The 57671-nt window shown below is 73.3% G+C and carries 32 protein-coding genes (2 of these 32 cut by a window edge); 10 read left to right on the top strand and 22 right to left on the bottom strand.

The window, feature by feature from the left end; translation table 11 throughout:
- A protein-coding gene (locus MQV74_RS41060; RefSeq protein WP_242714136.1) for an ArsR/SmtB family transcription factor crosses the window boundary here: on the top strand, nt 1-246 show its final stretch. The gene continues 771 nt to the left of window position 1, outside the view; 246 of the gene's 1017 nt are visible here — the last part of the coding sequence; its start codon lies beyond the left edge, outside the window; its stop codon occupies nt 244-246.
- Between the two features lie 3 nt (nt 247-249).
- On the opposite strand, the gene MQV74_RS01300 is transcribed toward MQV74_RS41060, so the two are convergent.
- The 3 genes from MQV74_RS01300 to MQV74_RS01290 form a co-directional block, all read right to left on the bottom strand.
- Nucleotides 250-1920, bottom strand: a complete 1671-nt coding sequence (locus MQV74_RS01300; protein ID WP_242714135.1) for an acetylserotonin O-methyltransferase — start codon at nt 1918-1920, stop codon at nt 250-252.
- Nucleotides 1921-2061: 141 nt separating this feature from the next.
- Complete coding sequence (locus MQV74_RS01295; RefSeq protein WP_242728472.1) at nt 2062-3255, bottom strand: 4-hydroxybenzoate 3-monooxygenase; 1194 nt, start codon at nt 3253-3255, stop codon at nt 2062-2064.
- Between the two features lie 123 nt (nt 3256-3378).
- A complete protein-coding gene (locus MQV74_RS01290; RefSeq protein ID WP_242714134.1) occupies nt 3379-4149 on the bottom strand; it encodes an alpha/beta fold hydrolase in 771 nt (256 codons plus the stop codon).
- A 148-nt stretch (nt 4150-4297) separates the two neighbouring features.
- Between MQV74_RS01290 and MQV74_RS01285 the strand changes: the two genes are divergently transcribed.
- The 7 genes from MQV74_RS01285 (at nt 4298) to MQV74_RS01255 (ending at nt 33056) form a co-directional block, all read left to right on the top strand.
- A complete protein-coding gene (locus MQV74_RS01285) occupies nt 4298-5260 on the top strand; it encodes a quinone oxidoreductase family protein (RefSeq protein ID WP_242714133.1) in 963 nt (320 codons plus the stop codon).
- A gap of 582 nt (nt 5261-5842) precedes the next feature.
- Complete coding sequence (locus MQV74_RS01280) at nt 5843-6061, top strand: MbtH family protein (RefSeq protein ID WP_242714132.1); 219 nt, start codon at nt 5843-5845, stop codon at nt 6059-6061.
- Between the two features lie 187 nt (nt 6062-6248).
- Nucleotides 6249-17342, top strand: a complete 11094-nt coding sequence (locus MQV74_RS01275) for a non-ribosomal peptide synthetase (protein ID WP_242714131.1) — start codon at nt 6249-6251, stop codon at nt 17340-17342.
- Nucleotides 17339-30799: an amino acid adenylation domain-containing protein gene (locus tag MQV74_RS01270; protein WP_242714130.1), complete on the top strand. Its 13461-nt coding sequence runs from the start codon at nt 17339-17341 to the stop codon at nt 30797-30799. The genes MQV74_RS01275 and MQV74_RS01270 overlap by 4 nt, the downstream gene beginning before the upstream one ends.
- Before the next feature lie 37 nt (nt 30800-30836).
- Nucleotides 30837-32078, top strand: coding sequence for an MFS transporter (locus tag MQV74_RS01265; protein ID WP_242714129.1), 1242 nt, complete (start codon nt 30837-30839; stop codon nt 32076-32078).
- Between the two features lie 77 nt (nt 32079-32155).
- Nucleotides 32156-32656, top strand: a complete 501-nt coding sequence (locus MQV74_RS01260; RefSeq protein ID WP_242714128.1) for a hypothetical protein — start codon at nt 32156-32158, stop codon at nt 32654-32656.
- 73 nt (nt 32657-32729) lie between these two features.
- Complete coding sequence (locus tag MQV74_RS01255) at nt 32730-33056, top strand: YkvA family protein (RefSeq protein ID WP_242714127.1); 327 nt, start codon at nt 32730-32732, stop codon at nt 33054-33056.
- Here the strand turns inward: MQV74_RS01255 and MQV74_RS01250 are convergent.
- On the bottom strand, nt 33046-34014 hold the full coding sequence (locus tag MQV74_RS01250) for a GlxA family transcriptional regulator (RefSeq protein WP_242714126.1): 969 nt from the start codon (nt 34012-34014) through the stop codon (nt 33046-33048). The two genes, MQV74_RS01255 and MQV74_RS01250, sit on opposite strands and share 11 nt — an antisense overlap.
- 102 nt (nt 34015-34116) lie before the next feature.
- Here MQV74_RS01250 and MQV74_RS01245 point away from each other — a divergent pair, with 102 nt between their 5' ends.
- Nucleotides 34117-34758: an HD domain-containing protein gene (locus tag MQV74_RS01245; protein WP_242714125.1), complete on the top strand. Its 642-nt coding sequence runs from the start codon at nt 34117-34119 to the stop codon at nt 34756-34758.
- A 56-nt stretch (nt 34759-34814) separates the two neighbouring features.
- Here MQV74_RS01245 and MQV74_RS01240 read toward each other — a convergent pair whose 3' ends face one another.
- Nucleotides 34815-35261 (bottom strand): hypothetical protein, encoded by a 447-nt coding sequence (locus tag MQV74_RS01240; protein ID WP_242714124.1) that lies wholly within the window; start codon nt 35259-35261, stop codon nt 34815-34817.
- 196 nt (nt 35262-35457) lie between these two features.
- Nucleotides 35458-36444 (bottom strand): helix-turn-helix domain-containing protein, encoded by a 987-nt coding sequence (locus tag MQV74_RS01235; RefSeq protein ID WP_242714123.1) that lies wholly within the window; start codon nt 36442-36444, stop codon nt 35458-35460.
- 342 nt (nt 36445-36786) lie between these two features.
- Here MQV74_RS01235 and MQV74_RS01230 point away from each other — a divergent pair, with 342 nt between their 5' ends.
- Nucleotides 36787-37482, top strand: coding sequence for a phosphatase PAP2 family protein (locus MQV74_RS01230; protein ID WP_242714122.1), 696 nt, complete (start codon nt 36787-36789; stop codon nt 37480-37482).
- A 7-nt stretch (nt 37483-37489) separates the two neighbouring features.
- Here the strand turns inward: MQV74_RS01230 and MQV74_RS01225 are convergent, their stop codons facing one another.
- The 16 genes in view from MQV74_RS01225 to asnB are tightly spaced (at most 20 nt apart) and all read right to left on the bottom strand, a layout consistent with a single transcriptional unit that may run on beyond the window.
- The gene (locus MQV74_RS01225) at nt 37490-38833 is read right to left on the bottom strand and encodes a glutamate-1-semialdehyde 2,1-aminomutase (protein ID WP_242714121.1); all 1344 of its coding nucleotides are present in this window, start codon (nt 38831-38833) and stop codon (nt 37490-37492) included.
- 7 nt (nt 38834-38840) lie between these two features.
- Nucleotides 38841-39392: a dTDP-4-dehydrorhamnose 3,5-epimerase gene (gene rfbC, locus MQV74_RS01220; protein ID WP_242714120.1), complete on the bottom strand. Its 552-nt coding sequence runs from the start codon at nt 39390-39392 to the stop codon at nt 38841-38843.
- Nucleotides 39389-40597 (bottom strand): polysaccharide pyruvyl transferase family protein, encoded by a 1209-nt coding sequence (locus MQV74_RS01215; protein ID WP_242714119.1) that lies wholly within the window; start codon nt 40595-40597, stop codon nt 39389-39391. Before MQV74_RS01215 ends, rfbC begins: the two co-directional genes overlap by 4 nt.
- Nucleotides 40594-41541 carry a glycosyltransferase family 2 protein gene (locus MQV74_RS01210; protein WP_242714118.1) on the bottom strand — a complete coding sequence of 316 codons (948 nt, stop codon included), beginning with the start codon at nt 41539-41541 and terminating at the stop codon, nt 40594-40596. The genes MQV74_RS01215 and MQV74_RS01210 overlap by 4 nt, the downstream gene beginning before the upstream one ends.
- Nucleotides 41538-42833: a hypothetical protein gene (locus tag MQV74_RS01205; protein ID WP_242714117.1), complete on the bottom strand. Its 1296-nt coding sequence runs from the start codon at nt 42831-42833 to the stop codon at nt 41538-41540. The genes MQV74_RS01210 and MQV74_RS01205 overlap by 4 nt, the downstream gene beginning before the upstream one ends.
- A gap of 5 nt (nt 42834-42838) precedes the next feature.
- Entirely contained in the window at nt 42839-44092 is a 1254-nt protein-coding gene (locus tag MQV74_RS01200) for a DUF4910 domain-containing protein (RefSeq protein ID WP_242728471.1), read from the bottom strand.
- Nucleotides 44093-44112: 20 nt separating this feature from the next.
- The gene (locus MQV74_RS01195; protein ID WP_242714116.1) at nt 44113-45138 is read right to left on the bottom strand and encodes an NAD-dependent epimerase/dehydratase family protein; all 1026 of its coding nucleotides are present in this window, start codon (nt 45136-45138) and stop codon (nt 44113-44115) included.
- A gap of 3 nt (nt 45139-45141) precedes the next feature.
- Nucleotides 45142-45789, bottom strand: coding sequence for a PIG-L deacetylase family protein (locus MQV74_RS01190; protein ID WP_242714115.1), 648 nt, complete (start codon nt 45787-45789; stop codon nt 45142-45144).
- On the bottom strand, nt 45786-46616 hold the full coding sequence (locus tag MQV74_RS01185) for a glucose-1-phosphate cytidylyltransferase (protein ID WP_242714114.1): 831 nt from the start codon (nt 46614-46616) through the stop codon (nt 45786-45788). Before MQV74_RS01185 ends, MQV74_RS01190 begins: the two co-directional genes overlap by 4 nt.
- Nucleotides 46613-47875: a class I SAM-dependent methyltransferase gene (locus MQV74_RS01180; protein WP_242714113.1), complete on the bottom strand. Its 1263-nt coding sequence runs from the start codon at nt 47873-47875 to the stop codon at nt 46613-46615. The genes MQV74_RS01185 and MQV74_RS01180 overlap by 4 nt, the downstream gene beginning before the upstream one ends.
- On the bottom strand, nt 47872-49149 hold the full coding sequence (locus MQV74_RS01175; protein ID WP_242714112.1) for a glycosyltransferase: 1278 nt from the start codon (nt 49147-49149) through the stop codon (nt 47872-47874). The genes MQV74_RS01180 and MQV74_RS01175 overlap by 4 nt, the downstream gene beginning before the upstream one ends.
- Nucleotides 49150-49157: 8 nt before the next feature.
- Nucleotides 49158-50462: an O-antigen ligase domain-containing protein gene (locus MQV74_RS01170; protein WP_242714111.1), complete on the bottom strand. Its 1305-nt coding sequence runs from the start codon at nt 50460-50462 to the stop codon at nt 49158-49160.
- A 1-nt stretch (nt 50463) separates the two neighbouring features.
- Nucleotides 50464-51993: a right-handed parallel beta-helix repeat-containing protein gene (locus MQV74_RS01165; protein WP_242714110.1), complete on the bottom strand. Its 1530-nt coding sequence runs from the start codon at nt 51991-51993 to the stop codon at nt 50464-50466.
- Nucleotides 51994-52000: 7 nt separating this feature from the next.
- Nucleotides 52001-53956 carry a heparinase II/III family protein gene (locus tag MQV74_RS01160; protein ID WP_242714109.1) on the bottom strand — a complete coding sequence of 652 codons (1956 nt, stop codon included), beginning with the start codon at nt 53954-53956 and terminating at the stop codon, nt 52001-52003.
- Complete coding sequence (locus MQV74_RS01155) at nt 53953-56127, bottom strand: bi-domain-containing oxidoreductase (RefSeq protein ID WP_242714108.1); 2175 nt, start codon at nt 56125-56127, stop codon at nt 53953-53955. Before MQV74_RS01155 ends, MQV74_RS01160 begins: the two co-directional genes overlap by 4 nt.
- Before the next feature lie 19 nt (nt 56128-56146).
- A protein-coding gene (gene asnB, locus MQV74_RS01150; RefSeq protein ID WP_242714107.1) for an asparagine synthase (glutamine-hydrolyzing) crosses the window boundary here: on the bottom strand, nt 56147-57671 show its 3' portion. 410 nt of this gene lie beyond the right edge of the window; the window shows 1525 of its 1935 coding nt (coding positions 411-1935); its start codon lies off the right edge, out of view — the gene reads right to left on this strand; the stop codon is at nt 56147-56149.

The raw sequence follows: 57671 nt of genomic DNA, 5'->3' as shown, positions 1-57671 counted from the left end.
GAGGGCGGCCTGAGCGCCCTCCTCGGCGCCACCCGGGCCCGGACCCTCCAGGAGGTGCGGAGCCCGGTCGGCACCGTCGAGCTGGCCCGGCGCATCGGCACCTCCGCCGCGACGGCCAGCCACCACGCCTCGGTGCTGCGGGCCGCCGGGCTGCTCACCACCCGCCGGGAGGGTCAGGGCGTCCGGCACGCCCTGACCCCGCTCGGCCGCGCCCTGCTGGACGCGGGGCCGCCGCCGACCGGCTAGACCTCACTTGCGGGCGTGCAGCACATGACCGTCCAGCGGCAGCGGCCGGTGCCCGGCCAGGGTGAGGCCCGCGTCGGCCAGCAGGCGCCCGTAGTGGTCGGCGGTGCGCTCGCGGCCCCCGACGTTGCACCGCATGTGGAGGTCCCAGGCGGTGGCGAGGGAAGGCGAGTTGTCGGTGGGCAGCAGGCGCTCGACGATGAGCAGGTCGGCGTCGGCGGGCATGGCGCGGGCGCAGTGGCGCAGGATGTCGCGGCACCGCTCGTCGTCCCAGTCGTGCAGCACGCGACAGAGGAGATAGACGTCCGCGCCCGCCGGTACGTCCGCGAAGTCCCCCGCCACGTACGTGCACCGGGTGGCTCCCAGGCGACGGCGGGCGGCCGCGACGACGTGCGGGCGTTCGAGCAGCACGGCGTCGAGCCCTGGATGGGCGGCGAGGATGCGGCTCAGCAGTTCCCCGTTGCCGCCCGCGATGTCGACCACGGTGGCTCCCCGCGGCTTGCGGGCCGCCGCGGTGAGGACCGGATGGGTGGGAAGCGGCTCGAACATGCGCCAGTTCGCGGCCATGGACTGGTCGAAGAGCTCGGCGAGGTGGGGGTCGGCGGCGAAGTGGTCGAAGTGGTGGGCGCCGAAGAGGTACTCGAAGGCGACCTGCCCGGTGCGCACGGTGTGCGCGAGGGCGGCGAAGGACTGGTAGAACGGCCCGCCGTACAACAGGGCCAGGGGCCGCATCGAGCCGGGGCCCTCCGTGCGCAGGAGCGCGCCGAGGGCGGTGAGCCGGAAGCTGCCGGGAGCTTCCTCGGCGACGACGCCGAGCGTGGCGAGATAACGCAGGAGCACCGTCAGGCTGTCCGGGTCCGCGGCCACCTTGCTCGCCAGGGCCCCGGCGTCGACGGCGCGGTCGGTCTCCATCGCGTCCGGCACCCGCAGCTGGGCGGCGGTGGTCAGGGCCTGCGTGGTCCAGGCCCCGGTCAGCAGCCGCAGCAGCGCCTCGGGCGGCTGCTGACGCTGGAACTCGTCCAGGTGCGCGGCGAGTTGGCAGCGGTGGTCCCCGGGGGCGTACAGCTCGATGCGGCGGTAGCCGGCCCGGGACGCGGTGGGCGCGGCGAAGTAGAAGACCGTGCCGTTCTCGTGCGGGTTGTATCCGCCGCCGTCCGGGAGCGCCCCGTGGAAGGCGAAGGACGCGCGCAGTCCGCGCAGCACCAGCGGATCCGGGGCCTGCACCTCGAAGGCGACATGCGCCTCGTCGTGCCGGGCGAGTTCGAGCGCCGCGACCTCCTCCAGGTCCGAGCCCGGCGGCACGGTCAGGGCGAACACCTCCACCGTGCGGCGCTGCCCGTCGCGGCCGAGCACCACCGGGCGCAGGATGCGCACGTCGAGGTCGTCGGCGGTACGACGGTGCCGCAGCGCCAGGCGTTCACGTACGACCACGCTCGGCTGGGGCGGTGCCGGGGCGACCAGGCCGCACTCGGCCAGCGTGGCCTCCAGGGCCGGCGCGTGGACGGGGAAGACGAGCAGCGCGGCGTGCGCGAAGCGGCACCGCTCCACGAGCGCACGCAGTTCCGGGCCGTCGAGCCCGGGGAGCAGGAGCGGCAGGAGGGACTGGCTGTCCTGCTGGGTGACAAAGTCGACCGTCGCGCGCAGGCGCGAGGTGTCGTCCGACAACGCCGTGATCAACGGGGCGTCCTCATTCCGGGGAGAGCCGAGGTGGGGGAGATCCGAGGGGGAGTGACCGGCCTGAGGGGAGAGCGGTCCCAGGCGAAGGCGGCCTCAGATAGGGGTGGTCTCAGATGGGGATGGTTGAAGGGGGAGGGTTTCTCACACGCCGACGTAGCGCTCGGCGAACCAGTCCTGCTGGCTGCGCGAGGTGCGCAGTGCGGCCATGCGGGAGCGACGCGTGCGGTTGAGGAAACGGGACGCGTCGTCCCTGCCGGAGGCGCTGTGCAGCAGCTCGATCATCCAGTGCGAGAACTCCTGCGCGCTCCAGATGCGGGCGAGGCAGCGGGCCGAGTAACTCTCGACGCCGACGGGGTCTTTACGGGTGAGGTCGTCGATGAGGGCGTGGGCGAGGAGCTCGGCCTCCAGGACCGCGAGGTTCGCCCCCTTGGCGGCGGACGGGCTGATCAGGCTCGCGGCGTCACCTGCCAGGAACAGCGCGCCGTACCGGAGGGGTTCGAGGACGTCCGACTCCAGGCCGATGACGCTGCGCTGCACGATCCGGCCGCGGCGCAGCGGGCCGTACTCCTTGGCCCCCATGCGCAGGTCCAGTTCGTCCCATATCCGCTCGTCCGACCAGGAGTCGGCCGGGGTGCCGCGCTCGCACTGGAGGTAGTAACGCGTGAGGGCGGAGGTGCGCGCCATGTGTCCGGCGAAACCCCGTTCGTGGACGGCGTAGCCGACGGCGTCGAGGCTGGGGGGTGCCTCGGCGAGCAGACCGAGCCAGGTCACGTCGTGATCGCGGCGGAATCGGCGGACCGAGTGGTCCGGGATCGAGCGCCGCGCCGCCCCGTGCCGGCCGTCGCATCCGGCGACGTACCGTGCCCGCCACCGGCCGGGCCGTCCGTCCGCCGTCCGTACGCTCACCGACGGCTCGGCGCCGTCCGCGCCCCGTACGGCCACCGCTTCCGTGCCGAAGCTGATCCGGCCGCCGGCCGCCAAGTAGTGCGCCAGCAGGTCCTCCACCAGATCCTGTTGGGGGTAGACGGTGTGCACTTCCCCGCGGCCGAGCGCGCTGTAGTCCAACTGGAACCGGCCGTCCTCGGTGCGGAACTCGCACGTGCTGTGGGTGTGCCCGCGTCGGCGCAGCCCGTCGGCCAGGCCGTGCCGCTCCAGGATGCGTACGGTGTTGGCCGCGAGGAATCCCGCCCGGGCCCGCGCGTGGAGGTGGTCGAGCTCGGCCCGCTCCAGCACGACGCAGTCGACGCCGCGCGCGAGCAGCAGATTGGCGAGGACGAGCCCCGCTGGTCCGGCCCCGAGCACCACCACGTCAGCCGATCCGTCGACGGTGGGCATGTGCTGATCTTCTGTCACGGGGCAGATCTTATGCATGGAAATCTCTGCCTCTGACCGAAGTATCACCCGGTCGTGGCACTGGCCTGGTTGCACATGATCGATGCGGCGCGCGAGGAAGCGCCTTTATACCGGTAGGAGTTGGGAGAGGAACGTACGTACGGTGGTGGCGAACGCGGCGGGGGCGTCGCAGTGCACGACGTGCCCGGCCGGAAGCTCGACCAGCTCGGCCCCACCGGCCCGGCGGGCGGCCATGTCCCGGGCGTGGTCCCGCGTCAGCACGGGGCTGTCCGCTCCCCGGATCAGCAGGGTCGGGCAGGCCACGGCATCCCAGTCGCTCCAGTAGGAGCCGGTGAGGGCCTGATGGGACAGCACCGTGTCCTCGATGTCGAACGAGTATCCCCATCCGGCGTCGGAGGAGCGGAAGGCGCACGCGAGGTAGGGCGCCATCGGGCCGAGAGCCGTGGCCAGGGCCTCGCGTGACGGTTGGTCGAGAGGCAGCCGTGTGGCCATCGACCAGTCGGCGTCCACCACCGCGCCGACGTCCGCGACGATCAGGGCGGTGACCTGGTCCGCGTGCCGGGCGGCGTACTGATAGGCGTTCACGCCGCCCATGGAGTGGCCGAGGACCGGCACCGGGCCGAGCCCCAGATGGCGGTGGAACGCCGCGACGTCAGTGACGTAGTCGGTCCTTCGATAGCTCTCGGCGCGGTCGGACTCACCATGACCGCGCTGGTCGAGGGCGATGACGCGCCACTCCGGCGCCAGCGCCTCCGCCAGCGGGGCGAACGTCGACGCCTCGGTGTAGTGCCCGTGAAGGGCCAGCAGCGGGCGGCCCGAACCGCCGGAGTCCAGGAACGACAACTGCTGCTCGCCAGCTGTGAAGAACTCACGCATGCCGCGGATGCTAGCGCCGACGCCTGTGACCGGCGACCGAATAACGCCCGTGCCCCGCCTCGGGTTTGGACTTGCTGGTCCAATTTCGGCGACCTACGGTTCTGCCGTCCCCGACAACCCGTCCCCTGGACGCAGAGAGGTGTCACCCATGCACGCGATCCGAATCGAGAAGCACGGCGGCCCCGAGGTCATGCGCTGGACCGAGCTGCCCGACCCGACGCCCGGCCCCGGCGAGGCGCTGGTGCGGGTCGGTGCCGCGGGGGTGAACTATATGGACGTCGGCGCCCGTGCCGAGGGCGGCCCCGGCTGGACGGCGCCCGCGGTCCTCGGCGTCGAGGGGACGGGCCGGGTCACCGCCCTCGGTGAAGGGGTCCGCGACCTGGCCGTCGGCGACCGGGTGGCCTGGTTCTACCGCCCGGGCAGCTACGCCGAGCTGCTCGCCGTACCGGCGGAGTCGCTCGTCAAGGTGCCCGACGGCATAGGCGACGAGACCGCCGCCGCCGTGATGATGCAAGGCCTCACCGCCAGCCACCTGAGCACCGAGACCTATCCGGTCGGCCCGGGTGACACCGCCGTGGTGCACGCCGCGGCGGGCGGGGTCGGCCGGTTGCTCACCCAGATGATCGGTGCGCGCGGCGGCCGGGTGATCGGACTGGTCTCCCGCGAGGAGAAGGCCCCCATCGCGAAGGAGGCCGGTGCGGACCACGTCCTCGTCCACTCCGGCGGCGGCTTCGAGGAGCAGGTCAGGGAGCTGACCGGCGGACAGGGCGCCCACGTCGTCTACGACGGCGGCGGCGCGGGGACGTTCCGCTCCTCCCAGCTGGCCCTGCGGCCGCACGGCGTGCACGCCTATTACGGCCCGTTCATGGGCGTCCCCACCCTGCGCCCCACCGACCTGCCCAGCAGCATCCTGCTCACCTACCCCGTGGTGCACCACCACGTCCCCACCCGTGAGGCCCTGCTGCGGCGGACCGGGGAGGTGTTCGACCTCGTCCTCGCGGGGCGGCTCGTCCCGCGCGTCACCGGCCGCTACCCGCTCGCGGACGCGGCCCGGGCCCACGCCGACCTGGAGTCGCGCCGCACGACGGGCAAGCTGCTGCTCCTGCCCTGACGATCCGTCACTCCCGGTGGGCTCAGGCCCTTCCGCCCCGCACCTGGCACCCCGGGGGCTCCGCTCCGCCCCGTCCCGTTGACCCCTATGCGGCCCCTATGGCCCCTTGTGTCCATGTCCGGGCGTCTGCCGAAGTCGCTCACGTCCTGCCTCGGCCTGACGCCTGTGGCACGCGGCCTCCCGCTACAACAGCCCCCCGTGAGCGGTCAATTGCCATTCCTCAGATTTAACCCTCCCTGTACAAGCTTTTCCGTACCGCTAACTCGGCTATGTGTACCCGGTGTTTCGTGACGCCGGTCACGGTTGAACTTGTTTCTCGTCCCACGTAGTGTGATCAACGCCGCCGAGAACGGGGGAAGTACAGGCTGGTTGAGTGCCCTTCAACGGGCGTTCGAGTAACAGGACTTGGGGGATGTGCGGATCCGTCACCATCGTGTGCCACGGTCCGCTTACGGGGGAGTATGCCGCTCTGGCATGAAGTGAATGACCGCTGCCTGCTGTCTGTTCAGGCGCGGCTTGCTGTGTGTTTGGGCAGGTGTGTCCCCGCCCGCGTCCCTCTCCGTGTATGCCGAGAGGTGCAGTGTGAGCAATCCATTCGAAGACGATGACGCCCAGTACCGGGTCCTGGTGAACGACGAGGGCCAGTACTCGCTCTGGCCTGCGGTGATCGAGATCCCTGCGGGCTGGGAGGTGCGGCTCGGGCCGGACGCCCGGCAGGTCTGCCTCGCGTACATCGAGGAGAACTGGGGCGATATGCGCCCGCTGAGCCTGGTCCGCGAAACGGAATCCGCGGGTTCCTGAGCGCGGCGCGGCGGTGGCGGGTCGTGCCCGTCCCTGCGCCACCGCCGCCGATGATTAATCAATTCTTCCACGGTTGGTCGAGTTTTCATGTGCTCGCCCTATAGGGCGCACGCGTAGCCGTGTTCGCACAGCAAATGGGCCCGCATAGGGACGAGCGGGCTTCAAGGGAATTACGGGGGAGCTAGTCATGCTTGGCCTTGACCGTTCGCCGCTTTCGCGCGCGCAGCGCGGCGTGTGGCTCGCGCAGCAGCTGGATTCGGTGAGCAGCGCGTACAACGTCGCCCAATACACCGATATCCGCGGGCCGTTGACGCCCGAGCTGCTCCTTGGGGCCGCGCGGCAGGCGATCGCGGAGACCGAGGCGCTCGGCGTGCGGTTCGAGGAGAGCGGCGCCACCGCCGTGCAGATCCGGCGCGAGCGCCCCGACGACTGGGAGCTGCCCTACGTCGACCTCAGCGGCGAACTGCTGCCGCGCGAGGCCGCCGAGCGGTGGATGCGGGAGTCCGTGGAGCGCCCGGTCGACCTGGTGGCGGGGCCGCTGTTCACGGTCGCCGTGCTCCGGCTCTCCCCGGAGTGGCACCTGCTCTACCTCCAGGGGAACCACCTCGTCACCGACGGCTACTCCGGCGCCCTCATCAGCGGCCGCGTGGCCGACATCTACACGGCGTTCGCCCGTGCCGAGGAGCCGAAGGACCGCACCTTCGGGACGCTGCCCGAGCTCCTCGCGCAGGACGCGGACTACCGCGCCTCGGCGGCGTACGACGACGACCGTGCCTACTGGGCGGAGCGGCTGCGCGACCTGCCGACGCCCCTCGCGCTCTCGGGCCGTCCCGTTGCCCCCGCGGGCAGCGCGACGCGCCGCGTCGGACGCATCGGCACCGCGGCCGCGGACACCGTGCGGCAGGCCGCGCGCACGGCCCGCAGCGCCCTGCCCGCCCTGGTCATCGCCGCCACCGCCGGATATCTGCACCGGATGACGGGAGAGCGGGACGTGGTGCTCGGCCTGCCCGTGACCGCGCGCACCAACGCGGCCCTGCGCGCCACGCCCGGCATGGTCTCCAACGTCGTGCCGCTGCGCCTTGAGGTCGACCCCGGCGCCGCCTGGACCGACCTGGTGCGGCAGGCGTCCGCCGAGGCCAAGCGCGCACTGCGCCACCAGCGCTACCTCTCCGAGGAGATGCGCGCCGACCTCGGCACCACCGACGCCCTGTTCACCACGCAGGTCAACATCCTGCCGTTCGGCGGCGGACTGCGCTTCGGCGACGCCGTCGGCGCCCAGACCTATCTCGCCGGGCCCGCCGAGGACCTCTCGGTCGTCGTGCAGGACCACGGCGGCGACGGCATCCTCCTCGAAGTCGAGGCCAACGCCGCCTCGTACACGCCCGACGAGGCCACCGGACACCAGCAGCGCCTGCTGTCCTTCCTGAGCGCGGCCGCCGCCGACCCCGGCGCCACGGTCGGCCGCACCGAACTGCTCACGGCCGCCGAGCGCCGCCACGTCCTCACCGGCGGCATCAGCACCCCGCACCGCGAGGACCCCACGGCCACCACCCTCACCGAGCGCTTCGGCGCACAGGTCCTGCGCACCCCGGACGCGACCGCCGTGACCTGCGGCGACGAGCACCTGACCTACCGCGAGCTCGACGAGCGCGCCAACCAGCTGGCACACCGCCTCCGCGCACTCGGCGTACACACCGAGACGCCCGTCGTCGTGCTCCAGGAGCGCACCGCCGACCTCGTCGTCTCCCTGCTCGCCGTCGTCAAGGCGGGCGGCTGCTACGTGCCCGTCGACCTCCGCCACCCCGACCAGCGGCTGCGCGCCATGGCACGGGACACCGGCGCCACCCTGGTGCTCTGCGACCGCACGACCATGGAGCGGGCCCACGCGCTCGGCGTGCCCGCCGTCGCCGTCGACGACCCCGCCGTCCGGGCCGGACAGCCCGTCGACGAGCCCGACGTCGTCTGCCGCCCCGCACAGCTGGCGTACGTGATGTACACCTCCGGCTCGACCGGCGCCGCGAAGGGCGTCGCCATCACCCACGAGGACATCCTCGGGCTCGCCCTCGACAGCGTCTGGCGCGGCGGCGCACAGCAGCGGGTGCTCCTCCACTCGCCGGCCGCCTTCGACGCCGCGACGTACGAGGTGTGGGTGCCGCTCCTCGGCGGCGGCGAAGTCGTCGTCGCACCCCCCGGTGAACTGGACATCCCCACCCTGGGCGCCACCCTCGCCCGGCACCGCGTCACCTCGCTGTGGCTGACGGCCGGGCTGTTCCGGCTCATCGCCGAGGAGGACCCCGGCTGCCTCAAGGGACTCACCGAGCTGTGGGCGGGCGGCGACGTCGTGCCCGCGGCCACCGTGCGCCGGATCCGCGAGGCCTGCCCGGACATCACCGTCGTCGACGGCTACGGCCCGGCCGAGGCCACCACCTTCATCACCTACCACCGGCTGCCCCCGCAGGCCGACGTGCCCGACCCCATGCCCATCGGCCGCCCCTTCCAGGGCATGCGCGCCTACGTCCTCGACGAGGGCCTGCGGCCCGTGCCGCCGGGCAGCGTCGGCGAGCTGTACGCCGGCGGCATCGGGCTCGCGCGCGGCTACGTCCGGCAGGGGGGCAGAACCGCCGAACGCTTCGTCGCCGACCCCTTCGCCGCGGGGGCACGCATGTACCGCACCGGTGACCTGGTGCGCTGGAACACCGACGGCGACCTGGAGTTCGTCGGCCGCGCCGACGACCAGGTGAAGATCCGGGGCTTCCGCATCGAACCGGGCGAGATCGAGTCCGCTCTCGCCGCGCACCCGCGCGTCGCCCACGCCGCCGTGGACATCCGCACCGGCCCGCGCGGAGACAAGCGCATCGTCGCCTACGTCGTCGCCGAGGAGGCCGCGGCACGCGAGGCGGGCAACGCCCCGCTCACCGACGGAGCCGGGCCCCTCGCCACGGAGAGGACCGGGGCGTCCGCCGCCCTCGACCTCGACGACCTGCGCGCGTACGCCGCCCGCGACTTGCCCTCGTACATGGTGCCCGCCGCCTTCGTCGCCCTGGACACGCTGCCGCTCACCCACAACGGCAAGGTCGACCGCAGGGCGCTGCCCGAGCCCGTCTTCACCGCCGCCGAGAGCGGGCGGGCCCCGGCGACCCCGGCCGAGACGGCGCTGTGCGCCCTGTACGCACAGGTGCTCGGCGTCGAGTCCGTCGGCGTCGACGAGGACTTCTTCGCGGCCGGCGGCGACAGCATCATGGCGATCCAGCTCGCCAGCCGGGCGCGCGCAGCGGGCCTGGTGCTCACGCCGCGCGACGTCTTCACGCACCGCACCGTCACCGCCCTCGCCCGCGTCTGCCGCACCGAGGAGACGGCCGCGGCCGAGCGCGACCCGGACGCGGGCACCGGCCCCGTGCCCGCCACGCCCATCGTCGAGTGGCTGCGCGAACGCGGCGGCCCCATCGACGCCTTCCACCAGTCGGCGGTCCTCGGCGTCCCGGCGGACCTCGACGAACAGGCGCTGGTCCGCGCCGTGCAGCACCTGCTCGACCGGCACGACGCGCTGCGCCTGCGGCTCACCGACGAGGACGGCGCCTGGCAGCTGGCCGTGGCCCCGCGCGACACGGTGTCCGCCAAGGAGTGCGTCACCCGCGTCGACGCCGCGCAGCTGGACGGCGACGCCCTGCGCGCGTTCGCCGACGACCAGCGCGAGCAGGCCGCGCGCCGCCTCGCGCCCCGCGACGGCGCACTGGTCGAAGCGGTGTGGTGCGACCGCGGCCCCGACGCGCCGGGCCGCCTCGTGCTCGTCCTGCACCACCTGTGCGTCGACGGCGTCTCCTGGCGCATCCTGGTGCCCGAACTCATCGCCGCCTACGAGGCCGAGGCGCGGGGCGCCGCCCCGGACCCCGCCCCGCTGACCACCCCGCTCAAGGAGTGGGCCGAGCAGGCCGTACGCCTCGCCCACGCGCCGGAGCACACCGCCGAACTCGCCCTGTGGCAGGACATCCTCGGCGACGACGAGCAGCCGCTCGGCCGTCGCCCCCTGGACCGGGCCCGCGACACCGCGGCCACCGAGGCCCGGCTGACCCGCACCCTGCCCGCCGACCTGACGGGCCCGCTGCTCACCTCCGTGCCCGCCGCCTTCCACGCGGGCACCACCGACGTCCTCCTCGCGGGCCTCGCGCTCGCCGTCACCGACTGGCGGGGCGCCACCGGCCGCGCCACGGGCCCGGTCCGCGTCGACGTCGAAGGCCACGGCCGCGAAACGGAGGCCCTCGGGGGCGACTTGACCGGCACCGTCGGCTGGTTCACCTCCTTGTACCCGGTCCGCCTCGACGCACCGGGCGACCTTGAGGGCACGTGGACCGGGGGAGCGGCCGCGGGCGACCTCATCAAGTCCGTCAAGGAGCACCTGCGCGCCCTGCCCCACCACGGCCTGGGCTACGGCCTGCTGCGCTACCTCAACGCCGACACCGCCGCCGTGCTCGCCGCGCGCCAGCACGCGCAGATCGGCTTCAACTACCTCGGCCGTACGTCCGGTCTCGGCACCGGCGACGCCGGCGACCTCGCCTGGACCCTCGACGCCGACGGGCTCCGCGGCGGCGGCGACCCGCGGATGCCGCTCGCCCACGCCCTGGAGATCGAGGTCATCGCCCAGGAGAGCGGCGACGGCGAGGAGCTGAGCGTGGTCTGGCGCTGGCCCGGCGACCTCTTCGACGCACACGAGGTCGCGGCGCTCGCGGACACCTGGCAGCGGGCCCTGGAGACCCTCGTACGGCATGCGCGGACCCCGGGCGCGGGCGGGCACACACCGTCCGACCTGGGCCTCGTCGCCCTGACACAGCCCGACATCGACGCTCTGGAGGCGGAGTTCACGCCCGCCTACGGCGGCGTCGAGGACGTCCTGCCCGTCACGCCCTTCCAGGAAGGGCTCCTGTTCCACGCGCTGTACGACACCTCTGGTGCCGACGTGTACACCGCGCAGTTCGCCTTCGAGCTCACCGGCCCCCTCGACGCGACCGCCGCCGCCGCGCTGCGCGCCGCCGCGCACGAGCTGGTGCGCCGCCACCCGGTGCTGCGCAGCGCGTTCCGCCAGCGCGGCGACGACGGCACCTGGACCCAGGTCGTGGCCCGTGAGGTGCCCCTGGACTGGCGGGAGACGGACCTCAGCGACCTGGACCCGGCGGCCCTGCGCGGCCGGCTCGACGAGATCCTCGCCGCGGACCGGGCCGAGCGCTTCGACGTCTCGACGCCCCGCCTCGTCCGCTTCGGCCTGCTGCGGCTCGCCGCCGACCGGCACGTGCTCGTCCTCATGAACCACCACGTCGTCCTCGACGGCTGGTCCACCGCGCTCCTGATGGGCGAGCTGTTCACGCTGTACACCCAGGGCGCCCGCGCGCTGCCCGCGGTGCGGCCCTTCCGCGACCACCTCGGCTGGCTCTCCCGCCAGGACCACGACGAGACGCTGCGCGCCTGGACGGACGCGCTCGCCGGAGTCGACGAACCCACCCTCCTCGCCGCCCCCGCGGGCGCCGGCCTGCCGCGGCGGCCCGAGCGGGTGTCCCTCGACTTCACCGCCGACCTCACCCAGCGCCTCCTCGCCGCCGCGCGCGGCCGGGGCCTGACCCTGAACACCCTGGTGCAGGGCGCCTGGGGCATCCTCCTCGGCGCGCTCACCGGGCGCGACGACGTGCTCTTCGGCGCCACCGTCTCCGGCCGCCCTGCCGACCTGCCGGGCGCCGAGGACGTCGTCGGGCTGCTCATCAACACCGTGCCGGTCCGGGTGCGCCCCACGCCGGGAGCGACCGCCGCCCAGCTGCTCGGCGCGGTGCAGGCCGAGCAGTCGGCGCTCACCCCGCACCACCACGTCGCCCTCACCGACCTGCACACCGCGACCGGCCTCGGCGCCCTCTTCGACACCTGCCTGGTCTTCGAGAACTACCCGGTGGACATGGCGGCGCTGCGGCTGCCCGGCGGCGGACTGGCCGTCACCGACGTCACCGTCCACGACGGCGCGCACTACCCGCTGCGCCTGGTCGTGCTGCCCGGCCAGCACGGCGGCGGGCGGCTGCGCATCGCCCTCGACCACCGCCCCGACGTCGTCGGCCGCGCGGAGGCCGAACACATCGGCCTGCGCCTGCACCGGCTCCTCGAAGCCCTGGCCGACGACCTGGACACCCCGCTCGCCCGCCTCGACCTGCTCGCCCCCGAAGAGCGCGCCCAGGTCCTCACCGGGTGGAACGCGACCGCGCACCCGGTGCCCGACACCACCCTGCCCGCCCTCGTCGAGGAGCAGGCCGCCCGCACCCCCGACGCGCCCGCCCTCCACCACGGCGACACGACCTGGACGTACGCCGAACTCAACGCGCGCGCCAACCGGCTGGCCCACCACCTGCGCGAGCGCGGGGCCCGCCCGGAGACGAAGGTCGGCGTAGCCCTGGAGCGCTCGCCCGACCTCGTCCTCGCGCTGCTCGCCATCGTCAAGACCGGCGCGGCCTACGTGCCGCTCGACCCGGACCACCCCGCGTCGCGCACCGCGCAGATCCTGACCGACGCCGCGCCCGACCTCGTCCTGACGAGCACCGTGCTCGCCCCCGGCCTGCCCTGCCACGTCCCGGCCCTCGCCCTGGACAGCGACGACGTCATGGCGCGCGTACGGTCCTGCCCCGACACCGATCCGGACACGGAGCGCCCGGTCGGCCGCACTCCCGCGTACGTCATCTACACCTCGGGCTCCACCGGCCGCCCCAAGGGCGTGGTCGTGGAGCACGCGGCGATCGTCAACCGCCTCCTGTGGATGCAGCACCAGTACGGCCTGGACGCCACCGACCGCGTGCTCCAGAAGACCCCGTCGGGCTTCGACGTCTCGGTGTGGGAGTTCTTCTGGCCGCTGATCAGCGGCGCCTCGATCGTCGTCGCGCCGCCCGGAGCGCACCGCGAACCCGCGCTCCTGGCCCGTCTCGTCCAGGACACCGGCGTCACCACCGTGCACTTCGTGCCGTCGATGCTGCGGGCCTTCGCCGACGAGCCCGCCGCCCGGGGCCGCACGCGCCTGCGCCGCGTCTTCAGCAGCGGCGAGGCCCTGCCCGCCGACCTCGTCGAGGACTTCCGGAAGATCTCCGACGCCCCCCTGCACAACCTGTACGGGCCGACCGAGGCCGCCGTCGACGTCACCCACTGGACCTGCCCCCAGCAGGACGTACCGCGCACGGTGCCGATCGGCCGCCCCGTCTGGAACACCCAGATCCGCATCCTGGACGCGGCCCTGCGCCCGGTGCCCCCGGGCGTCACCGGCGAGCTCTACCTCGCGGGCACCCAGCTCGCCCGCGGCTACCTGGACCGGCGCGCCCTGACCGCCGAACGCTTCGTGGCCGACCCCTACGGCCCGCCCGGCACCCGCATGTACCGCACCGGCGACCTCGGATCGTGGGACGCCGAAGGCCGCGTGCGCTACGCCGGGCGCTCCGACCACCAGGTCAAGATCCGCGGCCAGCGCGTCGAACTCGGCGAGATCGAGGCCGCCCTGAGCGCACACCCCGCGGTCGGCCAGGCGGCCGTGGCCGTCGTCGAGGGCAGGCTCGTGGCGTACGTCCTGCCCGCCGAAGCGTCCACGCCCACGCCCACGTCCACGCCCATGTCCCCGTCCCCGTCCTCGTCCCCGTCCCCGGACGGCGAAGCGCTGCGCGCCCACCTCACCGCCGAGCTGCCCGCCCACATGGTGCCCTCGGCGTTCCTCACCCTCGACCACTGGCCGCTGACGCCCAGCGGCAAGCTCGACCGCAAGGCGCTGCCGCGCCCCGGCTTCGAGTCCGCCGCGAGCAGCCGCGCGCCCCGCACCGAGCGCGAGGCCGCGCTGTGCGCGCTCTTCGCCGACGTGCTCGGCGTGGAGCGGGTCGGCATCGACGACAGCTTCCTCGACCTCGGCGGGCACTCCCTGCTCGCCACCCGGCTCACCAGCCGCATCCGCGCCGAACTCGGCACCGAGGTGCAGATCAAGGACCTGTTCGAGCAGCCCACCGTGGCCGGGCTCGCGGCTCGCATCGCCGCCACCGCGGGTGACGCGAGGCCGCCGCTCACCGCCACGGACCGGCCCGCTGCCGTACCCCTGTCGTACGCCCAGCGCCGCCTGTGGTTCCTCAACCGCCTGGAAGAGGGCTCCGCCGCCTACCACATGCCGCTGGCCGTGCGCGTGCGCGGCCCTCTCGACCGCGCGGCCCTCACGGCGGCCCTCGCCGACGTCGTGGCACGGCACGAGAGCCTGCGCACCGTCTTCCCGGAGACCGACGGCGAACCGCACCAGCTCGTGCGCCCCGCCGCGCCCGTCGAGCCGGAGGTCCGCGACTGCCCGCGCGCCCGCCTGGACGACGAGCTGGCCGCCGCCATCACCCGCAAGTTCGACCTCACGGACGAACTCCCGCTGCGCGCCCATCTGTTCGGAGTCGACACCGACGAGCACGTCCTGCTGCTCGTCGTGCACCACATCGCCGCCGACGGCTGGTCCATGCGCCCGCTCGCCCGGGACATCTCCCTCGCGTACGCGGCCCGCGCCCAGGGGGCGCCACCGGCGTGGCACCCGCTGCCCGTGCAGTACGCCGACTACGCCCTGTGGCAGCGCGCCCTTCTCGGTGACGTGGCGGACCCGCACAGCCCGGCCGCGCGGCAGACCGCGTTCTGGCGCACGGAGCTGGCCGGGGCACCGGACGAGCTCCAGCTCCCCTACGACCGGCCGCGCCCGCGCACCGCGAGCCACCGGGGCGCGACCGTGCCCGTGCGGCTCGGCCCCGACACCCACGCCGCCCTGGCACGCCTCGCCCGCGACGGCGGCGCCAGCCCCTTCATGGCCGTCCAGGCCGGGCTCGCCGCACTCCTGTCGCGGTGGGGCGCGGGCACCGACATCGTGCTCGGCACCTCCGTGGCCGGGCGCACCGACGTCGCGCTCGACGACCTCGTCGGCTTCTTCGTGAACACCCTCGTGCTGCGCACCGACGTGTCGGGCGACCCGACCTTCCGTGAGCTCCTCGCCCGCGTGAAGGAGGCGGACCTCGCGGCGTTCGCGCACCAGGACGTGCCCTTCGAGCACCTGGTGGAGCAGCTCAACCCGGCCCGGTCCATGGCCCGCCACCCGCTGTTCCAGACGATGCTGACGTTCCAGAACACCACGGCGGCCGAGGTCGGCCTCGCGGGGCTCGACGCGACGGTCGAGCGGACCGGCGCCGCCTCCGCCAAGTTCGACCTCGCCTTCAGCCTCACCGAGCGATACGCCGACGACGGCACCGCCCTCGGCATCGAGGGCGAAGTGGAGTACGCCACGGACCTGTTCGACGCCGCCACCGTCGAAGGCCTGGCCGCGTCGTTCGCACGCCTCCTGGAGGCGGCCGCGGCCGCACCGGACAGCCCCGTCGGCGCCGCCCCGGTGCTCGCCCCCGAGCAGCACACCCTGATCGTCGACGGCTGGAACGCCACGGCGCGCCCCACCCCGCCCACCACGCTGCACGCCCTCGTGGAGGCGCAGGCGGCCCGCACCCCGGACGCCGAGGCAGTCCTCGCGGCGGACACCACCCTGACCTACCGGGAGCTCGACGAGCGGGCCAACCGCCTCGCCCGCCACCTCGTCGAACGGGGCGCGGGACCCGAGGACTTCGTCGCCCTCGCGCTGCCCCGCACCGCCGAGACCCTGGTCGCCGTCCTCGCCGTGCTGAAGGCGGGCGCCGCCTACGTCCCGGTGGACCCGGCCTACCCCGCCGACCGGATCGCCCACATCCTGGGCGACGCCCGACCGGCGCTCCTGGTCACCACCGCGGCCACCACGCCCGCCACGGCCGAGGTGCCGCGCCTGGTCCTCGACGACCCCCTGACGGCCACCGCCGTCGCCGCGCACCCCGCCACCCCGCTCACCGACGCCGAACGCCGCGCCCCGCTGCGCCCCGGCCACCCCGCCTACGCCATCTACACCTCCGGCTCCACCGGCAGGCCCAAGGGCGTCGTGGTGCCGCACGCCAACGCCGTGAACCTCGCCCTGTGGGCGGCCGAGGAGTTCGGCCCCGAGCGGCTCGCCCGCGTCCTGTGCGCCACGTCCCTCAACTTCGACGTCTCCGTCTTCGAGCTGTTCGGGCCGCTGGCCTGCGGCGGCCGCGTAGAGATCGTCCGGGACCTGCTCGTCATCGGTGAACGGCCGCGCTGGGACGGCACGCTGCTCAGCGGTGTGCCCTCGGCCTTCGCGGGCGTCCTCGGCGGGGCCGCGGGCAAGGTCACCGCCGACACCGTCGTCCTGGCGGGCGAGGCCCTCTCCGCGCAGGCCGTGGCCGACCTCCGCGCCGCCGTCCCCGGCAGCCGGATCGCCAACATCTACGGGCCGACCGAGGCCACCGTCTACGCCACCGCCTGGCACGCCGACAGCGAGGGCGCCCAGGCCCCGCTGATCGGTCGTCCGGTGCGCAACACCCAGGTGTACGTCCTCGACGCGCACCTGCGGCCGGTGCCGCCGGGCGTCGCGGGCGAGCTGTACCTCGCGGGCGCCGGACTCGCCCGCGGCTATCTGCGGCGCCCCGCGCTCACCGCGGAACGCTTCGTGGCCAGCCCGTTCACCCCCGGCGCCCGCCTGTACCGCACCGGCGACCTGGTGCGCTGGACCGCTGACGGCCAGCTCGCCTACCTCGGCCGCTCCGACCAGCAGGTGAAGATCCGCGGCTTCCGCATCGAGCTCGGCGAGGTCGAGTCCGTCCTGGCCGCGCACCCCGCCGTGGCCCACTGCGTCGCCACCGCCGCCGAGGGCCCCGCCGGGGACCTGCGCCTGGTCGCCTACGTCGTTCCCGAGGGCGCCCCGGACGCCGGGCTCCCCGGCGCGCTGCGCGAGCACGCCGCCCGCGCCCTGCCCGGCTACATGGTGCCCGCGCACCTGATCACCCTGGACGCGCTGCCGCTCACCCCGAGCGGCAAGCTCGACCGGTCAGCGCTGCCCGCGCCCGACGTCCGCGCGGACGAGCACACCGCCTACCGGGCCCCGCGCGACCACCGCGAGGAGACCCTCGCGGGCATCGTCGCCGAGGTCCTCGGCCTGGAGCGGGTCGGCGTCGACGACGACTTCTTCGTCCTCGGCGGCCACTCCCTGCTCGCCACCCGCGTGATCAGCCGCGTCCGCGCCGCCCTCGGCGTGGACCTGCCGCTCGGCGCCCTGTTCGAGAACCCCACGGTGGCCCGCCTCGCGCAGGCCGCCGCCACCGCAGCAAGCACCACCACGGAGCAGGGCCGCCCCAGCCGCCCGGCCCTGCGCCGCATGCGCCGTCCCGAGGAGGACGAATGATCCCGCTGTCGTACGCCCAGCGCCGCCTGTGGTTCCTCAACCGCCTCCAGGACGGCACGGCGCTCTACAACATGCCGCTGGCGCTGCGCCTCACCGGCCGCCTCGACCGCGAGGCGCTGCGTGCCGCGCTCACCGACGTCGTCGAACGCCACGAGAGCCTGCGCACCGTCTTCCCCGAGCGCGACGGCGAACCGCGCCAGCGCATCCTGCGCATGGACAAGGTGCGCCTGGACATCGTCGAACGCTCCTGCTCCGAGGACGAGCTGAGGGAGGCCCTCACCGCCGCGGCGGGCCACCGCTTCGACCTGGCCACCGACCTGCCGCTGCGCGTGGAGCTGTTCTCGGTCACGCCCGACAGCCACGTCCTGATGATGGTGCTGCACCATGTGGCCGGTGACGGCTGGTCGATGGCGCCGCTGGCCCGGGACGTGTCGGTGGCGTACGCGGCCCGCGCCGAGGGCCGGGCGCCCGGGTGGGAACCGCTGCCGGTGCAGTACGCCGACTACGCGCTGTGGCAGCAGGAGCTGCTCGGCGACGACAGCGACCCGGACAGCCTGATGGCCCGCCAGATCGCCTACTGGCGCGGCGCCCTCGCCGAGATGCCGGACGAGGCGGGCCTGCCGGGCGACCGGACGCGCCCCGCCGTGAGCAGCGAGCGCTCCGGCAGCGTGCCTTTCGCCGTGGACGCCGCCGTGCACGCGCGCCTCGCGGGACTCGCCCAGGAGAGCGGGGCGAGCGTCTTCATGGTCGTGCAGGCGGCCCTGGCCGCACTCCTCGCCCGGCTCGGCGCGGGCGAGGACGTGCCAATCGGCTCACCCATGGCGGGCCGCACCGAGGAGGCCCTGGAGGACGCGGTCGGCTTCTTCGTGAACACGCTGGTGCTGCGCACCGACGTCTCCGGCGACCCGAGCTTCCGCGAACTCCTCGGCCGCGTCCGCGCCGCGGACCTGGCCGCCTTCGCGCACCAGGACGTGCCGTTCGAGCGCCTGGTCGAGGCCCTGAACCCGGCACGGTCGCGCGGCCGCCACCCGCTCTTCCAGGTCATGCTGGCCTTCCAGAACACCGCCCTGCCCGTCGTGGACCTGCCGGGCCTGCGCGTCGCCCCCGAGGAACTCCCGCGCGGCGGCGCCAAGTTCGACCTGCACGTCGAGGTGGGGGAGAGCTTCACCGCGGGCGCGCCCGGCGGCATCACGGGCTGCGTCGACTACTCCGCAGACCTGTACGACCGCGAGACAGCTCAGGCGTTCACGGACCGGCTCGCCGCCTTCCTGGCCGCGGTGAGCGCCGCGCCGGACCTGCCGCTCGCCCGGCACGACATCGCCACACCGGCGGACCGCCGCGTCCTCGCCGACGTGAACGACACCGCGCGCGAGGTCCCCGCCACCACCCTGCCGGCCGTCATCGAGGAGCAGGCCGCCCGCACCCCCGACGCCCCCGCCCTCGTCTTCGGCGACGAGACCCTCACCTACCGGGAGCTCTCCGCGCGGTCCCACCGGCTGGCCCGCCACCTCGTCGCCCTGGGCGCCGGACCCGAGACGACCGTCGCGCTCGCCGTGCCCCGCTCCGTCGAGCTGATGGTGGCCCTCCTCGCCGTCCTCAAGTCCGGCGCGGCCTACGTGCCCGTCGACCCCGACTACCCGGCCGACCGCATCGCCTACATGCTGGCCGACGCGGCCCCCGTCGCCGTCCTCACCACCGTCGACCTGGCGGCCCAGCTTCCGCGGACGCCCGCCCCCCTGGCCCTCGACGACACCGCCCTGCGCGCCCGTCTGGAGCGGTACGCCGACCACGACCTGACCGACGCCGAGCGCACCGCCCCCCTGCGGCCCCGCAACGCCGCGTACATGATCTACACCTCGGGCTCCACGGGCCGCCCCAAGGGCGTCGCCGTCCCGCACGACGCCATCGTCAACCGGCTCCTGTGGATGCGCGCCGCGTACGACGTGGGCGCCGCCGACCGCGTCCTGCAGAAGACGCCGTCGAGCTTCGACGTGTCCGTGTGGGAGTTCTTCCTGCCGCTGCTCTCCGGCGCGGCCCTCGTCATGGCCGAGCCCGGCGCCCACCGCGACCCCGCCCGGCTCGCCGCGACCATCCGGCGCCACGGCGTCACCATGACCCACTTCGTGCCGTCCATGCTGCACGCCTTCGTCGACGAACCGGCCGCCGCCGACTGCGCGAGCCTGCGCCACGTGGTGTGCAGCGGCGAGGCCCTGCCCGCCGACCTCGCCACCCGCTTCCACGACGTCCTCGGCCACGCCGGAACCCGGCTGCACAACCTGTACGGCCCGACCGAGGCCGCCGTCGACGTCACCTACCACCGCGCGTCCCCCGGGGAGACCGGCGGCACCGTCCCCATCGGCCGCCCCGTGTGGAACACCCAGGTGTACGTCCTCGACCGCACCCTGCGCCCCGTGCCGCCCGGCGTCACCGGGGAGCTGTACCTGGCGGGCGACCAGCTCGCCCGCGGCTACGCGGGACGCCCCGGCCTGACCGCCGAGCGCTTCGTGGCCGCCCCGTTCGCGCACGGCGCGCGCATGTACCGCACCGGCGACCTCGTCCGCTGGAACCGCCACGGCCACCTCGTGTTCGTCGGCCGCGCCGACCACCAGGTGAAACTGCGCGGGCTGCGCGTCGAACTCGACGAGATAGCGGCCGTGCTCGCCACCGCCCCCGGCGTGTCCTGGGCCACCGTCGTCGTCCACGAGCGCGCCACGGGTGACGAGCTCCTCGTCGCCTACGTCCACGGGGACACCCCCGGCGACGAGGCGGCGCTGCGCGCCCACGCGGCCGCCGCGCTCCCCGACTACATGGTCCCGTCGGCCGTCATCACCGTCGACGCCGTGCCCCTGACCCCCAGCGGCAAGCTGGACCGCAAGGCCCTGCCCGCCCCCGAGTTCACCGCGGCGAGCACGGGCCGGGCCCCCGCGAACGCCACCGAGGAAGCCCTCTGCGGCATCTTCGCCGAGGTCCTCGGCCTGGAGCGGGTGGGCGCCGACGACGACTTCTTCGCGCTCGGTGGCCACTCCCTGCTCGCCACCCGTGTGATCAGCCGCATCCGCGCCGCCCTCGACGTCGAACTGCCGCTGCGCGCCGTCTTCGACACCCCGACGGTCGCGGGCCTCGCCGCCCGCGCGCGCCAGGGCACCACCGGCACCCGGCCCGCCGTACGCGCCGTGACCCCGCGCCCCGAGCGCCTCCCGCTCTCCGTCGGCCAGCGCCGCCTGTGGTTCCTCGACCGCCTGGAGCCCGGCGGCGACGCCTACAACATGCCCTTCGCGCTGCGCCTGACGGGCCGCCTCGACCACGACGCCCTGCGCGCCGCGCTCGCCGACGTCGTCGAACGCCACGAGAGCCTGCGCACCGTCTTCGCCGAGAGCGACGGCGAACCCCACCAGGTGGTCCTGGACCCGGCCCGCGCGACCGTGCCCTTCGACGTACGCGAGTGCGCCGAGGCCGACCTGGCTGCGGACCTCGCCGAGGCCGCCCGCCACCGCTTCGACCTCGCCACCGACCTGCCCGTGTACGCGCGCCTGTGCGCGACCGGACCGGACAGCCACGTCCTGCTCCTCGTCCTGCACCACGTGGCGGGTGACGGCTGGTCGCTGGCGCCGCTGGCCCGGGACGTGTCGGTGGCGTACGCGGCCCGCGCCGAGGGCCGCGCTCCGGCGTGGCAGCCGCTGCCCGTGCAGTACGCCGACTACGCCCTGTGGCAGCAGGAGCTGCTCGGCGACGAGAGCGACCCCGACAGCCTCCTCGCCCGCCAAGTCGCCTACTGGCGCGACGCGTTGGCGGACCTCCCGGAGGAGCTCCCGCTGCCCTTCGACCGCCCCCGCCCCGCCCGCCCCAGCCACCGCGCCGACACCGTGCCCTTCACGGTGGACGCCGAGGCCCACGCACAGCTCGTGGACCTCGCGCGCGCGAGCGGGACGAGCGTCTTCATGGTGGCGCGGACGGCCCTCGCGGGGCTGCTCTCGCGTCTGGGGGCGGGGGACGACGTGCCGATCGGTTCACCGGTGGCGGGCCGTACGGACGAAGCACTTGAGGACGCGGTCGGCTTCTTCGTGAACACATTGGTGCTGCGCACCGATGTGTCCGGTGATCCGACCTTCCGTGAGTTGCTCGCGCGTGTGCGGGAGGCGGATCTGGCGGCGTTCGCGCAGCAGGACGTGCCGTTCGAGCGCCTGGTGGAGGTCCTGAACCCGGCACGCTCGTTGGGTCGTCATCCGCTGTTCCAGGTGATGCTGGCCTTCCAGAACACCGAACTGCCCGTCGTGGACCTCCCCGGCCTGCGCGTCGAGGAAGGGCCGGGCGCACCGGTCGCCGCGAAGTTCGACCTCATGGTCAACCTGCGGGAACGCCACGACGAGGTCGGCGCCGCCGCGGGCCTCGAAGGCACCCTCGACTTCGCCACCGATCTCTTCGACCGAGCGACGGCCCAGGGCATCGCCGACCGGCTCACCACGTTCCTGACGTCCGCGGTGAAGGACGCGGACCGCCGACTCGGCACCTTCGAACTCCTCACGGACAGCGAGCGCGAGGCCGCGCTCGCAGCCGGACAGGGCAGCGAGGTGGCGGTCCCGGAGGCGACGACCCTGCTGTCCCTCCTGCGGGAGCAGACCGCCGCGCACCCTGACGCGGTGGCCGTGACGGATGGTGAATCCACGCTCTCGTACGGGGAGTTGAAGGGTGCCGCCGGTCACCTGGCCGCACGTCTGCTGGCGGCGGGTGCTGGTCCCGGTTCGGTCGTGGGTGTGGTGGTGCCGCGCTCGGTGGACTGGGTGGTGGCGCAGGTGGGTGTGGCGTTGTCGGGTGCGGCGTGGTTGCCGCTGGACGCGGGCCTGCCGTCGGAGCGCATCGCCGGGGTCCTTGAGGAGGCGCGGCCGGTCGCGGTCGTCGTGGTCGAGGACACGGCAGGCCTCGTGCCGCCCGAGCTCACCCACGTCGTCGTGGACCACGAGCAGGCGGCGAATGCCGAGGACCCCGTGGTGTCGGGCGGGGACGGCGCGTATGTGATTTATACGTCGGGTTCGACGGGTCGTCCGAAGGGTGTGGTGGTGTCGCAGGGTGCTGCGGTGAACCACATGCTGTGGATGCGGGCGGAGTTCGGTATCGGGGTTGGGGATCGTGTGCTGGCTCGTACGTCGCCGGGTTTTGATGCGGCGGTGTGGGAGTCGTGGTTGCCGTTGGTGTCGGGGGCTGCGGTGGTGGTGGTTTCTGATGAGGTGGCCAAGGAGCCGGAACGGCTCGTCGGGTTCATGCGGGAGCATGAGGTGACGGTGGCGCAGTTCGTGCCTACTTTGCTGGCGGCGGTGCTGGAGGTGCCGCGGGCGAAGGAAGTGACGTCTCTGCGGCGGGTGTTCGCCGGTGGTGAGCCGCTGCGGTCCTCGCTGGCCGCGTCGGCGGTGGGCGTGTGGGGTGTGCGGCCGGTCAATCTGTACGGTCCGACGGAGACGACTATCCAGGTCACCTTCGGTGCGGGTGCGGGTGCGGGTGCGGGTGCGGGGACGGAGGGTGGCACGGTCCCGATCGGCCGTCCGGTGTGGAACACCCGTCTGTATGTTCTGGACGCGCATCTGCGCCTGGTCCCCCAGGGCGTTGTGGGTGAGCTCTACGTCTCCGGCGAGGCCTTGGCGCGCGGTTATCTGAAGCGCCCGGGCTTGACGGCTGAGCGTTTCGTGGCCGACCCGTTCGTCACGGGTGAGCGCATGTACCGTACTGGCGACTTGGTGCGGTGGGACGCGCACGGTCAGCTGGTCTTCGTCGGCCGGGCCGACGACCAGGTCAAGCTGCGTGGCTTCCGCATCGAACCCGGCGAGATCGAAGCCGCCATCGAGGCCCTGGACGGTGTGTCCCGTGCCGTCGTGGCGCCGCACTCGACGCCTGCGGGGGAGCAGCACCTCGTCGCCTACGTCGTCGGCGGGGTGGATGTCACGGCCGGACTGCGCGCGGCCCTGGCCCGGACGCTGCCGGAGTACATGCTGCCGTCCCTCGTCGTGGCCCTCGACGCCTTCCCCCTGCTGCCCAACGGCAAGGTGAACCGGAAGGCCTTGCCCGCACCCGAGTTCGCCCCGCTCCAGGAGGGCCGCGCGCCCGCGACACCGCGTGAGGAGCAGCTGCTCGCCCTGTTCGCGGACGTGCTGGGCCTGGACGAGCAGCGTGTCGGCGTGGACGACAACTTCTTCGCCCTGGGCGGGCACTCGCTGCTCGCGACCCGGCTCGCCAGCCGCGTCCGTACCGCCGTCGGTGTCGAGATGCCACTGCGGACGCTCTTCGAGGCGCCGACCGTGGCCGCCCTCGCGGCAGCCCTGGACCAGGCCACCCTGGACCAGGCCGCTGTGGAGGACCGCCCCGCTCTGCTCCCGGGCGCCCGGCCCGAGCGCCTTCCGCTCTCGTACGCCCAGCGCCGCCTGTGGTTCCTGAACCGCCTGGAGCCGGACAGCGGCGCGTACAACATGCCGCTGGCGCTGCGGCTGACGGGCCGCCTCGACCGCGAGGCGCTGCGTGCTGCGCTCGCCGACGTCATGGACCGGCACGAGAGCCTGCGAACCGTCTTCCCCGAGCGGGACGGCGAACCGGAGCAGGTGGTGCGCGCCACCACGGCCGCGACGGTGCCGCTCGCCCTGACGGGCATCGCCGAGGACGCACTCGCGGGCGCGCTGTGCACCGCCGTCCAGGAAGGCTTCGACCTCGCGGCGGAGCTGCCGCTGCGGGCCGTGCTGTTCTCGGTCGCGGCGGACAGCCACGTCCTGCTCCTCGTCCTGCACCACGTGGCGGGTGACGGCTGGTCGCTGGCGCCGCTGGCCCGGGACGTGTCGGTGGCGTACGCGGCCCGTGCCGAGGGCCGCGCTCCGGCGTGGCAGCCGCTGCCCGTGCAGTACGCCGACTACGCCCTGTGGCAGCGCGAACTGCTCGGCGGCGAGAGCGACGCCGACAGCGTCCTCGCGCGCCAGATCGCGTACTGGGAGACCGCGCTGGCGGGCCTCCCGGAGGAAGTGACCCTGCCCGGCGACCGCGTACGCCCGAACGCGGGCAGCGACCGGGGCGGCAGCGTGCCCTTCGCCGTCGACGCCGACGTGCACGCGCGCCTCGCGCGGCTCGCCCAGGACAGCGGCACCAGCGTCTTCATGGTCCTCCAGGCGGCGCTCGCCGCCCTCCTCGCCCGTCTGGGGGCAGGGGACGACGTGCCGATCGGCTCGCCGGTGGCGGGCCGTACGGACGAGGCGTTGGAGGACGCGGTCGGTTTCTTCGTGAACACGTTGGTGCTGCGCACCGACGTGTCCGGCGATCCGACGTTCCGTGAGTTGCTCGCGCGTGTGCGGGAGGTGGACCTGGCGGCGTTCGCGCAGCAGGACGTGCCGTTCGAGCGCCTGGTGGAGGTCCTGAACCCGGTGCGTTCGCTGGGCCGCCATCCGCTGTTCCAGGTGATGCTGGCCTTCCAGAACACCGACCTGCCCGCGATGGACCTCCCCGGCCTGCGCGTCGCCGCCGAGCAACTCCCGCGCGGGGGAGTCAAGTTCGACCTCTCCGTGGACGTGGGGGAGACCTTCACCGACGGCGCGCCCGACGGCATCACGGGCTCGGTCGACTACTCCGCCGACCTCTACGACCACGGCACGGCCCAGGCGTTCGCGGACCGGCTCGCCGCCTTCCTGACAGCCGTGTGCACCGCACCCGACCGGCGCGTCGCCCACCACGACCTCACCACCCCCGCTGAGCGCGACCTGCTCCTGAACCAGTGGAACGACACCCGACGGGACATCCCGGACGGGCTCATCCACGAACTCCTCCAGGACCAGGTGCGCCGCTCCCCGGAGTCCGTGGCCGTGGCCTACGAAGGCACGGAGCTGTCGTACGCGGCGCTGAACGCCGAAGTGAACCGCCTCGCCCGGCTCCTCGTGGCGCGCGGCGCGGGCCCGGAGCGGTTCGTGGCCATGGCGATGCCGCGCAGCGAGCGGATGCTCGTGACGCTGCTCGCCGTCCTGAAGTCCGGTGCCGCCTATCTGCCGGTCGACCCCGAGTACCCGGCCGACCGCATCGCGTACATGCTCGACGACGCCGACCCGGCCCTCGTCGTCACCGTGTCCGAGGTGGCCGGGCGGCTGCCGCTCGACGGGCGCACCGCGGTCGTCCTCGACGCGCCCGCCCTGCGCGCGGAGCTCGCCGGGTACGCCACCACCGACCTGGACGACGCCGACCGGGCCGCGCCACTGCGCGCGCACCACCCCGCGTACCTGATCTACACCTCGGGCTCCACGGGGCGGCCCAAGGGCGTCGTCGTGCCGCACGCGGGCCTGCCCAGCCTCGGCTGGTCCAAGGTCGAGTGGTACGCGACCAAGCCGGAGAGCCGCGTCCTGCAGTTCTCCTCGCTGAGCTTCGACAGCCACGTCTCCGAGGTGTGGTCCGCGCTGCTCAGCGGCGCCCGCGTGGTCATCGCCCCGCTGGAGCGCATGATGCCGGGCGACCCGCTCGTGGCACTGGTCGCCGAGCAGGGCATCACCCACATCGACCTGCCGCCCGCGGGGCTCGCCGTCATGCCCGAAGGGTCGCTGCCGGAGGGCGGCACCCTCATCGTCGGCGGCGAGGCCAGCTCGCCCGCCCTGGTCCGGCGCTGGTACCGCGACCGCCGCATGATCAACTCGTACGGTCCGACCGAGGCGACGGTCTGTGCGTCGATGAGCGACCCGATCGCCGACCCCACGATCCCGCCCATCGGCCGCCCCATCTGGAACAAGCGCGTCTACGTCCTCGACCAGGGCCTGCGCCTGGTCCCGCCGGGCGTCGTCGGCGAACTGTACGTCTCCGGCACCGGCCTTGCGCGCGGCTACCTGAAGCGCCCGGGCCTGACGGCGGAGCGCTTCGTGGCCGACCCGTTCGCCACGGGCGAGCGCATGTACCGCACCGGTGACCTGGTGCGGTGGGGCGCCGACGGCCAGCTCGTCTTCCTCGGCCGCGCCGACGACCAGGTCAAGCTGCGCGGCTTCCGCATCGAACTCGGCGAGGTCGAGGCCGCGATCGAGGCGGAGCCCGGCATCGGGAAGGCCGTCGTACGCCTCCACCAGGACGAGGCGGGGGACAAGCGCCTCGTCGCCTACGCCGTCGGCACTCCCGACCGCGTCGCCGCGCTGCGCGAGCGCCTCGGCGCGAGCCTGCCCGACTACATGGTGCCGTCGACGTTCATGGCCCTCGACGCGCTGCCCCTGATGCCCAACGGCAAGGTCAACCGCAAGGCCCTGCCCGAGCCGGAGTTCGCGCCCACCGAGGCCGGGCGCGCCCCGCGCTCGCCCCGCGAGGAGATCCTGTGCGGCCTGTTCGCCGAGGTCCTCGGCGTGCCGGGGGTCGGGATCGACGACAGCTTCTTCGCGCTCGGCGGCCACTCGCTGCTCGCCACCCGCCTGGCGAGCCGGATCCGTACCGTCCTCGGTACGGAGATGCCGCTGCGGACGCTCTTCGAGGCGCCCACCGTCGCCGCGCTCGCCACGGCCCTGGACGAGCGGCACGAGCCCGGGCGCCCCGCCCTGCTCCCCGCCACGCGCCCCGAGCGCCTCCCGCTCTCCTTCGCCCAGCAGCGCCTGTGGTTCCTGGAGGCCTTCACCGGCCCCACACCCACCTACAACGTGCCGATGGCGCTGCGTCTGACCGGTGCCCTCGACCTCGACGCGCTCCGCGGGGCGCTCGCCGACGTCGTGGCCCGGCACGAGAGCCTGCGGACCGTCTTCCCGGAGTCCGGGGGCGAGCCGCACCAGGTCGTCCGGGCGGCGGACGCGACGACGCCCGACGTGCGCCTCACGGACGTACGCGACGACGAGGAGGCCCTGCACGCCGCCCTGGCACGGGAGGCCGCGGCCACCTTCGACATCACCGAGCGGGCGCCGGTGCGCGCCACCGTCTTCCGGCTCGCGGCCGACGAGCACGTCCTGCTGCTCGTCCTGCACCACATCGTCACCGACGGCTGGTCCACGGCCCCGCTCGTCCGCGACCTCACCACCGCCTACGCGGCCCGCCGCGCGGCCGTGACCCCCGAGTGGCCCGAACTGCCCGTGCAGTACGCCGACTACACCCTGTGGCAGCGCGCACTGCTCGGCGACGAGAACGACGCCGACAGCCTGGCCGCACGCCAACTCGCCTACTGGACCGAGGCGTTGGACGGCCTACCGGAAGAGCTCGCCCTGCCCGCCGACCGGCCACGGCCCGCCCGGTCCACGGGCCGCGGCGGCAGCGTGCCGCTGCGCGTCGAGGCCGAGGTGCGCGAGCGCGTGACCGACCTGGCCCGGCAGACGCACACCAGCGTCTTCATGGTGCTCCAGGCCGCACTGGCCGGATGGCTGACCGCCCTCGGCTGCGGCGACGACATCCCGGTCGGCACGCCCGTCGCCGGGCGTACCGACGAAGCCACCCACGACCTGGTGGGCTTCTTCGTGAACACCCTGGTCCTGCGCACCGACGTATCGGGCGACCCCACGTTTTACACCCTGCTGGAGCGCGTCCGTGACCGCGACCTGAGCGCGTACGCCCACCAGGACCTGCCCTTCGAGCGCCTCGTGGAGGCCCTCAACCCGGTCCGGTCCATGGCCCGTCACCCGCTCTTCCAGGTCATGCTCACCCTCCAGAACACGGAGCTGCCGCACACCGAACTCGACGGCCTCACCGCCCGCCCCGAACCCGTCGCCGCCACGGCCGCCAAGTTCGACCTCTCCCTCACGCTGGGGCAGGACCTGGACGGCGAGCTGGAGTATTCCGCCGACCTGTTCGACGCCGCCACGGCGCGGTTCCTCGCCGACTCCTTCGGGCGCTTCCTGGCCGGTGCGGTGACGGAGCCCGAGGCTCGCGTGAGCGACGTGGAACTGCTCGCGGACGACGAGCGCGACCGCCTGGCCGCCTGGGGCGCCGGGGCCGCGACCGAGGTTCCGGAAGGGGCGACGCTGCTGTCGCTGCTGCGGGAGCAGACCGCCGCGCACCCTGACGCGGTGGCTGTTGCGGATGGTGAAACCACTCTGTCGTACGCGGAGTTGTGGGACCGGGCCAACGCCTTGGCCGCGCGGCTCGTGGCGAGTGGCGCCGATGTCGGCCCGGTCGTGGGTGTGGTGGTGCCGCGCTCGGTGGACTGGGTGGTGGCGCAGGTGGGTGTGGCGTTGTCGGGTGCGGCGTGGTTGCCGCTGGACGCGGGCCTGCCGTCGGAGCGCATCGCCGGGGTCCTTGAGGAGGCGCGGCCGGTCGCGGTCGTCGTGGCGGACGGCACGGCGGACCTCGTGCCTGCCGGCCTCCCGCGAGTCGCCGTCGCCGAGGGCCGTACGGCGGCCGCCGAACTGCCTGCGGTGTCGGGCGGGGACGGCGCCTATGTGATCTATACGTCGGGTTCGACGGGTCGTCCGAAGGGTGTGGTGGTGTCGCAGGGTGCTGCGGTGAACCACATGCTGTGGATGCGGGCGGAGTTCGGTATCGGGGCTGGGGATCGTGTGCTGGCTCGTACGTCGCCGGGTTTTGATGCGGCGGTGTGGGAGTCGTGGTTGCCGTTGGTGTCGGGGGCTGCGGTGGTGGTGGCTTCTGATGAGGTGGCCAAGGAGCCGGAACGCCTGGTGGCATTCATGCGGGAGCATGAGGTGACGGTGGCGCAGTTTGTGCCCACTTTGCTGGCGGCGGTGCTGGAGGTGCCGCAGGCGAAGGAAGTGACGTCTCTGCGTCGGGTGTTCGCCGGTGGTGAGCCGCTGCGGTCCTCGCTGGCCGCGTCGGCGGTGGGCGTGTGGGGTGTGCAGCCGGTCAATCTGTACGGTCCGACGGAGACGACCATCCAGGTCACCTTCGGCACGGGTACGGGCACGGGTACGGGGATGGAGGGCGGCACGGTCCCGATCGGCCGTCCTGTGTGGAACACCCGCCTGTATGTTCTGGACGCGCATCTGCGCCTGGTCCCGCAGGGTGTCGTAGGCGAGCTGTACGTCTCTGGTGAGGCCTTGGCGCGCGGTTATCTGAAGCGCCCGGGCTTGACGGCTGAGCGTTTCGTGGCCGACCCGTACACGCCTGGCGGACGCATGTACCGTACTGGCGACTTGGTGCGTTGGGACGCGCACGGTCAGCTGGTCTTCGTCGGCCGGGCCGACGACCAGGTCAAGCTGCGCGGCTTCCGCATCGAACCCGGCGAGATCGAAGCCGTACTCCTGCGGCACGAGAACGTGCGGCAAGCGGCCGTCGTCATCCGTGAGGACCGGCCGGGGGACCGGCGCCTGGTGGCGTACGTCGTACCGGAGGCGGGGGACACGACGGATCCGGCCCTGCTGCGCGCGTACGCCGTGGGCCTGCTGCCCGACTACATGGTGCCCTCGGCCTTCGTGCACCTCGACGCGCTGCCGACGACGCCCAACGGGAAGCTGGACAAGCGGGCCCTGCCCGCCCCGGCGCTGCCCGCCGGGGGTGCGGGGCGTCCCCCGGGCACCCCGCAGGAACTGGTGCTCTGCTCGCTGTTCGCCGACGCCCTCGGCGTGCCGGAAGTCGGTCCCGACGACGACTTCTTCGCGCTCGGCGGGCACTCGCTGCTCGCCGTACGCCTGATGGGCGCGGTGCGGAGGACGTTCGGCACCGAGATGGGACTGCGGGCGCTGTTCGAGACCCCGACCGCCGCCGGGATCGGCGCGCGGCTCGGCGAAGGAGCCGCCGACAACGGCCTCGACGTGCTCCTGCCCCTGCGCACCACCGGCAGCGCGGCGCCCCTCTTCTGCGTGCACCCCGTCCTCGGACTGAGCTGGAACTACGCGGCTCTGCTCGGGCACGTGGACGCGGAGCGCCCGGTGTACGGCCTGCAGGCGCGCGGCATCACGGAGCCGGGCGCCAGGCCCGCCTCCATCGAGGAGATGGCCGAGGACTACGCCGCCCGCGTGCGGGCCGTGCAGCCCACGGGCCCGTACCACCTGCTCGGCTGGTCCCTCGGCGGTACCGTCGCGCACGCCATGGCCCGGCTCCTGGAGAAGGACGGCGAGCAGGTCGCGTTCCTCGCGCTGCTCGACTCCTATCCGGCCGACGACGCGGTCAAGGACCCGGCCGTCCTCGACGCGGAGGCCGAGGAGGAAGTGCTCGCCGCCCTGCTGCCGGGAGCGGGGAGCGCGGTGCGCGACCTGGTCGAGCGCGGCGCGGACCGCCGTGACGTGCTCGCGCTGCTGGGCGAGGAGCAGGCCCGGCGGCTCCAGCTGGACGAGGCCACCGTGGCAGCCGTGCTCGACACCGCCGTGCACAGCAGCCGTCTGATCCGCGACCACACGCCAGGCAGCGTCGACTGCGACGTCCTGTTCGTGACCGCGACGCGCGACCGCCCGGCCGGCGCGGTCACCGCGCGGGAGGCCTGGCAGCCGTATGTGGCGGGCGCGATCACCGACCACCCCGTCGACTGCCGCCACGCCGACCTGTTCGGAGCCGAGGGGGCCGCCGCGATCGGCGCGGTCCTCGCCGAGGCCCTCGACGGCGACGCGTGAGCACGAGCCCCCACCACGAAGAAGGGAAGCACAACGCATGGGAAGGCTGCTGGCCGACCGAACTGTCCGGTGGTTCATCCTGGGACAGCTCTGCGCGATCCTCGGCGACACGATGCTCTGGCTCGTGGCGGGCATCTGGGTCAAGGAGCTGACCGGCAGCAACTCCGCCGCCGCGTTCACCTTCTTCCTGGTGATCGTGGGGACGCTCTGCGCACCGGTCGGCGGCATGACCGCCGACCGGCACCGCAGACGCCCGCTCCTCATGGGCCTGTACCTCGGTACGGCCGCCGTGGTGGCGTCGCTGCTCCTGGTCCAGGACAGCGGGCAGGTCTGGCTCATCTACGTGGTGATGCTGCTCTACGGCCTCTCGTACAGCTTCGTGGACCCGGCGCAGGCCGCTTTCCTGCGGGTGCTCGTGCCCGAGGACCAGCTCGCCGACGCCAACGCGCTGGCGCAGACGGTCAAGCAGGGCCTGCGTCTGATCTCCCCGCTCGCCGGCGCGGGCCTGTACGCGGCACTCGGCGCGCACGCCGTGGTGGGAGTCAACATCGCGCTGATGCTGGCCGCCGTCGCCTTCCTGACGGCGGTCCGCCACCGCGAGAGCGAGCCGGAGCGCAGCGGTGAGAGCTGGCTGCGGGAGATCACCGAGGGCGTGCGGCACCTGGCGCGGACGGTCGTCCTGCGCCAGCTCACCATCGCGTCCGCGCTGACGATGGTCGCCATGGGCCTGGCCGAGACGGTCGGACTCGCCGTGGTCGACGACGGCCTCGGACGGGCCCCGTCCTTCCTGGGCGTGCTGCTCGCCGGGCAGGGCGCCGGAGCCATCGCGGCCGGGCTCACGGCGGCCCGCATCGGGCGGCGCGTCGGCGAGGGCAGGCTGGTCGCCCTCGGCATGGTGGCCTTCTCCGCCGGGGCGCTGCTGCAGACCGTTCCGGCGGTCGCCGCGGTCGGCGCCGGGATGGTCCTGTGCGGCGCGAGCATGCCGTGGATCGTGGTCGGTCTGACCACGGTCGGCCTGCGCCACACCGCGCCCGAACTCGTCGGCCGGGTCTACTCCGGATTCAGCCTCATGATGACCCTGCCGCAGATGCTGGCCATGGCCTGCGGCGCCGCTCTCATCGCTGTGGTGGACTTCAAGGTGATGCTCGTGGTGATGGCGGCGGTCGTCCTCACGGCGGCCGGATACCTCTTCACGCGTCCGGAGCAGCGGTGGACGGCCCCGGCCACACCCGCCGCCGACACCGCGCGCGAGCCGGTCCGCGAGGCCGACCCCGTGTGACGGGGGAGCAGGGACGACACGTGTCTGTCCGACGGCGACCGGCCGTCGGGCAGCGACAGGAGGAGGAGCCACCGCAGGTGGGCCAGCGAAGCGACGAGGCGCGGCGGCGCGCCGGGGACAGCTCCCCGGCGCGCCGCCGCGCGCTGTATCCCTCCAGTCCGCCGCGCCCGCCCCGAGGGCTGCGTGCCCTGCCTCCCGCACCCCGCGCCGTGGCCGTCGTCATCGGCGCCGTCATGCTGTACGGCGCGTGCGTGCACGTCGTCGGGCTCGTCCTGTGGGGCTTCCGCTCCCGCGACTGGGCGCCGATGTGGCTCAACGCCTTCTGGAACTCGCTGATCGTCCTCGACTCCCTCTCCGGCGTCCTGCTCCTCAAGGCCCGTCGAGACGGCCTGTACCTCACCTGTCTGACGATGCTCGCCGACCTGGCGTCCAACCTGTACGCGGTGTACGGGGTGCGGCACAGCACCCTCGGCGCGGGCACGGCCGACGTCGTCCTGCTGCTCGCCTTCGGCCTGTTCGTCCTCGCCACGGCTCCGTGGCTGCGCCGCCATCTGCCCGCCCCCTCGCGTGGGTCGTGAGCCGTCGGGGTACCCGTCGTGCGACACGCGGCCCGCGCCACAGGCGGCCGGGCCGGACAGGCGGAGGCGACCCATGAGTGCTCACCACTGGCCCATGGCCCTGCTCGTGCTCGTTGCGGTCGTGCTCGTGGCGGCGGCAGCTGTCGCACTCGTGCTGTTCGTGCGGCTCCTGCGCACCCGGCGCCGGTTGCGCGAAGCGGGCGTTCCGATGGAGCACAAGGCGGCCTTCTGGGGCGCTGTGCTCTACGTGATCTCCCCGGTGGACCTGCTCCCGGACCCCGTCTACCTGGACGACATCGGCGTCCTGCTGCTGGCCCTGCGTTCCCTGAACACGGTGGCGCGGCGCCGCGAGGGTCCCGCGGCCCCTGACGACCGCGGCCGCGCGGACGTCAGTCGGTAACGCCAGGGCGGTGCGCGCTCGTGAAGCGTCTGCGGTACTCGGTCGGTGTGGTGCCCAGGTGACGGGCGAAGGCGCGGCGGAGCGTCTCGTCACTGCCGAGGCCGCTGTGGCGTGCCGCCGAGGTGATGCTGTGCCCGTCGAGGAGCAGCTGCTGGGCGCGGTCGAGACGGACGCGTTCGACCCAGCGGGCGGGCGTGGTGCGCAGTTCGCTCTGGAACAGCCGGGCCAGGTGCCGCGTGCTGACGGCGGCGGACGCGGCCATGGCGGGCAGGCTGTGCTCGGCGGCCGGGTCGGCCAGCACGGAGGCGGTCAGCGAGCGCAGCGTCTCGCTGCGCGCGGGCGGGGTCGCCAGCGCGGTGGAGAACTGCGACTGCCCGCCCGGGCGCTGCATGAACACCACCAGCTCACGGGCGATCTCCCGGGCCGCGTCCGCCCCGTGGTCGTCCTCCACGAGGGCGAGGGCCAGGTCGATGCCCGCGCTGATCCCCGCGGAGGTGACGTACGGGCCGTCCGTCACGTGCAGGGCGTCCGGTTCGACGCGCACGCGGGGGTGGCGGCGGGCGAGGGTGGTCGCGTGGCGCCAGTGGGTGGTGGCCCGGCGCCCGTCGAGCAGGCCGAGGGCGGCCAGGACGAAGGCGCCGCTGCACACGGAGGCGATCCGTGCCGTCCGGGCGGCGAGCGTGCCTACGGCGGCGAGGAGTTCGTCCTCGGGGCCCGGTTCGGCGAGGCGGTCGGCTCCGGCGACCACGACGGTGTCGAGGGGCCCGGAGTCGGCCGCCGGGGTGGTGGCGGCCAGCGTCGGCCCGGAGGCCGCCGTGACGTCGCCGCCGTGCGGGGAGATCAGCACCGGCTCGTAGGCGTGCCCGAGCCGGGACGCCTGGTGCAGGACCTCCAGAGGACCGCTGACGTCGAGCAGGGTCACACCGTCGAACACGACGAAGCCCACGCGGAGGGTCATGTCTGAATCTGTGGTTCACGTGGCACGGAGGACATGGCGCCAGAGTAGGGCATCCAGCGAATCTGGAGGAGATCACCGACCCGGACATCAGGAGAGGCAGTCATGACGAGGCAAGAGATCGCGGGTGTGCGGATCCCGGACAGCGCCCTGGCACGCGAGGCGACGGAGCTGGTCCGCGAGGCCGCCTCGCCGCTGCTGTTCGACCACTCCCGGCGCGTGTTCCTGTTCGGGGCGCTGCGCGGCCGGGAGCAGGGTCTGGCCTTCGACCCGGAACTCCTCTACGTGGGGGCGATGTTCCACGACCTCGGGCTGACCGAGCGCTTCCGCCGCACCGACCAGCGCTTCGAGATCGACGGCGCCGACGAGGCCCGCCGGTTCCTGACCGCCCACGGCATCGCCGCCGAGGCGGCCGACCGCGTCTGGACGGCGATCGCCCTGCACACCACACCGGAGATCCCGCTGCACATGGCCCCCGAAGTCGCCCTGGTCACCCGCGGTGTGGAACTGGACGTCCTGGGCATCGGCCACCACACGCTCACCGACGAGCAGCGCACGGCCGTGGTGGCGGCCCACCCCCGCCCGGACTTCAAGAACCGGATCCTGGCCGCGTTCACCGAAGGCATCAAGGACCGCCCGGAGACCACCTTCGGCAACGTCAAGGCCGACGTACTCGCCCACTACGTCCCCGGCTTCCGGCGCGGCGACTTCGTCGAGGTCATCAAGCAGTCCGACTGGCCCGAGTAAGCGGCCTCCGGGGCGGCGGGCCGCCCGCGGCCAGGAGCCGGCGCGAACCCCCGGGTTCAGGCCCGGCGCAGCGAGTCGATCATGCCGCCCCAGGCGGCGCCGTCCCACTCGATGTAGATGTGGGTGCCGTCCTTGGCGAGTTCCAGGGTGCCGCGCGAGCGCTCCGGGTCCTTCGACGTGCAGTCCAGGGCGATGGCCGACTTCTTCTTGCCGGGCTTGAGGGTGCCGGGGCAGGCGAGTTTGCCCGTGGTGGTGACCTTGTTGCCGCTGATCGTCATCGTGGCGATCGGGCTCTTGTTGATGGGCTTCCACGTCCCGTCGATGCCGGTGGCCTCGGGTGCCGCTCCCTTGCCGTCCTTCTCCTTGTCCTTCAACGGCTGTGTCCTCCCGCTGCTCTGCTGTCCCGCATCCTTGGTGTCATCGGACTTCGAGTCGCTCTTGCCGCAGCCTGACAGCAGCACGACGGACAGGCCCAGTGCCATCGCAGCCGTGATCTTGCGCATCCACATCCCCCTTGGTGGCGGCGTCCTCACGCCGTCGTCTTCCCTACGAGCCGGTGCTGCCGGTCCAGCCAAATGTGCTGGCCACCGTCACGGCAGTACCAACGATCACCCTACTCACACCCGTCGCCAGCGCCTGAAGCACCTCGCTGCTCTCACCGCCGGGCCGGGGCCGGGACCGGCCTGACGCGCCGGTCGTTCACTCCTCGCCCGCACCGCCCGCCGTCGTGCGGAACTCCCGGGGAGTGATCCCGTACTCCCTCCTGAAGACGCGGCTGAAGGCCGCCGCGCTGGTGAAGCCCCACCGTGCCGCGACGGTGTGGATGGGCACGGCCGCGTAGCGGTCGGCCACGAGGTCGGCGCGGCACCGGGCCAGGCGACGGTGCCGGATGGTGGCCGCCACCGTCTCCTCGCGGTGGCGGAACAGCCAGTGCAGGGTGCGTACGGACAGGTGGTGGTGCGCGGCGATCGCCGCCGGGGTCAGGCGCGGGTCGCAGAGGTTGGCGTCGATGAAGGCGTCGATGCGGGCGAGCCGCATCCGGTCGCCGGACTCGGGCGGCACCCGGTCGCGGGCGTCGGCCCAGTCCCCGAGGAACGCGGTGGCGAGTTCCCAGGTCGCGATGCCCACCCGGGCCGCGGCGGACTCCTCCAGCTGAGCCGCGTCCTCCGCGACGCTGAGGAGGTGGCGGGCGAGGATCCCCGCCATGCCGGTGCGTCCGGGCACGGCGTTCGCGAGGAGCCGGTCCACCTTGGCCGTGGGAAGGGGCAGCCCGGTCCGAGGCAGGTGCAGGATGATGGCCTTGGAGATGCCGTCGTGCGAACCCGCGAGGCCCCTCCCGTCGAACGGCAGCGAGGTGCTCCACAGCACCAGGTCACCGGCCGCCATCCTGGCCTCGTTGCGGTCCTGGGTGATCCACATCTCCGTACCCCGGATCAGCGTGAGCTGGTAGTCCTCGGGGTCGGAGTACCGGATGAGCGCGGGGGTGCGCTCCGACCTGATGGCGGGGAACGACATGACGGTGAGTCGCACGGCACCGAGTTGTGCCATGCCCGCGGTCGCCGGGAAGTCCTCGGCGTGGTCGGTGGTGATCCGGGTGGGCGCGACGTCCTGGCTGATCAGATCGCGCCACCACTCGAAGCGGTGCTCCGGCTCTACGACGGCACTGTGCAGCACGGTGACACTCATCGAATCGACCCCCGTGGGCTACTGGTGACGACTGGTCTCCTACCAGCCTCACCAGCACAGGGCCGACCGGCAAGCGACCGCCCGGCCGATCGGTGGCCGCCAAGGTCCGGGGAAACGGCGGTCTGCCGCGGTCGGATTGTTAGGGTGGCCAAGACGATGGCCGGACCGGCGAGTTGGGGCCGTGCGGCCTGACGCTCCAGCGGAGTCGTCCAGGTCCGCGGCGGGTGCGGTCATGGTCGTTGGAAGGTGAGTCGGACACGACGGGGGGCTCGCGTTGAATCGCCTGGCCGGAGCGGAACGGGAACGGCTCGACCGCGGCCGCGTACCGGACGTGGTGAGCGGGTGAACGGCCGGCCGACACCCCCGGTGCTGCCCCCACCGCTGCGCGCCGGGCTCGCGCTGATCGCGGCCCTCGCCGCACTGGTGGCCGTCGTGATCGGGGCCATGTACGCCGACCACAGCCAGTCCGGCGCGTTCGACACGTGGATCATCGATCCGACGGCGGACAGCGTGGGGCCGCCGTGGCGGCGCGTCGCCCTGGCCACGGACTTCCTGGGGGAGCCCGCCGGAGCCGCCCTCCTCGTCGTGGCCGCCGTGACGGGCTGCCTGCTGCTGCGGCAGCCCCGTGCGGCGGTGCTCGTCGTCGCCGGGGCCTTCCTGGCCGTCGCGACGACGACGCTGGGCAAACACCTGGCGGGACGCACCATCCACGGCGGCAGCCTGTCCTACCCGAGCGGACACACCGCCTTCCTGACCACGCTCGCCCTCGTCCTGGCGCTGGTCGCGGCCGGCAGGCTGGGCCTCGGCAGGGCCTCCGGCACGCTCCTGGTGCTCGCCGCGGCGCTGGTCGCCGGTGCCGCCATGGGCTGGGCACAGGTCTCCCTCAGCGCGCACTACCCGACCGACGTCCTCGGCGGCTGGTGCACCGCCCTGGTGGTGGTCCCGGCGACCGCGTGGCTGATCGACCGGACCGCCGACCGGCTGGCCGACCGGACGGCCGACCGACCGGCCGACGCCGGTCGGCAGGAACAGATCTGACGCTACGTCACGCCAGGCGGCGGAACACCGGCTTCACCGGTCGACCGCCGAGCCAGGGCGTGGGATCGCCCGCGTCCAGGGCCTTCCGGTACACCGCGCACGCGTCGGCCACCACGTCGACGGTGTGGTCGACGTCGGCTTCGCTGAGCGCGCTGCTCACCACGAACGACGGGGCGAGGACCCCGCCCGCGAGGAGTCGGCGCAGGAACAGGGTGCGGTACTCCTGCGACGGCTTCCCCCTCTCGTCGAGGGTGGCGAACACCAGGTTGCTGGCCCGGCCCCGGACGACGAGGTGGTCGCCCACGCCCATCCCGGCCGCGGCGTCGCGCACACCGGCGGCCAGCCGCTCTCCGAGGGCGTGCAGCCGCGCGGTGATGCCCTCCTCGGCGTAGGTGGCCTGCACGGCCATCGCGGCGGCCAGGGAGTGCGTTTCCGCGCCGTGCGTGGTGGACAGCAGGAACACCCGCTCGCCGGAGTGGCGGAGGCCGCCCCGCTCCATCAGCGCGCGGCGCCCGGCGAGGGCGGACACGGCGCAGCCGTTGCCCAGCGCCTTGCCGAACGTGGAGAGGTCGGGGACGACGCCGTACAGACCCTGGGCGCCCGCCTCGGACCAGCGGAAACCGGTGATCATCTCGTCGAAGACCAGGACGCAGCCGTGCCGGTCGGCCAGCTCGCGCAGGCCTTCCAGATAGCCCGTCGGAGGCTCGGTGTGGCCCGCGGGTTCGAGGATCAGACAGGCGATCTCGTCCTCGTACCGGCTGAGCAGCTCCTCCGTCGCGGCCAGGTCACCGTAAGGGAAGGAGACCGTGAGTTCGGTGGTCGCCTCCGGAATGCCCGCGGACATCGGCGTGGTGCCGATGAACCAGTCGTCGACGGAGAAGAACGGATGGTCGGCGCAGCGGGCGACGCGGGGGCGCCCGGTGACGGCGCGGGCGAGGCGGACCGCGGCGGTGGTGGCGTCGGAGCCGTTCTTCGCGAACTTCACCATCTCGGCGGTCGGCACGGTGGCCAGGAAGCGTTCCGCGGCCTCGACTTCCACGATGGACGGCCGCGCGAAGTTGCTGCCGCGGTCGAGTTCGCGCCGCACCGCCTCGGTCACGCGCGGGTGGGCGTGGCCGAGGCTGACGGAGCGCAGCCCCGAGCCGTACTCGACGTAGCGGTTGCCGTCGACGTCCCACACGTGGGCGCCGCGGCCGTGGCTGATGACCGGGGCCAGGTCCTCGGGGTACTGGTCGTCGCCCTTGGCGTAGGTGTGCGCGCCACCGGGGATCAGCGCGTGCAGCCGCTCGTTCGCGCTGCGCGACCGGGGCAGCGCGAACTCCACAGCGCCTTCGGTGTGTTGGATGTCCACGCCGACCTCACTTCTCACTGTTCTTCAGGGCCTCGGCGAGGCTCGGTGCCTCCCGGTCCCGCTGGGACATCAGGGTGACCGGCAGCGGCCACGGAATGTCGAGCTCCGGGTCGTCGAAGGCGATCGTCACGTCCTCGGCGGGATCGTGCGGGCGGTCGATCCGGTACGAGGTGTCGGTGGTCTCGGTGAGCGCCTGGAAGCCGTGCGCGCACCCCGCCGGGATGTACAGGGTCGCCTGCGTCTCGCCGGACAGCTCGAAGGTGGCCACGTTGAGATAGGTCGGCGAGCCGGCCCGCAGGTCCACGACGACGTCGAAGATCCTCCCGTACGAGCACCGCACCAGCTTGGCCTCGCCCCTCCCGGAGCGCAGGTGCATGCCGCGCAGTACGCCACGGACCGAACGGGACACGCTGTCCTGGATGAACGCGTTCGGGTCGAGGCCCACCGAGCGGACCACGTCGGCGTCGAAGGTGCGGCAGAAGAAGCCGCGTTCGTCGGCGTACGGCGTCGGCTCGAACAGGAACGCGCCGTCGATCTCCGGGACTTCGGTTGCTTTCATGGGGTCTCCCGTAGAGCGTGGGCGTGGTCGGTCGCAGGGAACAGGGCCGAGCTCAACTCCGCGAACTGGGACTGGAGTTGCCGGGCGGCGAGCCGGTTCCGCTCGATGAGGGTCCCGCGCAGTTCCGCCGACTGCTTCTCCAGCGCCCGGAACTGTTCGAGGAGCCGGTCGGCGTCGACCTCGCGGGCCGGGTGGCAGTACGCGCCCAGGCCCATTCGGTCCATGAGGGCGTCGCTCTTCGCCGCGTAGCTGAGCGCGAGGGTCGGGGTGCCCGCCTTCAGCGCGCAGATCAGGTTGTGGTAGCGGGTCGCCACCACGGCGTCGGCGGCCGCCGCCTCCTTCATCAGATCGGCGAGCGAGGTCGCCTCGGCCGCGGTGACCAGCGGCGAGTCGACCGCGGCGCGGATCGCGGTGACCACCGTCGCGTCGACCCCGTCTCCGGTGAGCAGCCGGACCGGCCTGCCGTCCTCGACGAGGGCGCGGACGAACCGGGTCACCCCGTCGAGGTAGCGCCGGTGGATCTCCTCGGCGCGGGCGCGGTCGTCGTTGCCCCCGTGGAAGGCCATGACGCCGACGCAGACCGTGCCCGAGGGCGTGCCCGCGGGCGGCGTCGGCAGGGCGAACGCGAGGTCCGGGTAGACCCCGTCGCGCGCGGTGTCCACGCCCATCTCCCGCAGCGCGTCACGGGACATCGCGTCCCGGTACGACCGGTACGCCGCAAGCCGCGCCGACCAGCGCACCAGCGCCCGGGTGGGCCGGTCGGCGATCGGGGCGGCCCCGACGCCGACCAGCGCGACCCGGGTCCGCAGCAGCCGGCCACTCGCGCAGAGCAGGAAGAGCGCGTACGGGAAGCCCCAGGGCCGCAGCGGCAGCGTGGCCTCCAGGACGCCCATGCCCGGCACGATCACCACGTCGTGCTTGCGCACCCAGGCGGCGGTGCGGACGGCGTCGACGAGTTTGCCCAGGCCCTTGCCCGCGATCGCGCCCGCGCGCGACGCGGTCCGGTACTCCCCGCGGTACCAGTGCAGCCGCGTCGCGGGGATCCGGTACCGGGCCGTGACGGCCTCGGGCCCGCCGCACAGCGCGTCCACGACCGCCTCCGGGTGCTCGGCGCGCAGATGGCCGAGCACGGCCTCCAGCGACCCGTCGTTGCCGAGGTTGCCGGAGCCGAGCAGGCCGAACACCCCCACCCGCACCGCGGTCACGGGCGCTTCCCCGCACGCCCGGCGACGAGCGCGTCGAGGGAGACGTCGAGCTTCGCCGGGTCGACCGGGGCGCGGTCCTCGACCCGCTCCCCGGCGCCCGGCCGGGCCCGGCTGGCCGCCCACGCGGCCAGGTGGCCGTAGCACGCGCGCCGGTCGGCCGCGGACAGCGGCGTCCGCCGGATCGCCGCGACGAAGCCCCACACGTACTCGGCGAGCAGCCGCGGCGTCGGGTGCAGCAGACCCGCCCGGCGCGGGTCCAGGTTGACGCACCGGGAGCGCTTGGAGGGGTTCGCCCGCTCGGCTCGGGTGGGGTGGTCGCGGCGGAAGTACAGCAGCTCCGGCACCTGGTGGAAGGGCCCGCGCAGGCCGATCTCGGCGACGAACGTGCGGTCCGCGTGGTGGTAGCTGTCGTGCGGCCTGACCCGGCGCAGCACGTCGGCCCGCATCACCCCGTAGAAGTCGTCGCCGCCGGGCTCGAAGAGCATGCTGCGGAACCGCTCCGGCGCGCGCGGCGAGTCGGTGGCGAGCGTGTACGCGTACGGGACCTTCACCCGCCCTTCCTCGTCGATGACGGCCTGGTCGGCGTGCGCGAGGATCACCTCGGGGCGCTCGTCCAGGGCCTCCACGCAGCGCCGCAGCAGATCACGGGCGTACAGGTCGTCGTGCGAGGCCCACTTGAACAGCTCGCCGTGGCACTGGGTGAACACGTAGTTGTGGTTCGGCGCCGCGCCGACGTTCCGGGGCAGCCGCAGATAGCGGATGCGCGGGTCCTGCGCGGCGTACTTGCGGCAGATCTCCTGGGTCCCGTCGGTCGAGGCGTTGTCGGAGATGACCAGCTCGAAGTCCTCGTAGGTCTGGCCGAGCAGGGCATCGAGCGCCTCGGCGAGGTACTCCTCGCCGTTGTACACGGGCAGGCCGATGCTCAACCGGGGATGGGCGGTCATGACGTCCTCACTTCGGGGATGGGGGAGTGGTGGCGCTCGCGCAGGGCGGACCGCAGCTGTAGCCACCACACGGCTGAGCTGACGATGGTCGCGGCGGCGACGCCCCAGGCCGAGCCGACCGCGCCGCCCAGGGCGGCACCGCCGAGTCCGCCGCCGACGTAGCAGGTGGAGGCGAAGAGTTGGGCGCGCAGGCTGCGCCGGGCGGCGGCGAGGGCGCGCAGTCCGGCGGCCGCGCCGATGCCGAGGCTGCTGCCCGCGACGCCGAGCGCGGCCGGCACGATGAGGTCCGAGGCGGAACCCCAGACGTCGCCGAGCACGAGCTCGCCGCCCCGGTCCGGCACCAGGAGCAGTGCCACGCCCCACAGCAGCGCGGCACCGGCCAGGGCGCCGGACAGCATGAGGCAGAACGTGCCGAGGCGGTGCGGGGCCTGCCGCAGCACTCGTGCCGCCTCCGGGACCGTGACCAGGGAAAGGCCCATGAGCACGGCCAGGAACGGGCCGAGCAGGAGTTCGGCACCCCGGACCACACCCACCGCGCTGACGCCGACGATCGCGCCGAGCCCGTACGCCCGCAGCTGGGACGCGCCGCTGACGCCGACGTTCTCGACGAGGTAGCGGTACCCGAGGTCGCGCTGCTCGCGCAGCCATGCGCGCGCCCCGCCCGGCCGGGGCCGGATGCCGGACTGGAGGCAGCCGTACGCGGCGGCCACCGCGGCGGCGGCGCCCCAGGCGAGCACGAAGGCCCCCACGCTGCCCACGCGGGCCGCGACCAGGAGCGCGGGGACGAGCGCGACGCCGCCCAGGAGGTCGTTGGCGAACGCCTTCCGACCGGTGCCCGCGGCGAAGAACGAGTACCGCCAGGCGTCCTGCAGGAGCAGCCCCGGCAGCACCACGCCGAGGGCGGCGAACGCGGGCCCCACGCGGCCGCCGACGCTCAGCCCGACCACCAGGCACACCGTGCCGACGGCGCCGCCGACGCCGAGCGCGGTACCCGACGACCGGGCCGCCGCCGCGCGCCAGGACTCGGTCGACACGCCGCTGAAACGGACCACCAGCGGGTCGGTGGCAAGACCGCGGGAGACGCTGAGCACCACGCCGTAGGTCACCCAGGCCAGGCTGAACACGCCGAACGCCGACAGGCCCAGCGAGCGGGCCACGTAGATCCCCACCGCGAAGTTGGTCATGCTGCAGACCGCCTGGTCGGCCAGGCCCCAGGACAGTCGGCCGGCCATGGCCCGCCTCGCGGTCGGGCGGGCCGCCGCTGTCGTCTGCTTCTGCCTCCCGGTGGCCATCGGCGTCACGCCTTGATCAGTTCGGCGGCGCCCAGGGCGTCGGCCGCGGCCGCGACGGCGTCGAACGGCAGCCCGGACCGCTCCGCGACGTCGAGCAGACTGTGCTCGCCGTCGGAGAGGCTGAGCACCCACAGCATGGCCATCTGGGCCTGTTTGGTGTCGCTGCGGCCGCCGAGCGCGTCGTACAACCCGCGTCGGCCGAGCTGCGGTTCGCCGTACGGGCTGAGGTTGACGTACCGACGGTTGCGGTCGAGGACCGTGAACGCCTCGCGGCAGACGGCGAGGGTGTCCTCCATCGCCTCCGGGGAGACGAAGTCCGGGTTGTCCGCCGAGGTGTGGTACTCGGGGTACCCGGCGTACGGGGTCCGGCTGAGCGAGCCCACGCCGAGGTCGAACCCGGGCGAGCAGTACTGCCGCTCGTCGTAGCCGTAGGGCGTGAACTCGGTGACGCGGTGCGGGCGTTCGGAGGCGGCGAGCACGTGCCGCAGCACCCGGTCGATCTCCGCGTCGCCGCGCCTGCTCTGCTTGTACGTCAGGTCCCCCCGGTCACCGGCGCAGGCCAGGACGAGGCCGTGCTTGACCTGGTCGATCCGCTCCTGATTGCGGGCCAGCCAGGTGATCGCCCCGATGGTGCCGGGCGCGAAGACGAACCGGTAGGTGTAGTGCGGCGTCGACTCCGCGAGAGCCCGGGCCAGGAACGTCGCCACCGCGACACCGGCCAGGTTGTCGTTGGCCAGCGACGGGTGGCAGACGTGACAGGAGACGATCACCTCGTCGGCGACCTGCCCCGGAACCACGTGCTCGGCGTAGGTGAGATGACCGTCGGCCAGGGTGGAGTCGACGCGCACCTCGTAGTCGCCGTCCGGCAGCGCGTCCAGGGTCTCCTGTGCCAGACAGAACCCCCACTCCGGCTTGTAGTAGCTGGTGCGGTACGGCACCCAGGACGGGTGCTCCGGCAGGGTGTGCAGGTGCTCGCGCAGTTCGGCCAGGGGCAGGGTCGTCGACACCGGCACGCTGTAGCCGAGCACGTGCAGGCTGGACGCGGCGAAGTCGACGACCCGGTTGCCCGAGCCGTCGGCGACGTACGCATCCCGGATGTTCCACTCCTGCGGCACCGTCCAGTCGAGCACCTGCGTCCCGGTCGGCACCTCGTGCACCTGGAGCGGGACGTACTCCCCGACGATGTCCAGGGTGGCGCGCACGCCGTCGCCGGTGATGCTCCGGCACAGCGGGTACATCCGCTCCACCAGGGCGTGCATCCGTTCGCCGAGCGTGGTGGTCACCGGCGCCGCCGCAGGGTGTCGTCGACGGCACCGGCGTCGGACGCCGCGCGCAGCACGGCGAGCCGGGTGAAGCGCTGCTCGAAGTCCTCGCGGGTCAGCCCGTGCTTCCGGTAGGCCTCGGCGAGTTCGAGCGCGCCACGGCGCACCGTCCACTCGCAGTCGAAGCCGGGGATCGCGGCGCGGAACCGGGAGAAGTCCACGCGGTACGAGCGCGGGTCGGCGCCGTTCTCCCCGGTGATGTTCACCTTCGCCCCCGCCACCGCGTCGGCGACCTGCTCGGCGATCTCGGCGACCGTGACGTTGTTGACCTCGCTGCCGATGTTGAACGCCCGGTCGTGCACCGCTTCGCGCGGCGCGGTCAGCGCGGCCGTGAACGCCCGGGCGATGTCGGCGGCGTGCACCAGCGGCCGCCAGGGGGTGCCGTCGGAGAGCACCAGGACCTCACCGGAAAGCAGTGCGTGACCCACCAGGTTGTTCAGCACGATGTCGGCGCGCAGCCGGGGCGAGTAGCCGAACGCGGTGGCGTTGCGCATGTACACCGGGGTGAAGTCGCCGTCGGCGAGCGCGTGCAGGTCGTCCTCCACCCGCACCTTGGACTCCGCGTACGGCGTCACCGGGCGCAGCGGGGCGTCCTCGGTCACCAGGTCGCCGCCGCCCGCGGCGCCGTACACCGAGCAGGTCGACGCGTACAGGAAGCGCCGCACCCCGGCGTCGCGGGCCAGCTCGGCCAGGCGCACGGAGGCGTGGTGGTTGATGTCGTAGGTCAGCTCCGGCGCGAGCGAGCCCAGCGGGTCGTTGGAGAGCGCGGCCAGGTGGATCACGGCGTCCACCCCGGCCACGTGCTCGGCCGTGACGTCACGCAGGTCCACCCGGTGTCCCTGCGGGTCCGCGGGCGCCGGACCGAGGACGCAGTCCGCGAACAGGCCGGAGTCGAGGCCGACGACCTCGTGCCCGGCGGCCGTGAGGACCGGGGCCATGACGGTGCCCAGGTAGCCCTGGTGCCCGGTCAGAAGTACGCGCATGGTTCAGTTCCCCAGGTTCAGAGTGAGTTTGGTGACGGCGAACGCCTCGGCGTAGCGCGCGTGGCATTCGATGCCGCGGATCCGGGCGAGGCCGAGGAAGGCCTCGCGGTCGTACCAGGGCCGGTGCCGCTGCGAGGGGTAGTGCTCCTGCAGCAGCCGCACCTTCTGCTCGGCGACCTCCGTCGACAGGGGCTGGTACGCCGCCGGACGGCCGAGGTCGCCGTCCCACTTGACGATCTCGTAGCCGAGGACCAGGTGGTCGCGGAACGCGGTGGGCATCAGCTGTGCCAGGCCGCGGTGGTCCTGGTGCGCGTCGTCGGTGCGCGGGGCCAGGATCAGGTCCGGGTCGGTCTGCCCGCGCAGCTCCTCGACCGCGGCCTTGGCCTCGTCCCAGTGCACGGGCATCCGGCCGTCCGGCAGCTTGAGCACGGTCAGGCGCAGGTCGGCGCCCGGGCAGAAGGCGGCCAGCGCGGCCCGCTCCTCCTGCTCGCGCTCGCTGCCGCCGCCGGAGAGCACCAGGGCGTCGACGCGCAGGCCCGGCCGCGCGAGGCACAGGGTCAGCAGGGTGCCGCCCGCGCCGATGGCGATGTCGTCGCAGTGCGCGCCCACCGCCGCGATCCGGTCCAGGCGCTCGGCACCGAGCCGGATCACGCGGTCCTCGCTTCGGCGCCGGCCCTGCTGTCGGGCGCGCCGGTGGCTGCGCCGTCCCGCTCCCACACGGCCCACGGCCGGTCGCCCCGGGCGTAGGCGGCGTCCAGCGCGGCCCGCTCCTTCACCGTGTCGGTCGGCTTCCAGAAGCCGCGGTGCTGGTGCGCCACGAGCCGCCCCTGCTTGGCCAGTTGGGCACAGCCGTCGGCGACCAGGTCCCCGTTCTCGGGGATGTGGTCGAAGACCTCCTGGCGGAGCACGAAGTAGCCGCCGTTCTCCCACAGCGGCATGTCGCTCACCGCCGTGATGCCCCCGACCATGCCGTTCTCGCCCAGTTCCACGCAGTGGAACGAGGACTGCGGCGGCACCACCATCATCGACGCACCGGCGTCGCGCCGCGCGAAGGAGTCGATCATCTGCGGCAGCGGAGCGTCGGTGAGCACGTCCGCGTAGTTGGCGAGGAACATCTCGTCGCCGTCCAGGTGGTGGCGCACCCGGCGCAGGCGCTCCCCGATCGGCGACTCGACGCCGGTCTGCGCGAACGTGATCGTCCAGTCGGATATGTCGGTGGAGAGCAGCTCGGTCTTCCCGCCCCGCAGCACGAAGTCGTTGGACGCCGTCTCCTCGTAGGTGAGGAAGAAGTCCTTGATGTGCTGCGCCCCGTACCCCAGGCACAGGATGAACTCCGTGTGCCCGAAGTGCGCGTAGTAGCGCATGACGTGCCAGATCAGCGGTCTCGGGCCGACCATCGCCATCGGCTTGGGCACGTCGTCGGAGGCACCGCTGCGCATCCGCATCCCGTAACCGCCGCAGAACAGTACGACCTTCATGCTGTGCCCTCTTCCAACGACGTGGCCTCGACGATGCTCAGTTCCGGGATGGGGAAGACCAGGCGGCCGCCCCAGTCGTGCACGTAGGACAGCTGCTCGACCAGCTCGGCCCGCAGGTTCCACGGCAGGACGAGGACGTAGTCCGGCTTGTCGGCGGCGATCCGCTCGGGCGACAGGATCGGGATGCGGGTGCCGGGGGTGAACCTGCCGTGCTTGTAGGGATTGCGGTCGACCGTGTACGCGAGCAGGTCGGGCCGGATGCCGCAGTGGTTCAGGAGCGTGTTGCCCTTGCCCGGGGCGCCGTAGCCGACCACCGTCTCGCCGCGCTCGGCCGCCTCGATGAGGAACCTGAGCAGGTCCCGGCGCACCTTGGCCACGCGCGCGCCGAACTCGGTGTACCCGGACAGCTCCTGGAGCCCGGCGGCCTTCTCCCGGGCCAGCACGTCGGACACCTGGCGGGACGGCTCGCCGGCCGCCTCGGTCGGCCGGGCCCACAGCCGGATGGAGCCGCCGTGCGTGGGCAGCAGCTCCACGTCCACGAGCGCGAGTCCGCCGCTGGCGAGGGCCCTGATCGCGGAGGCCACCGTGTAGTACTGGAAGTGCTCGTGGTAGATCGTGTCGTACTGGTTCTCCTCGATCAGCGTCAGCAGGTGCTGCACCTCGATGGAGACCCAGCCGTCGTCGGCGACCAGGGCTCGCAGCCCCTGGGTGAACCCGACCACGTCGGGGATGTGCGCGTACACGTTGTTGGCCACGACCAGGTCCGCCGGGCCGTGCTCGGCGCGGACGGCCGCGCCGGTCTCCGGGGACAGGAACTCCGTGAGCGTGGGCACGCCCGCGTCCCGCGCGGTGGCGCCCACGTTCACCGACGGCTCGATGCCGAGGCAGCGGATCCCCCGGTCCACCACGTGCTTCAGCAGGTACCCGTCGTTGCTCGCCACCTCGACCACGAAGGCGTCGGAGCCTTGGGTGTCGAGCCCCACCCGCCGCACGGCGTCGGCGACGAACGCGCGCGCGTGCTCCACCCAGGACGTCGAGAAGGAGGAGAAGTACGCGTACTCCTTGAACGTCTCCTCGGGCGTGATCAGTGCGGGGATCTGCGCGAGCCAGCAGTCCGTGCAGACCCGCAGGTGCAGCGGGTACGCGGGCTCCGGCCTGTCCAGTTGGTCCGCGGCGAGGAAGCTCTCGCACGGCGGGGTCGCCCCCAGATCGACGACGCTCGCCAGCGCCGCCGAGCCACAGAGTCGGCATCGTGTCATCTACTGCCCCCATCCCTGCTCGCGCGGATGCCCCGCCGCGAGCCAGTGCTCGTGTTTCCTGACGGCGGGGCGCTGTCCCCGCCGCCCGACCGCCCCGCGATCGCGGCGCGGTACCCCTCCACCAGGCGCTCCAGGCCGACGGCAGGACTGAAGTCCTTCTCGAAACGGCGCCGGGCCGCCTGGCCCATCTCTTGGTTGCGGCCCGCGTCGGCCGCGACGCGGCGGATGCAGTCCGCGAGCGAGGCGACCTCGCCCGGGCGGTGAAGCAGCCCGGTCACCCCGTCCTCGACGAGTTCGACGAAGGCACCGTGAGCGGCGGCGACGGCCGGGACCCCCGCCGCCATCGCCTCCGCGACCACCAGGCCGAACGTCTCCAGGGACATCGAGGGCGCCACCACGGCGACCGACCGGGCGACCGCCTTTTGGCACTCCTCCGGGTCGTACAGGCCGACGTACCGCACGTCGTCGCGGCCCGCGGCCCAGGCGGTCACCTCCGGCTCCAGCGGCCCCGCGCCCGCGAGCACGAGCGGCACGCCGACACCGCCGCGCGCCGCGACCTCGTCCCACGCGGACATGAGCAGCCGCACGCCCTTGGCCTCCGCGAGCCGGCCGAGGAAGAGCACGTGCTCCCCGTCGCTCGTGCGGCAGCTGCCCGGGTCGGGTACGAAGTTGTGCTTCACCGAGAGCCGCTCGGCCGGCATGCCGGTGCGCACCAGGACGTCGCGCTGCGCCGCGGAGATGCAGAAGAACCGCTCCACACCGGACCACCAACGCCGCCGGTTGACCGCCAGGCTGACCGCGAGCGGCACCGTCGCGAGCCGCGAGTCGCGGTAGCAGCCGTGCCGGACGGCGGGCAGCGGCACCCTCGCCCCGGCGCACTCGGTGCACACCCGGCCGTCCCGCTGGAGCGTGCCGGGCGGGCAGACCTGGGTGTAGTTGTGCAGCGTGGCGACGGTCGGCACACCGGCGTCGGCGCAGGCGGCGAGGACCGCGGGCGAAAGGAGCGGAAAGACGTTGTGGACGTGCACCACGTCGGGGCGCGAGGCGCGGAGCCGGGCGCCGAGCTCCGAGCGGACCTTCGGGTTCCAGGGCACGAGCAGCGGCACCGCGGCCTTGGCGAGGAGGGACCGGTCGGCGATGGTGTCGCTGCGCCGCTCGAACACGTCGACCCGGTGACCGGCCGCGCGCAGCAGCCCCACCTCCTCGTCGACGACCCTGTTCTCGCCGCTCGGCTGCGCCGATGAGTAACGGTTGTGTACTACAAGGACGTGCATGCTCACCCTTACCTCCGGGCCCATCGAGGGATACGTCGTCGAGGGACTTCGGCCGTCGGACCGGGAACTTCGGCCGTCGCGAGGGGCGACGCCGCGGCGCCCGGCACCAACAGCGAGGCGGCCAGGGCCAGATGCAGCAGATACGGCGAGGCGTCACCGAGTCCGGCCTCGGTGTACGAGGACATCGCGCAGTAGCTGATCAGGAAGATCGCGCAAGCCCTCGGCAGCGACGGAGGCCGCAGCAGCGCGACCCCGCCGAGGATGCTGATGAACGCCGCCACCAGGGTGATGCCGATCAGGCCCTGCTCGTGATAGACGGCCAGCCAGCTGTTGTCGATCGGAAGACCCCCGAAGGACTTGTCGCCCAGGCCCGTGCCGAACACCTTCTCCCCGGTCGTCCGGGGCGCGGCGAGCAGGGCGTCCCAGACCTTGGCCCGCCCGGTGAGGTTGGAGAGGCCCTCCTTGCTCTGCCCGCGCATGAACCACGCCTGCAGTGCTGAGCTCAACGCCACCGTGGCCACCGTCGCGCACACCACCGTCCAGGCGAAGAACCGGCGGGCGGCGGCGCTGGTCAGCACGAGCGAGCCGATCGCGAGCACCAGCCCGACGATCAGGCCGAGCGTGGCCGTGCGGGTATGGGTCAGCGCGAGCAGGACGAGCGACGGCACGATGATCATCGCCGCACTGGCCCCGGTGGTCAGACGGCCGAGGGTGAGCAGCACGGTGAGCCCGATGATCACCGCGGCGTACTGCCCGATCTGCGGCGGGGTGAGCGGCCACAACGCGCCGACGAGACGCCCGCCGTAGTACTCCGGCCTCGCCGTGCCCGGGGCGACGACCAGCCCCGCGGCCACCAGGACGAGCACCGCGAAGTACATCCGGATGTGATAGCGGACGAACGTCATGCCGCCGTCCCACCAGCGGCTGAGCAGCCACAGCGTGCCGACGAACAGAGCGAACCGAACACAGCGGAACAGCGCGCCGAACCCGCCCTCCAGATCCGCGCTGGAGATCACGCTCGGCACGAGGAGCAGGGTGAGCAGGAACACGAAGGCGCTCGGCCGGATGCGCAGCCGGAGGTTGAGCGCGAGCGCCAGCGCGAAGGCGGAGACCAGCGCGCCCATGGTGGCCATCTGGATCAGGGAGCGGGGCAGCGGCAGGATGGTCTTCGCCCCTGCGGAGCCGAGCGTGTTGAGACCGAGCAGCGCCCAGACGATCCCGACCGCCTTCGGCGTCGCCTCAGGGCGTCGTTCCACCCCGGGCCCTGCGTCCGGCCCGCTCGGCAGCCCGCCGCGCATCAGGTCCCCGCCCATCTCAACCACCGGCCTGGGCGTCGAAGGTGCTGCCGGTGTCCTGCTGGTACGGCGCGCTCTGCCACTGCCCCGGCTCCAGCTTCCGGCCCGGGTCGCCCGCCACGAAGCTCCACGGCCCGCGGTAGACGTTGCCGTGCCAGCGGTTGCGCTGCTTGTGGGTGATGGCCTCGGCGACCCGCTTGCCCTTGTACGGCGACCACTTCGGATACGTGCCGTAGTTGGCGAGGACCGCCATGCGGCCGCACTCCTCCGTGCACTTGACGACGGAGGTGTCCAGGACGAAGCGGTTGTCGTGGATGTCCACCCGCTGGGTCTTCCACCGGCAGTCGGCGTACAGCGGCGCGGTGGCGATCCCCGGCCGCGCGCAGCGGTCGGTGTCCTTCACCAGCAAGGTGCAGTAGCCGGTCGAGGTGTTGGCCGGGCTGTTGCAGAACCGGTCGGCGTTCTCCCACAGGGTGATCCCGGACCAGTTGTTCTCCAGGACGTTCCGATAGATCTCGATCTTGTTCGTACGGGCCCTGATCCGCGGCTCGCCACCGGCCTCCGACACGTAGATCGTCGCGTACGGGAAGTCGTCGTCGCGCTGGGCGTACTTGCGGCCCTCGACCCAGTTGTTCCGCCGGATCGTGTTGTTCCGGATGACCGCGTTATAGCTGGTCTCGTACATCAGCGCGGCACCGTCGTTGGCTTCGAGGACGTTGTTCTCGATGCGGAAGTCATTGTTGTTGTTGTCCGCCCACAACCCGGCGCCGCGGTTGTCGTGCACCCAATTCCCGCGGATGTCGGCGCCGTTGACGGCCCAGAATTTGATGCCTCCCGTGCAGCCGCAGCCCGGCTTCCGCCGCTCCCAGTCGTCGGTGTTGTTGCCCACCACCTCGTTGCCCTCGACCACCAGGCCCTTGATGGAGTCACCGGTCTTGTACGCGTTCATCCCGTACTGCCCGTTGCCGCGCAGACAGCTGGCGCGGACCCGCTGGCGGGCACCGGCCATCAGCCCGGCACCGGAGTTGTACTGGATCTTCGCGTGCTCGATGACCCACCCGTCGGCCATGTCGTGGTTGACCACGCCCTCGTTGTTCGGCGCGACGAAGTGCTCCACGGTCAGATGGCGGATGGTGACGTCGCGGGCCTTGCCGCTGAACGCGTACTGGTTGACCTTCCGGCCGTCGAGCACCGCGCCCGGCGCGCCCAGGTAGCGGTTGCCCTTCTTGGTCATGACCTGGGCGTAGCGGTCACGTTCGAGCCGGTGCCTGCCCGGGCGCAGCCAGAACGTGGTGTGCGGCGGGTTGCTCCTGGTCTTCTCCGCCAGGTCACCGACCACCGCCGGGTCGACCGTCACCGCGCCCGCGGGCGCCTTCGCCGGCCCGGCCGCGGGCTTGGCGCACACCCGGGCCACGGTCGTGGACGGCTTCGCGGCGGATGCCTTCGCGCGCGAGCCCGTCGTGCTGTCGCCGTCGCAGCCGGCCGTCGCGAGCAGGGCCAGCGCCAGCGGTGCCGCCGCCAGCGCCCAGAGCCGCTTCGTGAACACCACGCGCCCCCTAGCCGCGGAACCTGAGCACGGTGGTGAACCCCTCCGCGCCGTCGGTGAATCCGGTGCCGACCAGCGTGGTGGCGGGCTCCTTGCGCCCGAAGCCGGGGGAGTACCAGCCGAGCGGCGGCTCGCTCTCGCCGCGGTGCGCCCGCCAGGACAGCTCCCCGGGCAGGTCGAGCACCGCGGAGCGCTCCTCGCCGTCCCGTGTCCAGGTCAGCAGCGCCCAGTTCCCCACCAGGTCGGCGGCGATCGTCGGACCGAGGTGGAACGCCAGGCGCACGGCCCGGCGCGGTCCGCGCACCTCGTCGACCACCCTCAGCTCCTGGCTCGCGGCCGTCAGCTCCACCCGGCGGCGGTGCACGGAGCCCTCGTACCCGTCGTGCTCGGCGCCCCAGCGCGCCACGGCCTCGTCGGACGTGTCCGCGGCCAGGACGCGCGTGCGGGCGTGCCGGGTCCACAGGAACGGGCCGCCGGAGACGGACTGGTCACCGCCGTCCAGCTCCAGGGTGTTGTGGCCGATGGTCGAGCGGAAGTACTGCCGCCACGCGGGCTGCCCGTGGTAGCAGAACGTCCCCGGGTCGGCGAGCACGTCGACCCCGTCGTGCCGGACCTCCACGGACAGGGCGTCCGCGTGGGCGTGCGCGGCGATGGACAGGAAGCCGTGCGGACCGCCGTCGCAGCGGCACCAGATCTCCTCCGGACCGCGCAGGATGGTCATGCCCGCGTCGGCGAACTGGGCGGGGCGGCTCGCCGGGCGCCCGGTTGCCTTGCGCGCGTCCGGCCGGATGAGGGCGGCGAGCAGCGGGGTGCGCACATCGGTGCCGGTCACCTCCGGCCACCAGGGCAGCCGCCCGAACACGGCGTCCCCGGTGGCCAGGAGCGAGCCCCAGCGGTGGGTGCCCGAGCCGTCCACGACCAGACCGTGTCCGTCGTCCGCGTCTCCCTGGCGCGGCGGCCGCAGCCGGTTGTCCACGACGGCCGCGAGCGCGTCGGTCATCCGCAGCAGCACCAGGCGGATCGACGCGGGCACCGGCACGTCGGCGGCGTCCGCCTCGGCCACCGCGGCCAGGCCCAGCTCCAGGACGAGCCCGTGGTACTCGGTGGCCAGCTCGCGGTTGAGGCCGGAGGGGAAGGTGTTGGCGCGCAGCTGCTGCTCCAGCGACCGCAGCGCGTCGGCCCGCCACTGCGCCGATGAGGGGAACCACCCGAACGCGCAGGCCGCGGCGAACTGACCGGCGGCCTCGGCGACGACGTGGTTGTTCGCCGAAGAGCCCCGGCTGGGGAAGGCGGCGAGCCAGCGCTGGTGGTGCCAGATCTGGTTGAGCGCCGCCGGGTTGTCCTCGAAGAGCCCCGCCGCGCCCGCCCAGCCGTCGAGCAGCCGCCGCACCCACACCCAGGAGAGCAGCCGGATGCCCAGCTCGATGCCGCTCACCCAGTGCACCCCGCGCAGCGGCGGGTTGGCCGCCCACCACGACCGCAGGTGCGCGGCCACCCGCTCGGCGTACCGCTCGTCCCCGGTGACCGCGTAGGCGGCGGCGAGCACGGTGAGGTACTGATGCCGGGACAGCTCCCAGATCTGCTTGATGTCCCCGGCCGCTTCCTCGTCGCGGTACGGCACGTCGAAGGCGTAGCCCCACGGGGCCCGGCGCCCGGTCTTCGGGTCGTACCACCAGTCCGGGTCGACCAGGTCGTCGCGGTCCACCCCGAAGTACGTGGCGTGTCCGTCGAGCAGCCGGTCCGCCTCGGCGACCAGACGCTTCGCGGCGTCCGGCGCCACCGAAGCCAGCGTCCCCGCGGGCAGCGCCGCGGTGAACCGGGCGCCGGTCACGCGCGGGCAGTGCGGCCGCGCCGACCGCCACCGCCGCCTGCGCACCGCGTCGCCCGCCCGGCCGCCGACCTCCCGCGGCCCCATCCGGGAGAGGCGGCGCAGGTACCAGCCCGCACTCCCCGAGCTCACCGTCATCGCGTCCTCGCCAACGTCACCGGGGCGCCACCGGCCAGGCCCGCCCGCACGGCGAGGGTGGCCGCCGTGGTGGCGACGAGGGACTCCAGCGGCACCGGCATCGGCCCGCCGGTCCGCACGGCCTTGACGAACGCGGCCAGCTCGGCGTTCTGGCCCTTGTCCCGGGCCTTGGGCAGCCGCGAGGAGACCCACTTCTTGCGCCCGTAGACCGCGGCACGGACGAAGTCGTCGAGTTGCAGCACCTTGCCGTCCGCCACCAGGTCCAGCGTCTCCTTGGGGAAGGCGGACGAACCGGTGGTGACGTAGCTGATGGTGGCGGTGGACCCGTCCGGGTAGCGCAGCACCACCTGGAGGTCCTCGTTGCCCGACGCGGCGACGGAGTACACCGAGACCGGGTCGGCCCCCAGCAGCCAGCTGGCCGTGTCGATGAAGTGCCCGCCCTCACCGGCGAACCGCGAGCCCTCGGTGCCCTGCTGGAGGTACCAGCTGCCGTGCTGGAGCCGGCCCGCGTTGACCAGGTAGCGCAGGCTCGCCGGACCGGTCCGGGCGCCGAACCGCTCCTTGGCCTCCTGGAGCAGGGGCGCGAAGCGGCGGTTGAAGCCCACCTGCAGCCGGTCGTTGCCGGACTCCTCCACCGCCGCGAGCACCCCGGCCAGCTCGTCCTCCGTGAGGGCCAGGGGCTTCTCCACGAACACCGCCTTGCCCGCGAGCAGCGCCTTGCGGGTCAGCTCGGCGTGCGAGCTGTGCCGGGTGACCACGAACACCGCGTCGATGGACTTGTCGCCGAGCACGGCGTCGAGGTCGGTCGTCGCATCGGCAAAGCCGAACTTGCGCCGCGCGTTGGCCGCCGACAGCGCCGTCGTGGTGACGACGGTCGACAGCTCGAGGCCCTCGCGCTGCGTCAGGTGCGGAAGCAGCATCGACGTCGCGTAGTTCCCCGCGCCGACGAACGCCAGCTTCACCGGCGAACCGGCAGTCCGGGCCGGCCCCTGGCGCACGGCCACCGCGGGCACGGCCACCGCCGGTGCCTCCGCCTCGGCCGGATGCGCGTCGGGGTACCGGAACAGCACGGCCACGGCCTTCAGGTCGCCGTCCTTCAGCCGCCGGTACGTCTCGACGGCGTCGTCGAAGTCCGCGACGTGGGAGACCAGGGGCTCCACGTCGACGCTGCCGCGCGCGACGAGATCGAGGAAGCACGCCAGATTGCGGCGCTCGGTCCAGCGCACGTAGCCGATCGGATAGTCGCGCCCCTCCAGCTCGTACTCCGGGTCGTAACGCCCGGGGCCGTAACTGCGGGAGAACCGGACGTCGAGCTCCTTCTCGTAGTACGCGTTCCACGGCAGGTCCAGGCGGCACTTGCCGATGTCGACGACCCGGCCGCGGTCCCGGCAGAGCCGGGCGGCCAGCTCGACGGGCTGGTTGCTGCCCCCACCGGCGGCCAGGTACACCTGGTCCACGCCGTGACCGTCGGTGAGCTCGGCGACGGCCGCTTCCACGGCCGCGGCCCCGGGATCGCCGCAGGCCGCGGCGCCCAGACGCTCGGCGAGCTCGCAGCGCGCCGGGTCGGGGTCGACCCCGACGACGCGGACCCCCGAGGCGGCGAGGAGCTGCACCACCAGCTGCCCGATCAGACCGAGCCCGATGACGAGGGCCACGTCGCCGAGTTGCGGCTCGCCGCGGCGGACGCCCTGCATCGCGATCGACCCGACGGTGCCGAAGGCGGCATGGCGCGGCGCGAGGCCGTCCGGCACGGGGGCGTAGAGGTTCTTCGGCACCCAGTTCAGCTCGGCGTGCAGCGCGTGCTCGTTGCCCGCGCAGGCCACGACGTCGCCGACCTTCACGTCGTCGATCCCGGAGCCGACCTGCTCGACCACCCCGCACAGCGAGTAGCCGAGCGGCGTGTAGGAGTCCAGCTTGCCCATCACCTTGCGGTAGGTGGCGGGCACCCCGTTGGTGGCCACGCTCTGCATGACCTTGGCCACCTGGTCGGGACGGGAACGGGCCTTGCCGAGCATCGACATGCCGGCCTCGGACACCTTCATGAGCTCGGTCCCGGTGGAGATCAGCGAGAAGGCGCTGCGGACGAGCACACCGCCCGGCTTGCACCCCGGCACCGGCACGTCGAGCACCGCCAGCTCGCCGCTCTTGTAGTTCTGTACAACTTGCTTCACCCGAACTCCTCTGAAATTCCTAAGCCGTTAACCGAGTGCTCTGGCCGGACCCAGAGGTCGCGTCGCGATACCAGTACTCGAGGGTCAGCACATGCCACAGATGCTTGGAGAAGTCCCGCTGCCCGGCGGCGTCCTCGGCGACCATGCGCGCGAGCGCGTCCCGGCGGAGCAGCCCGGAACGGACCAGCTCGCCGTCGTGCACCACCTCGCGCACCAGCGGCGCCAGGTCCCGGCTCATCCAGGCCCGCAGCGGGGCGCTGAACAGGCCCTTGGGCCGGTAGACGATCTCCCGGGGCAGGATCGAGGTGGCCGCCTCCTTGAGCACGGCCTTGCCCTGCCGCCCGACGATCTTGCGATCCCCGGGCACGGCGAACGCCGCCCTGACCACCTCGACGTCCACGTACGGAACCCGCACCTCGGTCGACGCGGCCATGCTGGAACGGTCCGTGTACGTGAGGTTCAGGCCCGGCAGGAACATCCGCGCGTCGCCCAGGCACATGCGGTTGACGAAGTCGTCGAGGTCGTTGTCCCGGTAGACGTCCGCGTGCTCGGTCAGCACGTCGTCGACCGTCCCCGCCAGGTCCGGATCGACCAGGGCCAGCAGCTCGTCCTGGTCGTACATGGTGTAGCTGCGCCGGAACGCGGTCTCCTCCGGCAGCTCCGCGAAGGACAGGAACCGCTTCGCGAACCGCACCGACCGGTACCCCCGGCGGGCCGTGGCGACCGGCAGCCGGTCCACGGCCCTGGACACCCCGCGCCGCAGCGGCCGCGGGACGCGCTGGTAGCGCACCGCGAGGAGGTTGGCCAGGTGCTTGCGGTACCCGGCGAACAGCTCGTCGGCCCCCATCCCCGACAGCATCACCTTGACCCCGGCCTCCCGGGCGGCCGAGCAGATCAGGAACGTGTTGATCGCGGCCGGGTCGCCGATCGGCTCGTCCAGGCTGTACGTCATCCGCGGCAGCAGGTCGAGCACGTTCGGAGCGATCTCGATCTCGTGCAGATCGACGCCGAACCGCTGCGCCACCTGCCGGGCGTAGCGCAGGTCGTCCGGCATCGCCTCGAACCTGGCGTCCTCGGCCCGGAACCCGATCGTGTAGGCGGAGATCCCGGGCTGGTGGCGGGCCGCGAGCGCGGTCAGCCAGCTGGAGTCGAGACCACCGGAGAGGAAGGTCGCCACGGGTACGTCGGAGAGCAGGTGCCGCCGCGTCGACTCCTCGACGATGGCGGCCAGGTCGGGCCGCTCACCGCTGAGGGCCCGCTCCCGGCCCTCGGCGGCGACGTCCTTCAGGTGCCAGTACCGGCCGCGCTCCACCCGGCCGTCGGCCCGGCACCGCAGCCAGCTCCCCGGCGGCAGCTTCTCCGCCTCGCGGTACGCGCACCGCGAGTCCGGCACCCAGTAGTAGAGGAGCGAGGCCACCAGCGCCCCGTGGTCCACCTCAAGGGACCCGCCCGTGGCGGTGGCGAGCGCCTTGAGCTCGGAGGCGAACACCAGCCCCTCGCCGCGCCGCAGCAGGAACAGCGGCTTGATGCCGAGCTGGTCCCGG

Origin of the sequence: Streptomyces sp. AN091965 (assembly GCF_022698285.1) — a bacterium.
GTDB lineage: Bacteria > Actinomycetota > Actinomycetes > Streptomycetales > Streptomycetaceae > Streptomyces.
This window is presented reverse-complemented; position numbering and strand designations above follow the sequence as displayed.

Excerpts from the sequence above, each read along its gene's own strand:
- MQV74_RS01295 (WP_242728472.1), bottom strand. The coding sequence starts at position 3,255 with ATGCCCACCGTCGACGGATCGGCTGACGTGGTGGTGCTCGGGGCCGGA.
- MQV74_RS01290 (WP_242714134.1), bottom strand. The coding sequence starts at position 4,149 with ATGCGTGAGTTCTTCACAGCTGGCGAGCAGCAGTTGTCGTTCCTGGAC.
- MQV74_RS01285 (WP_242714133.1), top strand. The coding sequence starts at position 4,298 with ATGCACGCGATCCGAATCGAGAAGCACGGCGGCCCCGAGGTCATGCGC.
- MQV74_RS01275 (WP_242714131.1), top strand. The coding sequence starts at position 6,249 with ATGCTTGGCCTTGACCGTTCGCCGCTTTCGCGCGCGCAGCGCGGCGTG.
- MQV74_RS01270 (WP_242714130.1), top strand. The coding sequence starts at position 17,339 with ATGATCCCGCTGTCGTACGCCCAGCGCCGCCTGTGGTTCCTCAACCGC.
- MQV74_RS01265 (WP_242714129.1), top strand. The coding sequence starts at position 30,837 with ATGGGAAGGCTGCTGGCCGACCGAACTGTCCGGTGGTTCATCCTGGGA.
- MQV74_RS01255 (WP_242714127.1), top strand. The coding sequence starts at position 32,730 with ATGAGTGCTCACCACTGGCCCATGGCCCTGCTCGTGCTCGTTGCGGTC.
- MQV74_RS01250 (WP_242714126.1), bottom strand. The coding sequence starts at position 34,014 with ATGACCCTCCGCGTGGGCTTCGTCGTGTTCGACGGTGTGACCCTGCTC.
- MQV74_RS01245 (WP_242714125.1), top strand. The coding sequence starts at position 34,117 with ATGACGAGGCAAGAGATCGCGGGTGTGCGGATCCCGGACAGCGCCCTG.
- MQV74_RS01240 (WP_242714124.1), bottom strand. The coding sequence starts at position 35,261 with ATGCGCAAGATCACGGCTGCGATGGCACTGGGCCTGTCCGTCGTGCTG.
- MQV74_RS01235 (WP_242714123.1), bottom strand. The coding sequence starts at position 36,444 with ATGAGTGTCACCGTGCTGCACAGTGCCGTCGTAGAGCCGGAGCACCGC.
- rfbC (WP_242714120.1), bottom strand. The coding sequence starts at position 39,392 with ATGAAAGCAACCGAAGTCCCGGAGATCGACGGCGCGTTCCTGTTCGAG.
- MQV74_RS01210 (WP_242714118.1), bottom strand. The coding sequence starts at position 41,541 with ATGACCGCCCATCCCCGGTTGAGCATCGGCCTGCCCGTGTACAACGGC.
- MQV74_RS01205 (WP_242714117.1), bottom strand. The coding sequence starts at position 42,833 with ATGGCCACCGGGAGGCAGAAGCAGACGACAGCGGCGGCCCGCCCGACC.
- MQV74_RS01200 (WP_242728471.1), bottom strand. The coding sequence starts at position 44,092 with ATGCACGCCCTGGTGGAGCGGATGTACCCGCTGTGCCGGAGCATCACC.
- MQV74_RS01195 (WP_242714116.1), bottom strand. The coding sequence starts at position 45,138 with ATGCGCGTACTTCTGACCGGGCACCAGGGCTACCTGGGCACCGTCATG.
- MQV74_RS01185 (WP_242714114.1), bottom strand. The coding sequence starts at position 46,616 with ATGAAGGTCGTACTGTTCTGCGGCGGTTACGGGATGCGGATGCGCAGC.
- MQV74_RS01180 (WP_242714113.1), bottom strand. The coding sequence starts at position 47,875 with ATGACACGATGCCGACTCTGTGGCTCGGCGGCGCTGGCGAGCGTCGTC.
- MQV74_RS01175 (WP_242714112.1), bottom strand. The coding sequence starts at position 49,149 with ATGCACGTCCTTGTAGTACACAACCGTTACTCATCGGCGCAGCCGAGC.
- MQV74_RS01170 (WP_242714111.1), bottom strand. The coding sequence starts at position 50,462 with ATGGGCGGGGACCTGATGCGCGGCGGGCTGCCGAGCGGGCCGGACGCA.
- MQV74_RS01160 (WP_242714109.1), bottom strand. The coding sequence starts at position 53,956 with ATGACGGTGAGCTCGGGGAGTGCGGGCTGGTACCTGCGCCGCCTCTCC.